Annotated in this window: 52 protein-coding genes and 3 pseudogenes (2 of these 55 cut by a window edge); 30 read left to right on the top strand and 25 right to left on the bottom strand. The window is 59.5% G+C overall.

Annotation, left to right across the window (positions count from 1 at the left end; all coding sequences use genetic code 11):
- Window positions 1-1538, bottom strand: the 5' portion of a protein-coding gene (gene pvdQ / locus AC1RDQ_RS23450; RefSeq protein WP_492588267.1) for a bifunctional acylase PvdQ. Its footprint begins 805 nt before the window's first position; the window shows 1538 of its 2343 coding nt (coding positions 1-1538); it begins with the start codon at window positions 1536-1538; its stop codon lies beyond the left edge, outside the window.
- A gap of 248 nt (window positions 1539-1786) precedes the next feature.
- Between pvdQ and AC1RDQ_RS23445 the strand changes: the two genes are divergently transcribed.
- Window positions 1787-2158, top strand: a complete 372-nt coding sequence (locus AC1RDQ_RS23445; RefSeq protein WP_057714705.1) for a hypothetical protein — start codon at window positions 1787-1789, stop codon at window positions 2156-2158.
- Between the two features lie 8 nt (window positions 2159-2166).
- On the opposite strand, the gene AC1RDQ_RS23440 is transcribed toward AC1RDQ_RS23445, so the two are convergent.
- Complete coding sequence (locus AC1RDQ_RS23440) at window positions 2167-2355, bottom strand: hypothetical protein (protein ID WP_057714704.1); 189 nt, start codon at window positions 2353-2355, stop codon at window positions 2167-2169.
- A 301-nt stretch (window positions 2356-2656) separates the two neighbouring features.
- A pseudogene (locus AC1RDQ_RS23435) lies at window positions 2657-2842 on the bottom strand (LysR family transcriptional regulator); the annotation flags it as partial.
- On the opposite strand from AC1RDQ_RS23435, the pseudogene AC1RDQ_RS23430 reads away from it, so the two are divergent.
- A pseudogene (locus tag AC1RDQ_RS23430) lies at window positions 2837-3766 on the top strand (aldo/keto reductase); the annotation flags it as partial. The pseudogenes AC1RDQ_RS23435 and AC1RDQ_RS23430 overlap by 6 nt on opposite strands.
- A gap of 47 nt (window positions 3767-3813) precedes the next feature.
- On the opposite strand, the gene AC1RDQ_RS23425 reads toward AC1RDQ_RS23430, so the two are convergent.
- Complete coding sequence (locus AC1RDQ_RS23425) at window positions 3814-4344, bottom strand: hypothetical protein (RefSeq protein WP_057714702.1); 531 nt, start codon at window positions 4342-4344, stop codon at window positions 3814-3816.
- 385 nt (window positions 4345-4729) lie between these two features.
- Between AC1RDQ_RS23425 and AC1RDQ_RS23420 the strand changes: the two genes are divergently transcribed.
- The 7 genes from AC1RDQ_RS23420 (at window position 4730) to AC1RDQ_RS23390 (ending at window position 9982) form a co-directional block, all read left to right on the top strand.
- A complete protein-coding gene (locus AC1RDQ_RS23420; RefSeq protein WP_492588265.1) occupies window positions 4730-5176 on the top strand; it encodes a DUF411 domain-containing protein in 447 nt (148 codons plus the stop codon).
- Window positions 5176-5610, top strand: a complete 435-nt coding sequence (locus tag AC1RDQ_RS23415) for a YqaA family protein (RefSeq protein WP_090455409.1) — start codon at window positions 5176-5178, stop codon at window positions 5608-5610. Before AC1RDQ_RS23420 ends, AC1RDQ_RS23415 begins: the two co-directional genes overlap by 1 nt.
- An 84-nt stretch (window positions 5611-5694) precedes the next feature.
- On the top strand, window positions 5695-6720 hold the full coding sequence (locus AC1RDQ_RS23410; RefSeq protein WP_492588264.1) for an alpha/beta fold hydrolase: 1026 nt from the start codon (window positions 5695-5697) through the stop codon (window positions 6718-6720).
- Between the two features lie 13 nt (window positions 6721-6733).
- Window positions 6734-7687 carry a D-2-hydroxyacid dehydrogenase family protein gene (locus AC1RDQ_RS23405; protein ID WP_057714698.1) on the top strand — a complete coding sequence of 318 codons (954 nt, stop codon included), beginning with the start codon at window positions 6734-6736 and terminating at the stop codon, window positions 7685-7687.
- Window positions 7688-8129: 442 nt separating this feature from the next.
- Entirely contained in the window at window positions 8130-8672 is a 543-nt protein-coding gene (locus tag AC1RDQ_RS23400) for a tetratricopeptide repeat protein (RefSeq protein ID WP_057714697.1), read from the top strand.
- A 66-nt stretch (window positions 8673-8738) separates the two neighbouring features.
- A complete protein-coding gene (locus AC1RDQ_RS23395) occupies window positions 8739-9221 on the top strand; it encodes an RNA polymerase sigma factor (protein WP_371318492.1) in 483 nt (160 codons plus the stop codon).
- Window positions 9221-9982, top strand: coding sequence for an anti-sigma factor family protein (locus AC1RDQ_RS23390; protein ID WP_407515539.1), 762 nt, complete (start codon window positions 9221-9223; stop codon window positions 9980-9982). The genes AC1RDQ_RS23395 and AC1RDQ_RS23390 overlap by 1 nt, the downstream gene beginning before the upstream one ends.
- 47 nt (window positions 9983-10029) lie before the next feature.
- On the opposite strand, the gene AC1RDQ_RS23385 is transcribed toward AC1RDQ_RS23390, so the two are convergent.
- A complete protein-coding gene (locus tag AC1RDQ_RS23385) occupies window positions 10030-11331 on the bottom strand; it encodes an ATP-binding protein (RefSeq protein ID WP_340312040.1) in 1302 nt (433 codons plus the stop codon).
- 4 nt (window positions 11332-11335) lie between these two features.
- Complete coding sequence (locus AC1RDQ_RS23380) at window positions 11336-12037, bottom strand: response regulator (RefSeq protein ID WP_057714693.1); 702 nt, start codon at window positions 12035-12037, stop codon at window positions 11336-11338.
- A 295-nt stretch (window positions 12038-12332) separates the two neighbouring features.
- On the opposite strand from AC1RDQ_RS23380, the gene AC1RDQ_RS23375 reads away from it, so the two are divergent.
- The 10 genes from AC1RDQ_RS23375 (at window position 12333) to AC1RDQ_RS23330 (ending at window position 24492) form a co-directional block, all read left to right on the top strand.
- Window positions 12333-13490, top strand: a complete 1158-nt coding sequence (locus tag AC1RDQ_RS23375) for an efflux RND transporter periplasmic adaptor subunit (protein WP_349734347.1) — start codon at window positions 12333-12335, stop codon at window positions 13488-13490.
- 15 nt (window positions 13491-13505) lie between these two features.
- Window positions 13506-16604 carry a multidrug efflux RND transporter permease subunit gene (locus AC1RDQ_RS23370; protein WP_492588263.1) on the top strand — a complete coding sequence of 1033 codons (3099 nt, stop codon included), beginning with the start codon at window positions 13506-13508 and terminating at the stop codon, window positions 16602-16604.
- A 182-nt stretch (window positions 16605-16786) separates the two neighbouring features.
- A complete protein-coding gene (locus AC1RDQ_RS23365; protein WP_223502651.1) occupies window positions 16787-17428 on the top strand; it encodes a DUF1345 domain-containing protein in 642 nt (213 codons plus the stop codon).
- Window positions 17429-17503: 75 nt separating this feature from the next.
- Window positions 17504-18343 carry an AraC family ligand binding domain-containing protein gene (locus AC1RDQ_RS23360; protein WP_492588262.1) on the top strand — a complete coding sequence of 280 codons (840 nt, stop codon included), beginning with the start codon at window positions 17504-17506 and terminating at the stop codon, window positions 18341-18343.
- A 53-nt stretch (window positions 18344-18396) separates the two neighbouring features.
- Entirely contained in the window at window positions 18397-19005 is a 609-nt protein-coding gene (locus AC1RDQ_RS23355; protein ID WP_492588260.1) for a LysE family translocator, read from the top strand.
- A 132-nt stretch (window positions 19006-19137) separates the two neighbouring features.
- Entirely contained in the window at window positions 19138-20163 is a 1026-nt protein-coding gene (locus AC1RDQ_RS23350) for a LacI family DNA-binding transcriptional regulator (RefSeq protein ID WP_492588259.1), read from the top strand.
- Between the two features lie 172 nt (window positions 20164-20335).
- Window positions 20336-21118, top strand: a complete 783-nt coding sequence (locus AC1RDQ_RS23345; RefSeq protein WP_223502654.1) for a sugar phosphate isomerase/epimerase family protein — start codon at window positions 20336-20338, stop codon at window positions 21116-21118.
- Window positions 21111-22097, top strand: coding sequence for a sugar kinase (locus AC1RDQ_RS23340; protein ID WP_492588257.1), 987 nt, complete (start codon window positions 21111-21113; stop codon window positions 22095-22097). Before AC1RDQ_RS23345 ends, AC1RDQ_RS23340 begins: the two co-directional genes overlap by 8 nt.
- Window positions 22098-22200: 103 nt before the next feature.
- Window positions 22201-23493 (top strand): MFS transporter, encoded by a 1293-nt coding sequence (locus AC1RDQ_RS23335; protein WP_057714686.1) that lies wholly within the window; start codon window positions 22201-22203, stop codon window positions 23491-23493.
- Between the two features lie 21 nt (window positions 23494-23514).
- Complete coding sequence (locus tag AC1RDQ_RS23330) at window positions 23515-24492, top strand: 2-hydroxyacid dehydrogenase (RefSeq protein WP_492588255.1); 978 nt, start codon at window positions 23515-23517, stop codon at window positions 24490-24492.
- A gap of 168 nt (window positions 24493-24660) precedes the next feature.
- Here the strand turns inward: AC1RDQ_RS23330 and AC1RDQ_RS23325 are convergent.
- The 6 genes and pseudogenes from AC1RDQ_RS23325 to AC1RDQ_RS23300 all read right to left on the bottom strand — a co-directional run.
- Window positions 24661-25410, bottom strand: a pseudogene (locus AC1RDQ_RS23325) (pyridoxal phosphate-dependent aminotransferase); the annotation flags it as partial.
- 218 nt (window positions 25411-25628) lie between these two features.
- Window positions 25629-25844 carry a hypothetical protein gene (locus AC1RDQ_RS23320; RefSeq protein ID WP_057714682.1) on the bottom strand — a complete coding sequence of 72 codons (216 nt, stop codon included), beginning with the start codon at window positions 25842-25844 and terminating at the stop codon, window positions 25629-25631.
- Window positions 25845-26196: 352 nt separating this feature from the next.
- On the bottom strand, window positions 26197-28404 hold the full coding sequence (locus tag AC1RDQ_RS23315) for an autotransporter outer membrane beta-barrel domain-containing protein (protein ID WP_057714681.1): 2208 nt from the start codon (window positions 28402-28404) through the stop codon (window positions 26197-26199).
- A 240-nt stretch (window positions 28405-28644) separates the two neighbouring features.
- Window positions 28645-29688, bottom strand: coding sequence for a hypothetical protein (locus AC1RDQ_RS23310; RefSeq protein ID WP_492588254.1), 1044 nt, complete (start codon window positions 29686-29688; stop codon window positions 28645-28647).
- 99 nt (window positions 29689-29787) lie between these two features.
- On the bottom strand, window positions 29788-30672 hold the full coding sequence (locus AC1RDQ_RS23305) for a hypothetical protein (protein ID WP_057714679.1): 885 nt from the start codon (window positions 30670-30672) through the stop codon (window positions 29788-29790).
- A gap of 258 nt (window positions 30673-30930) precedes the next feature.
- Window positions 30931-32118, bottom strand: a complete 1188-nt coding sequence (locus AC1RDQ_RS23300; RefSeq protein WP_057714678.1) for a pyridoxal phosphate-dependent aminotransferase — start codon at window positions 32116-32118, stop codon at window positions 30931-30933.
- A 415-nt stretch (window positions 32119-32533) separates the two neighbouring features.
- Between AC1RDQ_RS23300 and AC1RDQ_RS23295 the strand changes: the two genes are divergently transcribed.
- The gene (locus AC1RDQ_RS23295) at window positions 32534-32893 is read left to right on the top strand and encodes a DUF6124 family protein (RefSeq protein ID WP_057714677.1); all 360 of its coding nucleotides are present in this window, start codon (window positions 32534-32536) and stop codon (window positions 32891-32893) included.
- A gap of 104 nt (window positions 32894-32997) precedes the next feature.
- On the opposite strand, the gene AC1RDQ_RS23290 is transcribed toward AC1RDQ_RS23295, so the two are convergent.
- Window positions 32998-34152, bottom strand: a complete 1155-nt coding sequence (locus tag AC1RDQ_RS23290) for a glycerate kinase (RefSeq protein WP_492588253.1) — start codon at window positions 34150-34152, stop codon at window positions 32998-33000.
- Window positions 34153-34409: 257 nt separating this feature from the next.
- Window positions 34410-35531, bottom strand: a complete 1122-nt coding sequence (locus tag AC1RDQ_RS23285; protein WP_090455446.1) for a sugar diacid recognition domain-containing protein — start codon at window positions 35529-35531, stop codon at window positions 34410-34412.
- A gap of 170 nt (window positions 35532-35701) precedes the next feature.
- On the opposite strand from AC1RDQ_RS23285, the gene AC1RDQ_RS23280 reads away from it, so the two are divergent.
- The 3 genes from AC1RDQ_RS23280 (at window position 35702) to rarD (ending at window position 39289) form a co-directional block, all read left to right on the top strand.
- Complete coding sequence (locus AC1RDQ_RS23280) at window positions 35702-37012, top strand: MFS transporter (protein WP_492588252.1); 1311 nt, start codon at window positions 35702-35704, stop codon at window positions 37010-37012.
- A 187-nt stretch (window positions 37013-37199) separates the two neighbouring features.
- Window positions 37200-38207 carry an aldo/keto reductase gene (locus tag AC1RDQ_RS23275; RefSeq protein ID WP_492588251.1) on the top strand — a complete coding sequence of 336 codons (1008 nt, stop codon included), beginning with the start codon at window positions 37200-37202 and terminating at the stop codon, window positions 38205-38207.
- A gap of 200 nt (window positions 38208-38407) precedes the next feature.
- Window positions 38408-39289 carry an EamA family transporter RarD gene (rarD, locus tag AC1RDQ_RS23270; RefSeq protein WP_057714672.1) on the top strand — a complete coding sequence of 294 codons (882 nt, stop codon included), beginning with the start codon at window positions 38408-38410 and terminating at the stop codon, window positions 39287-39289.
- A gap of 126 nt (window positions 39290-39415) precedes the next feature.
- Here rarD and hppD read toward each other — a convergent pair whose 3' ends face one another.
- Both hppD and AC1RDQ_RS23260 read right to left on the bottom strand, forming a co-directional pair.
- The gene (gene hppD, locus AC1RDQ_RS23265; protein ID WP_057714671.1) at window positions 39416-40492 is read right to left on the bottom strand and encodes a 4-hydroxyphenylpyruvate dioxygenase; all 1077 of its coding nucleotides are present in this window, start codon (window positions 40490-40492) and stop codon (window positions 39416-39418) included.
- Window positions 40493-40743: 251 nt separating this feature from the next.
- Window positions 40744-41688, bottom strand: a complete 945-nt coding sequence (locus AC1RDQ_RS23260) for a DMT family transporter (RefSeq protein WP_492588250.1) — start codon at window positions 41686-41688, stop codon at window positions 40744-40746.
- A gap of 77 nt (window positions 41689-41765) precedes the next feature.
- Between AC1RDQ_RS23260 and AC1RDQ_RS23255 the strand changes: the two genes are divergently transcribed.
- From AC1RDQ_RS23255 to AC1RDQ_RS23245, 3 genes are all read left to right on the top strand, one after another.
- Window positions 41766-42638, top strand: a complete 873-nt coding sequence (locus tag AC1RDQ_RS23255; protein ID WP_492588248.1) for a LysR family transcriptional regulator — start codon at window positions 41766-41768, stop codon at window positions 42636-42638.
- A gap of 112 nt (window positions 42639-42750) precedes the next feature.
- A complete protein-coding gene (locus AC1RDQ_RS23250) occupies window positions 42751-44283 on the top strand; it encodes an EAL domain-containing protein (RefSeq protein ID WP_492588247.1) in 1533 nt (510 codons plus the stop codon).
- A 234-nt stretch (window positions 44284-44517) separates the two neighbouring features.
- A complete protein-coding gene (locus AC1RDQ_RS23245) occupies window positions 44518-44883 on the top strand; it encodes a histone-like nucleoid-structuring protein, MvaT/MvaU family (protein WP_008051761.1) in 366 nt (121 codons plus the stop codon).
- A 163-nt stretch (window positions 44884-45046) separates the two neighbouring features.
- Here the strand turns inward: AC1RDQ_RS23245 and AC1RDQ_RS23240 are convergent, their stop codons facing one another.
- Complete coding sequence (locus AC1RDQ_RS23240) at window positions 45047-45565, bottom strand: DUF4946 domain-containing protein (protein ID WP_492588246.1); 519 nt, start codon at window positions 45563-45565, stop codon at window positions 45047-45049.
- 144 nt (window positions 45566-45709) lie between these two features.
- On the opposite strand from AC1RDQ_RS23240, the gene gloA reads away from it, so the two are divergent.
- On the top strand, window positions 45710-46231 hold the full coding sequence (gloA, locus tag AC1RDQ_RS23235; protein ID WP_090455458.1) for a lactoylglutathione lyase: 522 nt from the start codon (window positions 45710-45712) through the stop codon (window positions 46229-46231).
- Between the two features lie 355 nt (window positions 46232-46586).
- On the opposite strand, the gene ahpF is transcribed toward gloA, so the two are convergent.
- The 3 genes from ahpF to AC1RDQ_RS23220 form a co-directional block, all read right to left on the bottom strand.
- Window positions 46587-48149, bottom strand: a complete 1563-nt coding sequence (gene ahpF / locus AC1RDQ_RS23230) for an alkyl hydroperoxide reductase subunit F (RefSeq protein ID WP_492588245.1) — start codon at window positions 48147-48149, stop codon at window positions 46587-46589.
- Between the two features lie 139 nt (window positions 48150-48288).
- A complete protein-coding gene (gene ahpC, locus AC1RDQ_RS23225; protein ID WP_007975937.1) occupies window positions 48289-48852 on the bottom strand; it encodes an alkyl hydroperoxide reductase subunit C in 564 nt (187 codons plus the stop codon).
- A 139-nt stretch (window positions 48853-48991) separates the two neighbouring features.
- Window positions 48992-49930, bottom strand: coding sequence for a site-specific integrase (locus tag AC1RDQ_RS23220; protein ID WP_492588243.1), 939 nt, complete (start codon window positions 49928-49930; stop codon window positions 48992-48994).
- A gap of 703 nt (window positions 49931-50633) precedes the next feature.
- Between AC1RDQ_RS23220 and AC1RDQ_RS23215 the strand changes: the two genes are divergently transcribed.
- On the top strand, window positions 50634-51644 hold the full coding sequence (locus AC1RDQ_RS23215; protein WP_057714663.1) for a DNA-binding protein: 1011 nt from the start codon (window positions 50634-50636) through the stop codon (window positions 51642-51644).
- On the opposite strand, the gene gorA is transcribed toward AC1RDQ_RS23215, so the two are convergent.
- The 3 genes from gorA to galU all read right to left on the bottom strand — a co-directional run bounded on the left by gorA (window position 51641) and on the right by galU (window position 55776).
- The gene (gene gorA, locus AC1RDQ_RS23210; protein ID WP_492588242.1) at window positions 51641-52999 is read right to left on the bottom strand and encodes a glutathione-disulfide reductase; all 1359 of its coding nucleotides are present in this window, start codon (window positions 52997-52999) and stop codon (window positions 51641-51643) included. The two genes, AC1RDQ_RS23215 and gorA, sit on opposite strands and share 4 nt — an antisense overlap.
- A gap of 85 nt (window positions 53000-53084) precedes the next feature.
- Window positions 53085-54599 (bottom strand): MFS transporter, encoded by a 1515-nt coding sequence (locus tag AC1RDQ_RS23205; protein WP_492588241.1) that lies wholly within the window; start codon window positions 54597-54599, stop codon window positions 53085-53087.
- 337 nt (window positions 54600-54936) lie between these two features.
- Window positions 54937-55776: a UTP--glucose-1-phosphate uridylyltransferase GalU gene (gene galU, locus AC1RDQ_RS23200; protein WP_056724500.1), complete on the bottom strand. Its 840-nt coding sequence runs from the start codon at window positions 55774-55776 to the stop codon at window positions 54937-54939.
- Window positions 55777-56064: 288 nt separating this feature from the next.
- On the opposite strand from galU, the gene AC1RDQ_RS23195 reads away from it, so the two are divergent.
- Together AC1RDQ_RS23195 and AC1RDQ_RS23190 are read left to right on the top strand one after the other, a co-directional pair.
- On the top strand, window positions 56065-56253 hold the full coding sequence (locus AC1RDQ_RS23195) for a hypothetical protein (protein ID WP_223502671.1): 189 nt from the start codon (window positions 56065-56067) through the stop codon (window positions 56251-56253).
- A gap of 137 nt (window positions 56254-56390) precedes the next feature.
- Window positions 56391-56672, top strand: coding sequence for a hypothetical protein (locus AC1RDQ_RS23190; RefSeq protein ID WP_057714661.1), 282 nt, complete (start codon window positions 56391-56393; stop codon window positions 56670-56672).
- An 11-nt stretch (window positions 56673-56683) separates the two neighbouring features.
- Here AC1RDQ_RS23190 and AC1RDQ_RS23185 read toward each other — a convergent pair whose 3' ends face one another.
- Both AC1RDQ_RS23185 and AC1RDQ_RS23180 read right to left on the bottom strand, forming a co-directional pair.
- Window positions 56684-56914 (bottom strand): hypothetical protein, encoded by a 231-nt coding sequence (locus AC1RDQ_RS23185; protein WP_008053025.1) that lies wholly within the window; start codon window positions 56912-56914, stop codon window positions 56684-56686.
- 72 nt (window positions 56915-56986) lie between these two features.
- Window positions 56987-57049, bottom strand: the end of a protein-coding gene (locus AC1RDQ_RS23180) for a hypothetical protein (RefSeq protein ID WP_057714660.1). It continues 294 nt past the right edge of the window; only the last 63 of its 357 coding nucleotides appear in the window; its start codon lies beyond the right edge, outside the window — the gene reads right to left on this strand; it ends in the stop codon at window positions 56987-56989.

Below are 57049 nucleotides of genomic sequence, written 5' to 3'. Positions count from 1 at the left end.
GGCTGACTGTCCTGGCTGATCAACGGCGAATAGCCGGTCAGCGGTTGCGCCGGGTTGGCCATCCATGCCGAGTCGTTGGAGTGCTGGACAAAGTCCTTGCGTAGCAACTGCGGCAGCTTGTCCGCAGCATAGATACCCTGTTGTGCAGCCTGCGGGTCGATGTCCCAGGCACAGGCGCTGTTGGAGCCGTCGAGAATGATCATCTGCAAGCCAACGCGCGGATCGCTGCATTGCGCCAGCTTGTCGACACTGACGTTGGGCACCACCGAGAGGTTCATGTACAGCGTCTGCCCCTGATCGTCCGCTGCCAGCGTATTGACCCACGGAATGCCCTGGATCTCGTGCACCGAAGCCTGGAAATCCTTGAGGTTTTCAGCGCGGTTCATTGCGTACCACTGTTGCAGAACCCGGTCGTTATCCAGATTGGCGTCGCGCAGGCTGTAGGCGTATTGATGATCCCAATCCAGTTTTCCCGGCCATTGCACCACCGGACCGAATTTCGAGCTGTAGACCTCGTGGGAAATTGCCCGGACCTGCCCGTCCGCCTGCCTGACGTTGACGGTCTGCTTGTCCATCGGCAAGGACTGGCCGTCGAGCAGGTAACGGGTCGAATCCTTGGGATCGAGTTGCAGGCGATACAGCGTGAAATGCCTGGACGAATCCACGGTGTGGGTCCAGGCCAGATGTTGATTGAAACCGATGTTGATCACCGGCAGGCCGGGCAACGCCGCGCCCATCACGTCCAGTTTGCCGGGAATGGTCAGGTGCATCTGATAAAAACGCATGCCGCCCACCCACGGAAAGTGCGGATTGGCCAGCAACATGCCGCGTCCGTTGAAGGAACGCTCGCTGCCGACCGCGACGGCGTTGCTGCCACGGTCCAGGGCAAAACGCTGCATCCGCGTAGCGGCCACCTGGAACGCCGCCTGTGCGCTCGACGCCCGGGCCACGGCCTGGGGCGGCGTGGCACCGGCCAGGGCTTCGGCAAACTGGCCGACGCCACCTTCGACCAACAGGCGCCGGGTCAGCTTGACCAGATCCGACGTGGTAATGTCGCGCACCCAATCTCCCTGGCACTGCGGCGGCAATCCCTGGACGCGACGCTCGCTCAAGGAGCGGTTGTACCCCGCCACATAGCCTTCGACCAACTCACGCACTGGCGGGGTCTGGGCCTGCCAGAAACCGGCGACGGCTTGCGGAGTGTTCAGCCAGGTGAAAAATACATCGCTGGCCAGGTTCTCGCGCTCTTCGACGGTGAACTGATCCGGCCCGAAATACCGCGAACGTTCACCGTTGACCGTAGTGATTTCGTTGGCCAACAGGCACAGGTTGTCCTGGGCGTAGGCATAGCCGATACCGTAGCCGAGCCCGCGCTCGTTGTCGGCGCGGATGTGCGGCACGCCGAAACCGGTGCGGCGGATCTCGGCGCTCGTTTGCGCAGGCGTATCGCTCGCGCTCGCCGCAAGGCTCAGCCCCAGGCTCAACCCCAGAGTCACACCCACCAGGCTCAACCTGGTTAACTGGCTGGAAATAATCACGCTCGCTCCTGATCGAAAAAACGATGGTCACGGCTGCGCATACCCACGCGCACCGGGCCTCCCTGTAGGGACGAAGCTCACTACAAAAATTTTAGAGATTACTGCGCAACGCCCCATGGTCTGACAGGTTGATCACGCGATGGCGACAAAATTTCTACATTCGAGCCTTCATGATTCGGGCTGCTCATACGTCTAATGCTGTAAGAGCGCCCATTTTTTCCTGATCAGGCTCTGAAAGGAGTTTTGCAATGTACAACTCGCAACTGCCAACGGACGGTAGCAACGCGCCAAAGGGTACTTCCATGGGAGTCGGCGTATTCGAGCCGCGTACCGATCGCCACGGCAACGAGCGGATCAGGGTCCTGCTCAAAAGCTTTGGCCTTCGAACCAGTCTGATCCGCCTGAAAGTCATCGATGCCCTGCTGACGGCCGCCGAAAACGACCGCAGCCTTGGCGTGCGTGGCGTGCACAGCCAATTGCTGGACCTGGATATTCCCCTGTCCTTTCTCAGCGTGCGTGAAGTGCTGAAGCGCTTGTGCAGCGAAGGCGTGATTGTCCTCAACCCCGACAAGAGCTACAGCCTGCATCCCCAGGCTGCTGCCATTTTGCGTAACCGATGATCGAATGATCAGACTTTGACCTTGCGGCGCATCACGCCATTGATGACCACCACGACCACCGCCACGCCAATGGCGATGTACTGGAACAGTTTTTCGCTGATGACGCCGGTGTTCTGCAACCAGGAAAGGCCAAACATGATCCCCAGCACCACCAGGGAGATCAGAATCGAGTATTTCAAACGTTGCGACTGAGTCATTGCGGGTTCCTGAATCTGAAAATGTATCCGGTTTGTATCGACGCGCATGCCAAGCGCTTACCCTGTTTCGGGGATAAGCGGCTACAAGCGGGGTCTCATGTTACAGCCGATGAAGAGTTTTGGCTTCATTACGGCGATAACCATGAGGACTTTCAAATGTTGCGTCGAATCACATTGCTGATTCCCCTGCTTGCCATCCTGACCCTGAGCGGATGCATTGTTTTCCCCCACGGGGGCTGGCATCACGATCACTATGCCAACCATGGCGGACCAGGTTACTACCCACATCGTTAACAGTGGCTCAACGGCCTGAATCCTTTCGGTAAAAGTCATTGCCCGGCTGGGCGCACAGTCCCACCAACCAATCGACGAACACACGCACCCGCCGGGATAACTGGCGGTGCGGCGGATAAAGCGCCGTCATCGGCATGCCCGGTGGCGGCACTTCCCTCAGCACTTCACACAAACGCCCCTCCTCCAGTTGCCGGATTTTTACACCACCGGCACCGACGCCCGCGAAGCCACGGCCACCCTGCATCGCGCGCTGGAACTGGGCGTCAACCTGCTCGATACCGCCGATATGTACGGCCCGCACACCAATGAAGAGCTGATCGGCAAGGCCATTGCCGGCAAGCGCGATCAGGTGTTCCTGGCCAGCAAGTTCGGGATCGTCCGCGATCCGGCCAACCCCACCGCCCGTGGCGTCAACGGTCGGCCGCAATACATTCGCCAGTCCATCGACGGCACGTTGAAGCGCCTGGGCGTGGACACCCTCGACCTGTATTACCAACACCGAATCGACCCGCAGGTGGCCATCGAAGAAACCGTCGGTGCCATGGCCGAACTGGTCAGTGCCGGCAAGGTACGTTATCTGGGCTTGAGCGAGGCCTCGGCGGCGACCTTGGAACGAGCGCACAAGGTTCATCCGATCAGTGCGTTGCAAAGCGAGTACTCGTTGTGGAGCCGCGATCAGGAAGAAAACGGTTGCCTGGCGGCCTGCCAACGCCTGGGCGTCGCCTTTGTGCCTTATAGCCCATTGGGCCGAGGGTTTCTGACCGGCGCGTTGAAAAGCCCGGATGATTTCGCGGCCGACGATTACCGTCGTTTCAGCCCGCGCTTTCAGGGCGAAAACTTCGTGAAAAACCTGCTGCTGGTGCAACAGGTACAAGCGCTGGCGGCAGAAAAAGGCGTGACGGCGGGCCAACTGGCGCTGGCGTGGGTACTGGCCCAGGGTGATTACCTGATTCCGATTCCGGGCACCAAGCAACGTAAATACCTGGAAGAAAACGTGGCCGCTCTGGAGGTGACGCTGAGCGCCGAAGAACTGCACACGCTGGAAGCGGTCTTTGCGGCGAATGCCACCGCTGGCCTGCGTTATCCGGAAGAAGTCATGAAGCTGCTCGACCGCTAAGGGTCGCCGGCCCGCTCAATGAACCGGGCGGGCCGGGCAACAGGGCGTCAGGCTTCGTCCGAGAGAACAGTGCCCGGCCTCACCATGGGGCCGTTGCTTTTGCCATAAGTTTCCAGGTTTTGCAGCACGTAGATCGCTTTCTTGAACTCGGGAACCAAGTAATTGGCGTACTTGTTACCCTTCAAATTGTTGTTCTGGATGTTCTCCAGTTGCGTCGCGAAATATTCCAGCGCATTGAACTTCGCATCAGGGTCCTTGATGCCAAACCGGTCGAACTTGTCACCGGCATTGCTCAGCGTGACGGCCGTCACATCACTGATCAGGCCGCGTTCTTTCAGTAAGACACTGAGACTGCCCATGGATTTGACTGAAATATTAGTGGGATCAAAACCCTTCATCTGCTTGCGCAATTTCATCTTGTCCATCTTGACTGTATCCAGTTCAACTGGATTGTTGCCCACCAGGTCAAGCATCTGCCTGACCTTGACGCTCTGGGGAACAGGCTTTGATCTGCTGGCGGTATCTCGAACCAACAGGCCCGCCTTCGGGGTCCAGGCGCCGGTATAACCGATAGTCATTGAAAACTCCTTCTTTTTGATCAAGTTAGAGGGTCAGAAGTATCGGCCGGAGCACTAACGCCACCAAACTTTAATTCAGCGCTTTAACAATTTTCGTACAATTCAGATACATGCTGTAAAACTTCATGTTTATTGGACTTCGGAAGATTGATGAATAGTCTTTCAGACTTTTCGTACAGGGCGGATAGTTGGTTTATATCAATACCAATACTTACCCTCCACATTTCAAGCTGACAATTTTGTAATGTCCCCCTCATCTCCCTGACAGCGTTGATCTACCATCATTGAATGGCCTATCTTGTAGCAACTGGAAACACTCCTTGAATGCCTGACCCATAAAAATGGTCAGAATGCGTTTTTTTGCCCGTTAGCCGAGACGAATCCCATGCGAAACCCTCTGCGTCTGATCGCCCTGAGCGCCCTGTTCATGTCTTCCCTGGTCCAGGCCGCCGACCTCATTCCGATCGAGGTTCATCGCGACGCCAATTGTGGTTGCTGCAAAAAATGGATCACCCACCTGGAGGCCAATGGCTTCAAGGTCGATGACCACGTAGAAGTCAGCATGAGCGAATTCAAGCAACAGCACGGCGTGCCGCCACGCCTGGCGTCGTGCCACACCGCATTGATCAATGGCAAATTCGTTGAAGGCCATGTCCCGGCCGATCAGGTCCTGGCCTTGAGCAAACGCGACGATCTGCTGGGCGTCGCGGCCCCCGGCATGCCCATGGGTTCGCCCGGAATGGAAATGGACGGCATGAGCGATGCCTATCAGGTCATCGGCCTGAAAAAGGACGGCACTGACGTGGTGGTTGCGGACTACCCCGCCCATTGATGTCCGGCGCGTACTTCGGATTGTTTTTCGCGGCATTCGGTGCCGCCACGCTGCTGCCGTTGCAATCCGAAGCCGTGCTGGTCGGACTGCTGCTCAGCGATCGCTATTGGCTCTGGGCACTGCTGGCGGTGGCAACGTTCGGCAACGTTCTGGGCTCGCTAATCAACTGGTGGCTGGGGCGCGGGATCGAGCGGTTCCACGACCGACGCTGGTTTCCGGTGAGCCCCCGGCATCTGGAAAAGGCCCGGCTTCATTACCAACGCTACGGTCATTGGTCATTGCTGCTCAGTTGGCTGCCGGTGATCGGCGATCCGCTGACGCTGGTCGCCGGGGTCATGCGCGAGCCGCTGGGGCGCTTCCTGCTGATCGTCACCCTGGCCAAAGGCGCCCGCTACAGCGTGCTGGCGTTGGCGACTTTGGGCTGGATGGGTTGAACCTTCAAGGGCGGCGATTGCCTGTGATTAATGCCGCCCTAATCGTGTCGATCCAATATAGGCGGATTCCCATGGAGCTCTCCGATGTCGTGCCCCTTCTCCCGCTGGTTACCCAGCCTGTTACTGACCGCCGTCCTGCCCGTCATCGCCCACGCCGAAGGGCCGCAATACGGCCCCGAGTTGCAAGGTTTCGACTACCCCTACACGCTCAAGCACTTCGCCTTTGATTCCCAGGGCCAATCCCTGCAAATGGGTTACATGGACGTCGCCGCCAACGGCAAGGCCAATGGCCGCAGCGTGGTGCTGATGCACGGCAAGAATTTCTGCGGTGCCACCTGGGACACCTCGATCAAAGCCCTCAGCGCCGCCGGCTATCGGGTCATCGCCCCGGACCAGATCGGCTTCTGCACCTCCAGCAAACCGGCGCACTATCAGTACAGCTTCCAGCAACTGGCGACGAACACCCAGCAATTGCTCAAGGCGCTGGGTATCCAGAAAGCCACCCTGCTGGGGCATTCCACCGGCGGCATGCTCGCCACTCGCTATGCCTTGCAATACCCCGAACAGGTTGAGCAACTGGCGCTGGTCAACCCCATCGGCCTGGAAGACTGGAAAGCCCTCGGTGTGCCCTATCGCACGGTTGATCAATGGTACGAGCGCGAACTCAAACTCAGTGCCGAGGGTATCCGCAACTACGAACGCACCACCTATTACGGCGGTCGCTGGAAGCCGGAGTTCGATCGTTGGGTCGACATGCTCGCCGGTCTGAACAAAGGCCCGGGACATACGCAAGTCGCGTGGAACTCGGCACTGATCTACGACATGATCTTCACGCAACCGGTGTTTTACGAATTCCAGAACCTGAAGATGCCGACCCTGCTGTTGATCGGAACATCCGACACCACCGCCATCGGCAGTGACATCGCCCCTCCCGAGGTCAAGGCGAAGATCGGGCACTACGACGTCCTCGGCAAACAGATAGCCGGGCTGATTCCCCAGTCCACGCTGGTCGAATTCCCTGGCATGGGCCACGCGCCGCAGATGGAAGAACCGGCCCGATTCCACCAGGCCCTGCTCGCCTGGCTGAGCAAGACCAACCCCGTGCATTGAAGAGGAAAGGCTGATGCCTGTGCAGATTGCAGTGATCGATGATTGGCAGGATGTGGCGCGCAATGTAGTGGACTGGTCGGCACTGGACAGCGTCGGTGAGGTAAGTTTTCTCCATGACTACCCCACCGATACCTCATCCCTGGCCGAGCGCCTGGCCGGGTTCGAGGTGATCTGCGTGATGCGCGAGCGCACCCGCTTCGATGAAGACCTGCTGAGGCGCTTGCCCAAGCTCAAGCTGCTGGTGACCGGCGGTATGCGCAACGCGGCCCTGGACCTGAAAACCGCTGCCGCGCTGGGTATTCAGGTCAGCGGTACCGACAGCTACAAACACGCCGCACCGGAACTGACCTGGGCGCTGATCATGGCCGCGACCCGCAACCTGGTGGTCGAGGCCAATGCCCTGCGCGCCGGCCAATGGCAACAAGGCCTGGGTGGCGACTTGCATGGCAAGACACTGGCCATCCTCGGTCTGGGCAGCATCGGCCAGCGAGTCGCGCAGTTCGGTCAGGTGTTCGGCATGCGTGTCATCGCCTGGAGTGAAAACCTCACCGCCGAACGTGCGGCGCAGGTCGGTGTGACCCGTGTCAGCAAACAGGAACTGTTCGAACAGGCCGACGTGCTGTCGGTGCACCTGGTGCTCAGCGAGCGCAGCCGCGGTCTGGTGGACGCACAAGCCCTTGGCTGGATGAAGCCCTCGGCGCTGCTGGTGAACACCGCGCGTGGCCCCATTGTCGATGAAGCGGCGCTGATCAAGGCGCTGCAGAAACAACGGCTGGCCGGTGCCGCCCTGGACGTCTTCGAGCAGGAACCGCTGCCCGCCCACCATCCGTTCCGGACCCTGGACAATGTACTGGCGACGCCCCATGTCGGGTACGTGAGCCAACAGAACTACCGGCTGTTTTTCTTGCAAATGATCGAGGACATTCAGGCCTGGTCGGCGGGTGCTCCGATTCGTTTGCTGGGTTGATACCGCGTCATCGTTCATCGCGAACAGGCTCGGTCCCACAGGGCTACATTGGCGGACGCAGCAATTTTGCCCGGCACAAATCCTCTGTGGGAGCAAGCTTGCTCGCTCCCACAGGGCTACATTGGCGAACACAGTAATTGTGCCCGGCACAAATCCTCTGTGGGAGCGAGCTTGCTCGCGATAGCGGTGTATCAGTCGAAATCAAAGTTGAATGACACTCCGCGTCGCGAACACGCTCGCTCCCACAGGGACTCTTCAGCGCACACAACGCTGCACAAGGCACAAAAACCATGCATCCGCCCCGATATGAGTTTTGCTTGAAAACACCATCAGGGCGTAACGAATAATTGTTCATGCTGCGGTGTTCTCGTCACATCAACCTTGCACTGCGTCTGGCGGGACGCGTCCTGATCTGAACCCATGAAGCTCTGGAGCAAAGCCCATGAATATTCGTTTTGCTGTTCTGACGCCCCCTCTGTTGCTGGCCGTTGCGTTGTCCGGTTCCCTCGCCCTGGCCAACGGCGGTGGCGGGGACGACGACGCGCCCATCAGACCCAACTGTCCGAAAGGTCAGGTGTTCGATAGCAAATCGAAACGTTGCGTCCGACAGACCAGTAGCCTGGTGCCGGACGAAGACCGTACCAACTATGCCTATCGACTGGCCAAGGACGGGCGTTATGAAGAAGCCCTAGCCCTGCTCGACACACTGAAACAGCCAAATACCGCAAAAGCGTTGAACTATCGCGGCTACGCCACGCGTAAACTGGGACGTACCGACGAAGGCATCGGCTATTACCTGCAATCGGTGAAACTAGACCCGCAATATGCGCAGGTCCGCGAATACCTCGGCGAAGCCTATGTGGTCAAAGGCCGGCTGGATCTTGCACAGGAGCAACTGCGGCAGATCGAATCCATCTGTGGCAGTACCCAGTGCGAGGAGTACCAGGACCTGGCCGAAGCCATCAACGGTTCATCGAAAACCTGACAACCCGAGCGGACGGAGGTCGCCATCGCCAGCGATCAGGCAATACGAACGGAACTGAACCAGCATCTGGCGCGTTTATGGCGCTACGGCCTGCTGCTGTCCCGGCAACGGCATGTCGCCGATGACCTGGTGCAAGCCACTTGCCTGCGGGCGCTGGAACGGGCCGGACAATACGTGCAGGGAACGCGCATGGACCACTGGCTGCTGAGCATTCTGCATTCGATCTGGCTCAACGAAGTCCGCGCCCGACGGGTGCGCCAGGGGCAGGGCCAGGTAGACGCCGATCAGGCCTTGTCGTTCGATGGAGAATCCGTGGCGCAAACCCACGTGTTGGCAGCGCAGGTCATCCGCCGCGTCGATGCCTTGCCCGAGGCCCAGCGCGAAACGGTGTTTCTCGCCTATGTCGAAGGCTTGTCCTACCGCGAAGTCGCCGAGGTGCTGCAAGTGCCCATCGGCACCGTCATGAGTCGCCTGGCCGCCGCTCGGGCGAAACTGGCCGAATATCCACCGTTGCACACGGTGCCCACCCCTAACCGAGGAGAACATTGATGAACGCGATACCCTCGGACGAACAACTGGTGGCTTACCTCGACAACCAACTCGATGCCGAGCAGCGCTCGCGCATCGACGCGGCCATCAGCGCCGACCCGATGCTCGGCCTGCGCCTGCAATGGCTGGATCGCAGCAGCCTGCCGTTCAAGGACGCCTACGATGAACTGACCCGACAGGCGCCGGTCGATCGCCTGCAAACCATGCTCGCCACAATGCCCTCACCCGCCCGCCCCGGGCTCAATCGACGCTGGTTCCTGGCCGCCGCGGCCGGGCTGTTGGCCGGCGGCGTGCTGGCGGACCGTTTGTTCCTCGGCTGGCAAGCGAGCCAACAGTCACATAGCTGGCGCGGCCTGGTGGCCGATTACATGGCGCTCTATGTGCCGGAAACCCTGGATCACCTGCCCGGCGATGAAGCTGCCCAACGGGCACAACTGCGCACGATCGATGCGCGTCTGGGCCTCAACCTCGCGCCGGCAAAACTGAGCCTGCCCCGTGCCGAGTTCAAGCGCGCGCAAATCCTCGAGTACGACGGTGCACCCATCGCCCAGATCACCTACCTCGATCCAGCCCACGGCCCCATGGCGCTGTGTGTTACCCGCTCCAACAGCGGCAGCCGCCATTTCGCCCGGGAACAGCGGCGCGAGCTGAACATCGTGTATTGGGCTGACATGGAACACGCCTGGATGCTGATCGGGCATCAGCCGATGGCGGACCTGGAGGAGATGGCGAAACTGTTGCGTAGTCGCCTGAGCACCTGAGAATCCTTGGCTCAACGCAGGCGCTGCGGCAACGCCTGCGAAGCGCGTCAGCCCAACGCCGGCAACCACAAACGAAACCGAGCCCCGCCCAGCGGCGAGGCTTCCACCGTCAACGTGCCGCCCTGGGCTTCCAGTGCTCGGCGGCTGATCGCCAGTCCCAGTCCGAAACCACCCGTGGCGCGGTCGCGGCTGCGGTCGAGGCGGTAGAAAGGTTCGAAGATCCGCTCGCGCTCGTCATCCGGAATGCCGATGCCATCATCGTCGACCCAGATTTCACAGCCACTCGCATAGACCTGCACACCGATCTGAATACGCTTCTCGCAATAGCGCATGGCGTTGCGCAGCAGGTTTTGCAGGGCTCGGGCGGTCAGGCGCGGGTCCAGGCTGAAGCGTTCGAGCTGGCCGTGGAGCAACACGTCGATGACGATTTGCGGAGACTCCATTTCTTCGTCAACGCTGCCGAGAATGCTGTCGATGAATTCATCCATCGACACTTCGACCTGCTCCGGCAGCCGCGCCGGGTTTTGCAGGCGACTGTAGGACAGCAGCTCCAGCACCAATTCATCGAGTTCCCGAATGTGCGCCACCAGGCTTTGCAAGCGCTCGCGGCTGGCCGCCGGCAAGTCGTCGGACAGGGCCAGCGCCAGGCCGAAATCCAGGCGCGTCAGCGGCGTGCGCAACTCGTGGGACACCGCATTGAGCAGGTCTCGCTGTTGGTTGAGCAGGTTCTCGATGTCGCCGGCCATGGTGTCGAACACACTGGCCAGGCTGCCGATGTTGGAACTCGGGGGAATTTGCGTGCGCTCGCCCAAGTGGCCCTTGCCAAAGCGTTCGGCGGCGCCCTTGAGGCGCTCCAGATCACGCCAGTGCGGGCGCAGCCACAACAACAGGCACGCGAGCATGGTCGCGCCGATCAGGACGTTGATGCTCCAGTACAACAGATTGACGTCCAGCGGATCCGGTGGCACGACCATTTGCACCACGGTGCGCTCATTCAGCGGCGCGACCGCCAGCGTGCGCCAGCCCCAGTCGCCCACGCGCACGACGTTCTCGCCGCGGCGCAAGCGCTGCTGTTCATCGGGCGTCAGGCTGCTGTCGTCATTGCTACTGAGCACGATGTGCAGAGGAGAGAAGTCCTTGTCCATTTCAGCGGCCAGGGTCGGCCACTGTTCGGCCGGGACCCCATGGAACTGTTTGACGATCAGCGTTTGCAGCCCTCGCGAGTAATCGAGGTTGTAGGTGACAAAGCGTTCCTGGAACACCTTGACCACCAGATCCGGCACCAGATAGATCGCCGCGCTGAATGAGACGATGGTCACCAGATATAAACGAAAAAGGATTCTGAACATCGGCTCAGCATTCCCACTCGGAACGGCTGAACAGGTAACCCTTGCCCCACACAGTCTTGATCTTGCGCGCCTCGCCGGCGTGGTCGTCGAACTTGCGTCGCAGCTTGGAAATTGCCACGTCCACCGAACGGTCAGTGCCATTGAATTCGATGCCGCGCAAGCGTTGCAGGATCTGGTCGCGACTCAACACCTCTCCGGCATGCCGGGCCAGCACCACCAGCAGGTTGTACTCGCCGCTGGACAATTCCACCAATTGCCCGCGCCAGGTGACGGTGCGCTCGGACAAGTCGATGCACAGGTTGCCCATCAGAATGCGGTCGTTGGCAGTCTGCGGCTCGCTGAGGCTGCTGCGGCGCAACAAGGTCCGCACCCGGGCCAGCAGCACCCGCGGCTCGCAGGGTTTGGTGACGTAGTCGTCGGCCCCCATTTCCAGGCCCAGGACCTGGTCGTGGCTGTCGTCGCGGGCGGTGAGCATCAGGATCGGCAGGGTCGCCGAATCGGCGCGCAGCAGGCGACAGACTTGCAAGCCGTCGAGGCCGGGCAGCATCAGGTCGAGGATCACCAGGTCCGGCGGATTGAGCCGCGCACGTTCGCGCACGTGGTCACCGCGACCGATCACGCTGACGGAATAACCGTTGCGTTCCAGGTAACTGGCAATCAGTTCGGCGAGGGCGGTGTCGTCTTCGACCAGGAGGATGTTGGGCATGGGGTGTTTCCAGAAAGAGCCGTGGCGCCAGATATGCCGCCATCGCGAGCAAGCTCGCTCCCACAGTGGTCGGTGGTGTTCACAACATTCGTGTTCACATCAAATCCCGGTGGGAGCGAGCTTGCTCGCGATGGCAATCTATATCTGGCGCAATAGAAATCAAGGACTGCAGGATATACGCCCTCACGCACACCTGAGTAAAACCCTTACACAATTTCACACAGCACCAACAAAGCTTCACCGCTACCCTCGCCTTCGCCCAGTAGGATGCTGGGGGTCTTTATTGGGGTATTACATGTCGAAGAATCTGCTTGCCAGGCTCAGCCTGATTGCACTGGCGTTGACACTGGGCGCGTGTGACAAGTCCTCGAATGCCGAGGAACAGGCGCCGCTGGCCACGGTTCGCATCGAGACCATCGAAGCGCGGCCACTGACCATCAGCAGTGAACTGAGCGGGCGGATTGCCGCACCGCGCATGGCCGAAGTGCGTGCCCGGGTGGCTGGCGTTGTCTTGCAGCGCACCTTCCGTGAAGGCAGTGACGTGAAACAGGGCGAAGTGTTGTTCCGCATCGACCCGGCGCCGTTCAAGGCTGACCTGGACAGCGCCGAAGCCGCGTTGCGCAAGGCTGAAGCCAACGCGTTCCAGGCCAGATTGCAGGAACAGCGCTACGCCCGGTTGATCGACGACAAGGCCATCAGCGGCCAGGACTACGACAACGCCCGGGCCAACGCCCGGCAGACCGCTGCCGACGTCGCCGGCAACAAGGCGGCGGTGGAACGCGCCCGGTTGAACCTCGGTTACGCCACGGTCACCGCGCCGATTTCCGGGCGTATCGGTCGCGCACTGGTCACCGAAGGCGCACTGGTCGGACAAAACGAAACCACGCCCCTGGCGCTGATTCAGCAACTGAACCCGATTCATGCCGACCTGACCCAGTCCACCCGCGAACTCAACGATCTGCGACGCGCCTTCCGCTCAGGTCAGTTGCAGCAGGTCGGCCAGGACCAGGCCAAGGCCACGTTGATTCAGGATGACGGCAGCCTCTACCCGCTGCCGGGCAAAATGCTGTTCAGCGATATCACCGTCGACCCGGGCACCGGCCAGATCATCCTGCGCAGCGAGTTCCCCAACCCCGACCTCGACTTGCTGCCCGGCAGTTTCGTGCGCGTACGCCTGGAACAAGCGATCAACCAGCAGGGCATCAGCGTGCCGCAACGGGCCATCCAGCGCGACAGCGCCGGCATCGCCCAGGTGCTGCTGCTCGACGCCGAACAGCGGGTCGGGCAGCGACCGGTCGAACTGGGTGCCGTGCAGAACGATCGCTGGATCGTCACCGGCGGCCTGAAGGCGGGCGACCGCATCGTCATCGAAGGGCTGCAGCACGCCCGCCCCGGCGAGAAAGTGCAGATCGACGACACCCCTCTTCCACTTGCCCAGGCGACTGGTCAGTAAGCAGGACGCTTTTTTATGCCGCAGTTCTTTATCGACCGCCCGGTGTTCGCCTGGGTGGTTGCCCTGTTCATCCTGCTGGCCGGTGCGCTGGCCATTCCGCAATTGCCGGTAGCGCAATACCCCGATGTTGCACCGCCACAAATCGAAATCTACGCCGTGTACCCCGGCGCCTCGGCGCAAACCGTGGACGAGAGCGTGGTCAGCCTGATCGAGGAAGAGCTCAACGGCACCGATCACCTGTTGTATTTCGAGTCCCAGAGCAGCCTGGGCAGCGCCACCATCAAGGCCACCTTCCAGCCGGGCACTAACCCGGAACTGGCTCAGGTGGATGTGCAGAACCGCCTGAAAGCCGTGGAGTCTCGCCTGCCACAAGCGGTCATCCAGCAAGGTTTGCAGGTGGAGAAAGTCTCATCCGGCTTCCTGCTGCTGATCACCCTGACCTCCAGCGACGGCAAACTCAACGACGTGGCGCTCAGCGATTACCTGGCGCGCAACGTGATGAACGAGGTCAAGCGTCTGGACGGCGTCGGCAAGGCGCAACTGTACGGCGCCGAACGGGCGATGCGGATCTGGATCGACCCGCAGAAGCTGCTCGCCTTCAACCTGACGCCGGCGGACGTCAACACCGCCATCGTCGCGCAAAACGCCCAGGTGTCGGCCGGCAGCATCGGTGACCTGCCAACCCGCACCACCCAGGAAATCACCGCGACCATTCTGGTCAAGGGCCAGTTGTCGACCCCCGAAGAGTTTGCCGACATCGTCCTCAAGGCCAACCCGGACGGCTCGACCGTGCGCATCAGCGATGTGGCGCGGGTCGAGATCGGTAGCCAGGAATACCAGTTTTCCACGCGCCTGAACGGCAAACCGTCCACCGCCGTCGCCGTGCAACTGTCGCCCGGCGCCAACGCCCTGAACACCGCAACCCTGGTGCGGGCGAAGATGGACGAACTCAAGCGCTATTTCCCGGCGAACGTCGAGTACTCGATACCGTACGACACCTCACCCTTCGTCAAGGTCTCGATCACCAAAGTGGTCTACACCCTCTTCGAGGCGATGCTGCTGGTGTTCGCGGTAATGTTCCTGTTCCTGCAGAACATCCGCTACACGCTTATTCCGACGCTGGTGGTGCCGGTGGCGCTGATGGGCACCTTTGCGACAATGCTGGCGCTGGGTTTTTCGATCAACGTGCTGACCATGTTCGGCATGGTGCTGGCCATCGGCATTCTGGTGGACGACGCCATCGTGGTGGTGGAAAACGTCGAGCGCATCATGGCCACCGAGGGCTTGTCGCCCAAGGAAGCCACGCGCAAGGCCATGCAGCAGATCACCGGGGCCATCATCGGCATCACTCTGGTGCTGGTCGCGGTGTTCATTCCGATGGCGTTCATGCAGGGTTCGGTCGGGGTGATTTACCAGCAGTTCTCGCTGTCGATGGCCACCTCTATCCTGTTCTCGGCCTTCCTCGCCCTGACCTTGACCCCGGCCCTGTGCGCGACACTGCTCAAGCCGATTGCCAAAGGCGAGCACCACGAAAAGACCGGGTTCTTCGGCTGGTTCAACCGTCGCTTCGAACAACTGACGGAGCGCTATCAGGGCTGGGTCGCCTATGCGTTGAAACGTACCGGGCGCTACCTGCTGATCTACGGCGTGCTGCTGATCGGCCTGGGCTTGGCCTTCAGTCGCTTGCCCTCCTCGTTCCTGCCGGTGGAAGACCAGGGTTACACCATCACCGACATCCAGTTGCCACCGGGTGCGAGCAAGAACCGCACGGTGCAGGTGGCCGAGCAAGTTGAAGCGCACAACGCCGGGGAACCGGGCATTCGGGACAGCGTGGTGATTCTCGGATTCAGCTTCTCTGGCAGCGGGCAGAATGCGGCGCTGGCGTTCAGCACGCTCAAAGACTGGTCCGAGCGAGGCAGCGACGACTCGGCGGCTTCGATTGCCGACCGGGCCAACGTCGCCCTCAGCCAGATCAAGGACGCGGTGACGTTTGCCGTACTGCCGCCGCCCGTGGATGGCCTGGGTACGTCCAGCGGATTCGAGTTCCGCCTGCAGGATCGCGGGGGTCTCGGCCATGAGAAGTTGATGCAAGCGCGCACCGAGTTACTCGCGGCAGCCGAAAAAAGCCCGATCCTGATGAACGTGCGCGAAAGTGCCCTGGCCGAGGCACCGCAGGTGCAACTGGTCGTCGACCGCAAGCAGGCCAACGCACTGGGGGTGTCATTTGCCGACGTCGGCAATGTGCTGTCCACGGCCGTGGGCTCAGCCTACATCAACGACTTCCCCAATCAGGGGCGGATGCAGCGCGTCGTGGTGCAGGCCGAGGGCGACCAGCGCAGTCAGGTGGAAGACCTGCTCAAGATTCACGTGCGCAACACCCACGAAAAAATGGTGCCTTTGTCAGCCTTCGTACAGGCCAGGTGGACTCAGGGCCCGGCGCAGTTGACCCGCTACAACGGCTACCCGGCGATCAGCATTTCCGGTGAACCGACCCCGGGGCACAGCACCGGCGAGGCGATGGCCGAGATCGAGCGGCTGGTGGCGCAAGGCCCGGCGGGCCTGGGCCAGGAATGGACCGGGTTGTCGCTGCAGGAACGGTTGTCCGGCAGCCAGGCGCCAATCCTGCTGGGGCTGTCGCTGTTGATCGTGTTCCTGTGCCTGGCGGCGTTGTACGAGAGTTGGTCGATCCCCACCTCGGTGCTGCTGGTGGTGCCGCTGGGCGTGCTCGGCGCGGTGCTGGCCGTGACCTTGCGCGGGATGCCCAACGACGTGTTCTTCAAGGTCGGGCTGATCACCATCATCGGCCTGTCGGCGAAGAACGCGATCCTGATCATCGAGTTCGCCAAGAGCCTGTACGACGACGGCCACGACCTGATCGACGCGACCCTGCAAGCGGCACGTCTGCGGTTGCGGCCGATTGTCATGACCTCCCTGGCGTTCATCCTCGGCGTGGTGCCGCTGGCCATCGCCACCGGCGCCAGTTCGGCGAGCCAGCAGGCCATCGGCACCGGGGTGATCGGCGGGATGATCACCGCGACGCTGGCCGTGGTGTTCGTGCCGGTGTTTTTTGTGGTGGTGATGAAGCTGGTGCGCAAGCGCCATAAAAACATCTAACCAACACCACCGATTACCTGTGGGAGCGAGCTTGCTCGCGATAGCGGTGTAACAGTCAACATGGATGTTGAATGTGACAGCCTCATCGCGAGCAAGCTCGCTCCCACAGGGGATCCCGGTGATTTCAAGATTGTGCTTACCTGGGCTAAGGTGTTTGCAATACTCCGACCCATCGAGCGCTCATGCCCTACCTCACCCACACCCACCCTCGCCTGTCCGCCGCCACAACGCTCGGTATCGCAGCGGGTATCCTGGTTCCGGCCGATTCGGTCATCGGCAAAATCCTCATCGGCTGGAATGCCGGGGTCTGGACTTACCTGATCCTGATGTCCTGGCTCGTCGTGCGTTCGAAAGCGACTGATGTGAAACGCATTGCCGAAATCGAGGACGAGAACGCCGGGCTGGTGCTGTTCGTGGTGTGCATTGCGGCAATTGCCAGCCTGGCAGCCATCACCCTCGAACTGGCCGGCGGCAAAGACCTGGAAACCACCCGCAAACTGCTGCACTACGGCTTCACCGCGTTGACGGTGATCGGCTCCTGGTTGCTGATCGGGGTGATTTTCAGCGTGCATTACGCGCGCCTGTTTTACACCTGGGAAGGCAAAGAGCCGGCATTGCGTTTTGCTGAAGGCCTGACAACGCCCAACTATTGGGACTTCCTGTACTTCTCGTTCACCGTCGGCGTAGCGGTGCAGACTTCGGATGTCGGCGTGGCGACTAGGGACCTGCGCAAGATCGTGCTGGCGCAGTCGCTGATCGGTTTTCTATTCAATACGGCCATCCTCGGTTTCTCGATCAACATCGCGGCGGGACTGTTCAATTGATGCGTGCACAAACGTTCTAGTCATGGCCCGCTCTACAGGCGTCAAATGACACGGTAACGACCTCGCAGGTGCCCCATGACTTCTCACAACTGGCTCGATCTGGCCCAGGACGCCGACACCGGCATCGAGACCTTGCGCGCGCATTTCGAAGGCCATGCCTACGATCCGCACTGGCATGACAGCTATCTGGTGGGTGTCACCGAGCAAGGGGTTCAGCAATTCAATTGTCGGCGGACGAAGCATCAAAGCACGCCGGGCAAGGTGTTTTTACTGGAGCCAGGGGACATTCACGACGGTGAAGCGCCGACCGCGGACGGTTTCACCTACCGCATGCTGTACCTCGACCCACAGTGGTTGCAGCGTGAGTTAGGCGCGGTGTTTGACAACGCGCCGGACAACAGCGAGTTGAGTTTCGCCAACACCCTGGCCAGCGATTCGCGCCTGACCCACGCCACCAGCCTTGCGTTTGAGACGCTGCACGGTGGTGAAATGAAGATCGTTCGCCAGACCGCGCTCGATGGCTTGCTCGAACGCCTCACCAGCCATCTGCACTGGCGCACTCGCTATGGCGAAGATCCGCGCCTGCCCCTGGTTGCGCAAAAGGCCCGGGACTATCTGCACGCCAACGCACAATTGGACATCGGCCTCGACCAACTGGCCGCCGTCACCGGTGTCGACCGCTTTCGCCTGACCCGTGCGTTCAAGGCTGCATACGGTATGGCGCCCCATGCATATCTGGTGCAATTGCGTCTGGCTACGGCGCGTCGAATGCTGGCCCGTGGTGAGCAACCTGCAACCGTGGCCATGACCTTGGGCTTTGCCGATCAGAGTCACCTGGGTCGCTGGTTCGTGCGCGCCTACGGTCTGACACCAGCGCTGTACCGCAAGCGTTGCTCAAATCTTCCAGACAGATAAGCGCCTGACTTGTGAAGATCGACTTCAATGATCTTCACCGGAGTTTGCCTGCAATGCTGTCCTCTTTTCCGACGTTTCTGCCCTTTCTGCTGTTCGCCTTTGTGGCCTCGATCACCCCCGGCCCGACCAACATTCTGGTGCTGAGCAACAGTGCCCGATTCGGCTTGATGGCTGCCGTTCCGATCATTCTTGGCGCCTGTGCCAGTGCTGCGATATTGGTGTTGTTGGTGGGCACTGGTGCCGGGCCTTCGCTGATCGAATGGCCTGCGCTGCAAACGCTCATGCAGTGGGCCGGCGTGGCATGGCTGAGTTATCTGGCTTGGCAAATCTTCCGCGCCCCGGCTGTCGCCATTGCCGCCGAAAATGCCGAGAAGCGCCTCGGCTTGCTGGGCGCGGCGAGCCTGCAATGGATCAACCCGAAAACCTGGATGATGGCGCTGGCGGTGGTCAGCGTGTTTGCCGGGGTGGGTGAAGACCGGTTTGTGCATGTGATGTATTTGTCGTTGGCGTTTTTCCTGATCTCGCTGCCGTGTCTTGGAGCTTGGGCAATGCTCGGCGCCGGCTCCAGTCGCTGGCTGCGTTCACCTCGTGCGATGCAGCGCTTCAACCGCTGCATGGGCCTGTTGTTGCTGGGTTCGGCGTGGTTGAGCGTGCTCGCCTGAGTTCCACCGGTCGTTTTTTGTCGGACTGTGATTCATCGAACACTTGACGACGGATTCATTTTTGGTGTCTCCTGAAACCGGTTTCAGTGCCATGCGCTCTGCCTTATAAATCCAATAAGAAGGTTTCAGACCGTGAACGATTTTTCCGCCGCCCAGCGCAGCCGCGTGACCATGCTCGACGTGGCCGAACACGCCAAGGTCTCCAAGGCCAGCGTTTCGCGGTTCATCGGCGAAGACCGCGCCCTGCTCTCCGATGCCATTGCCCAGCGCATCGAACAGTCCATTGCCGAACTGGGTTATCGCCCGAACCAGATGGCCCGTGGCCTGAAACGCGGGCGCACCCGCCTGATCGGCATGCTGGTGGCCGATATCCGCAACCCATATTCGATTGCCGTGATGCACGGGGTGGAAACCGCCTGCCGTCAGCACGGCTACAGCCTGGTGGTGTGCAACACCGATCGCGACGACGAGCAGGAACGCCAGCACCTGGCCCTGCTGCGCTCGTACAACATCGAAGGCCTGATCGTGAACACCCTCGGCCATCACCGTGACGAGTTGCATGAACTGCACCGGGAAATGCCTCTGGTGCTGGTGGACCGCAAAGTCGAGCATCTTGAGAGTGACATGGTCGGCCTGGATAACCCGGCGGCTGTCGAGATGGCCCTTGCCCACCTTGAAGAACGCGGCTATCGCGACGTGCTGTTGGTGACAGAGCCGTTTGACGGCACCAGTTCACGGATCGAGCGGGTCAGCAGTTTCAAGGCGCAGATCGCACAGCGCCCGGCCCTGCGCGGCACGATGATTGAGACTGGCAGCGAACTGACTGCGCACCTGAAAAATTTCCTCGCCACTCCAGGCCCCGGTCCGAAAGCACTGTTTTGCGCGAACGGGATCGCGGCGCTGGCCAGCACCCATGCCTTGCGTGAGCTCAAGTGCAATCTGTTTGAAGACGTGGGGCTGATAGCCCTCGACGATCTGGATTGGTACCCGTTGGTGGGCAGTGGCATCACCGCTTTGGCCCAGCCGACCACCGAGATTGGTGCGAGTGCGTTCGAGTGTTTGCTCAAGCGGTTGCGGGGGGATGACGGGGCGTTGCGGACGCTGGATTTTTCGCCGCAGCTGGTTGTGCGGGGGTCGACCCTTGGCGTTTTCAGATGACTGGACTGGCCCCATCGCGAGCAAGCTCGCTCCCACAGGAATCACAACATTGATGTACGACACAAAACACTGTGGGAGCGGGCTTGCCCGCGATGAGGCCCGAAAAAACAACACATCACTCACTGATATTTTTTTGAACAAAAATGAAACCGGTTTCAGAGGTAGAAAAACAATGAATAAACCAGCCGTTTCCATCAGCCTCTCCAGCTACGGCGCCGATCTGGTGCGCCAGCGCGGCCAAGGCAGTTTCATCGCAGTACTGGCCGCCGCCGGGGCCACGCGCATCGAATGGCGCGAAGAGCTGCTGACCTTTGAGAACCCCGAGCACCTGGCCGACGCGACTCAGGCCGAGGGTCTGGAAAGCGTGTACTCATCACCGATGGAGCTGTGGCTGGCCGGTCAATCCAGACCCAATCCCGAATTGCTGACAGCACTGCAACGCGCCCAAATGTTCGGCGCCAAATGGCTGAAAGTATCGCTGGGTTACTTCACCGACAACAGCGACCTGCAACGCCTCGCCCGCATGCTCGGCGAAAGTGCGGTGCAATTGCTGGTGGAGAACGACCAGACCCTGCACGGTGGCCGCATCGAACCGTTCCAGCGTTTCTTCAATGAAGTCGAGCAACACAACCTGCCGATCAAAATGACCTTCGATATCGGCAACTGGCAGTGGCAGGATCAGTCCCCCGCCAGCGCCGCGCGGTTGCTCGGTCGGCACGTCGGTTATGTGCACTGTAAAGCGGTGACGCGACGTGCCGACGGCAAACTGGTTGCCATCCCACCCGCCGCTAGCGACTTGCAACAGTGGGAACACCTGCTGCGGCACATGGACCAAGGCGTTATGCGAGCCGCGGAATACCCGCTGCAAGGCGAAGACCTGGTGCAGCTGACAACCGAGCATGTCGCCGCCCTCGCCCACCTCGGCCAATCGTCGCTGGAGAACGCTCATGTCTGAGATCGATATCCTCTCGTTCGGCGAAACCATGGCGATGTTCGTTGCCGAGCAGACCGGCGACCTGGCCAGCGTCAACGCGTTCCACAAACGCATTGCCGGCGCCGACAGCAATGTTGCCATCGGCCTGTCGCGCCTGGGTTTCAACGTGGCATGGCTGAGCCGAGTCGGCGCCGATTCCCTGGGCCGATTCGTGATCGACAGCCTGGAAAAGGAAGGCCTGGATTGCCGCCACGTCGACATCGACCCCGCGCACCCCACCGGTTTCCAACTCAAGTCGCGCACCGACGATGGCAGCGATCCCGTCGTCGAGTACTTTCGCCGTGGCTCGGCGGCCAGTCACTTGTCGTCGCATTCGATCGTGCCCGACTTGCTCAAGGCCCGGCATCTGCACGCCACCGGCATTCCTGCGGCGTTATCGGAAACGGCACGGCAGATGTCCTTCGAATTGATGACCCGCATGCGCGATGCCGGGCGCAGCGTGTCGTTCGACCCCAACCTGCGCCCGAGCCTGTGGGCCAGCGAGCGACTGATGATCACCGAGATCAACAGCCTCGCCGCCCTCGCTCATTGGGTGTTGCCAGGGCTGAGCGAAGGTCGCCTGCTCACCGGCTTCGAAGACCCGGCCGACATCGCCGCGTTCTACCTCGACCAGGGCGCCGAAGCCGTGGCAATCAAGCTCGGCCCCCACGGTGCTTATTTCCGCACGCATCTTGATCAAGGTTTCGTCGCCGGTGTGCCGGTGCAAACGGTGGTCGACACCGTGGGTGCCGGCGATGGATTTGCCGTCGGCATGATCAGCGCACTCCTGGAAAACCACAGCTTTGCCGACGCCGTGCGGCGGGCCAACTGGATTGGCAGCCGTGCGGTGCAGAGTCGGGGGGATATGGAGGGGTTGCCGACTCGATCCGAAATGGTCAGCGAATTTGAGGCCGCCATCGCGAGCAAGCTCGCTCCCACACTGGATCGTATTCCAATGTAATTCCCCTGTGGGAGCGAGCTTGCTCGCGACGAGGCCAATACAGGCACTGAAGAACAAACCGTTACCTGCTGCGACAAAAACAACAAGCTCAGGAGCATCACCCATGAAAACCGCAACGCTCGCCACCCGCCGCTGGTGGTACATCATGCCCATCGTGTTCATCACCTATAGCCTGGCGTACCTCGATCGCGCCAACTACGGTTTTGCCGCCGCCTCCGGGATGGCCGCCGACCTGATGATCACACCAGGCCTGTCGTCGATGCTCGGCGCGCTGTTCTTCCTCGGTTACTTTTTCTTCCAGGTACCCGGCGCGATCTACGCCCAGAAACACAGCGTGAAGAAACTGATTTTCGTCAGCCTGATCCTCTGGGGCAGCCTGGCGACGTTGACCGGGATCGTCTCCAACGCCTACTGGCTGATCGTCATCCGCTTCATGCTCGGCGTGGTCGAAGCCGCGGTGATGCCGGCGATGCTGATCTACCTGTGCCACTGGTTCACCCGTGCCGAACGCTCACGGGCCAACACCTTCCTGATCCTCGGCAACCCGGTGACCATGCTGTGGATGTCGGTGGTCTCGGGGTATCTGGTGCAGCATTACAGCTGGCGCTGGATGTTCATTGTCGAAGGTTTGCCGGCAGTGCTCTGGGCCTTCATCTGGTGGCGTCTGGCCGATGATCGTCCGTCCCAGGCCAAGTGGCTCAACGATCAGGAAAAACAGGATCTGGAAAGTGCACTGGCGGCCGAACAGGTCGGCATCAAGGCGGTGAAAAACTACGCCGAAGCGTTTCGCTCACCCAAAGTGATCATCCTCGCGCTGCAGTTTTTCTGCTGGAGCATTGGTGTCTACGGTTTCGTATTGTGGCTGCCGTCGATCCTCAAGGCGGGTGCGCAGATGGACATGGTCGAGGCCGGCTGGCTATCGGCGCTGCCTTATCTGGCGGCGGTGATCGGCATGCTGCTGGTGTCCTGGGGTTCGGACAAACTGCAAAAGCGCAAACGCTTCGTCTGGCCGCCGCTGCTGATTGCCTCGATTGCTTTCTACGGTTCCTACGCGCTGGGCGCCGAACACTTCTGGTGGTCGTACACCCTGCTGGTGATTGCCGGTGCCTGCATGTATGCGCCGTACGGTCCGTTCTTCGCGATCATCCCGGAAATCCTCCCGGCCAACGTCGCGGGTGGTGCCATGGCGCTGATCAACAGCATGGGCGCGCTCGGTTCGTTTGGCGGCTCTTATCTGGTCGGTTACCTGAACAGCTCCACCGGTTCGCCCGGCGCATCCTATCTGTTGATGAGCGGTGCGCTGATGCTTTCGGTGGTGCTCACGGTGTTCCTCAAGCCCGGCGCCAGCGACCGGGAGCGGCCCACGGTAGCGCGCCCCCTCACGGCTCATTCCTGAATTGAAGTTGAGATCACGAAGATGAAAAAGCAGGTCGTCCTGTACAAGAAACTCTCGCCGCTGCTCATGGCTCGCCTGCATGAGCACACCGATGTGACGCTGATCGACAGCCTCGATGCCGAAGGTCTCGGTAAACTGCGCGACGCCCTGCCCCGTGCCCACGGTCTGCTCGGTGCCAGCCTGAAACTCGATGCCGAACTGCTGGACCTGGCGCCCAACCTTGAAGCCATCGCCAGCGTTTCGGTGGGCGTCGACAACTACGACATCGATTACCTTACCGAGCGGCACATCCTGCTCAGCAACACGCCGGACGTGCTCACCGAAACTACCGCCGACACCGGTTTCGCACTGATCCTGGCCACTGCGCGGCGCGTGGTGGGATTGGCGAACATGGTTCGCGACGGCCAGTGGACCCGCAGCATCGGCCCCGCACATTTCGGCAGTGACGTACACGGCAAGACCCTGGGCATCATTGGCATGGGCCGCATCGGCGAGGCCCTGGCCCAGCGCGGGCATTTCGGCTTCGGCATGCCGGTGATCTATCACAGTAACTCGCCGAAACCGGCGGTCGAAAAACGCTTCAATGCCCAGTACCGCAGCCTCAACGACCTGCTGCAACAAGCGGATTTCATTTGCCTGACCTTGCCACTGACGGCCGAAACCGAAGGGTTAATCGGTGCCGAGGAATTTGCACTGATGCGCCCGGAAAGCATCTTCATCAACATTTCCCGAGGAAAAGTCGTGCATGAAGCGGCGTTGGTCCAGGCGTTGCGCAGTGGGCAGATTCGCGCGGCGGGGCTGGATGTGTTTGAGCGCGAACCGTTGAACCTTGATTCGCCGTTATTGCAATTGAACAACGTGGTGGCGACGCCGCACATGGGCTCGGCGACTCATGAAACACGGGAAGCCATGGCCCGCTGTGCGGTGGACAACCTGCTGGCGGCGCTGGCGGGTGAGCGGCCGGAGAATCTGGTGAACATACAGGTGTGGAAAGCCTGAGAGATTTGTTGCCTGTAAGTAACTATCGCGAGCAAGTTCGATCCCACAGGATATCTGTGAGCGCCGCAGATCAAATGTGGGAACGAGACTGCTCGCGATGAGGCCAGAAAAGGCAATGCAAATCCGTCAGGCCCACCGCGCCATCAACTATTCCGAGAGTTCCCGCTAATCCACCACCAACCCGAACGAATATGCGCCATCGCGCTCGCCCCCGAACGCCTCACCGGCCAGTACCGACAAGCAATAACCTACCAGCAGCCGCTCCGCGAAGTGCTGGGCAGACGACTCGATCTGAAGCACATCGGCCATCACGAACATACCACCAACCGGCTGAATCGCCCGGATACCCGGATAATGGTTCAAGTTCGCACACACCAGATCACGGCGCTGGCGATACTCTTCGCGCATCAACGCCACTTCCGGCAGATTTTCATCCAGGCCCATGTACGCAGCGTTCTGAATGAAATCCGGAATGCCGAACAGAATGAAAACGACAAATTCACCAGATGCTCGGATATAAGTTTCGGTCCGATCACCCATCCCACTCGCCAACCGCTCATGGTGTGGGATTTCGAAAGGTTATTGATCGTCGCCATACGCTCGGCCATTCCCGGCAAACTCGCTGGGCTGCTGGACCTCATATAGCAATTCGCTGTAGACCTCGTCGCTGATTAGCCACAGGTCATGACGAAATCACAGCGACGCCAATCCCAGCCAGACCTTCAGCGGAAAATTGGCGCCGAAAGCATTGTTCGGACTTTTGAGCAAAATGGCACTGGCCTGGGGGGGAGTAATCAGTGCCACCACGTCCACCGAGGCGACCTGAAAGCTGTTCTCCAGACGTTCCGCCACCGGCACCACTTTCGCTCCGCAAGTGCCGATCACTTCATCACCCAGATCGAGCAGGGCTTGCACCAGCATTTACAGCGTGCAATGCACCCTCGGGAACGCAAGGCAACCCGACTGTCGTCCACGGAAAACACCAAACTACGAAACGCCCACTGAATGAGTTACCCACCTGTTGCATCGGCCAGGCAGACTCTCAAAGTGCAAATACACCCTGGCATCTACGCTGCGGCAATCAACCTGAGGCCATTTGCCTAAGGAAGGTAGGATCGTTCAATGGGCGTTTTTTTTCAGTCGATGTTGAGATTCTTCAGTCGAGCCAATCCCTGTTTTATATGACCCGCGTTATCACCAATTGCCTCCAATGCTCCTCGAACATTCCCTCCGATCTCAGCTGAGCCCCGCTGCTCCACCCAGACTGTCAGCTCCATCAAAGCCGCCTCTAAGGCCAACTGGTTGTGGTAAATCCTTTCAAGAACTTCCAATAATGAATAGTCTTTCGCCATAATTTCGACTCCTTCGAAAAATTCAAACATAGCAGCAGCGCTTGCTTGAGTAGCCAACAGAATGGGGACGCCCCAGCGGCCGTGTTTTACAAGAGCCGCTATTCAGTACCTTTTCTTTTCATTGCGCGTGGTTTGCTAGTAAACCGCACGGTCTGATCCTTTCGGGAGGTATAGGCCTTCATAGCTCGCTGGTGTTGTGCTTCGCCAAGTGCCAGACACAGGAAAAAAAACTAGCCGCCGAGGTCCGACCGTTCAATGAAAACTCAACCTCGCATCGCAGGCTGGTTACTGTCACTCAGACATTAGCCGGCCGGTGGATTAGTTCTTTGCACGCCACACTACCGGCGCATGATCACCATTTATAGCGCGCTCCCATATTGGCTCCCCACGATTGTTCGATCTTGTCGCCATTGCTGTAATCAAGGTCCAAATGCATGGAAACCTTGTCAGTCACCGCCATGGCCACGCCCGCGCCCAACTCGCCACGAGAGCCCGACAGGTCGGTACTGAAACGGTTGTCATTGACCTCGACATCGCTGTTCTTGGCAAACTCGTGTACGTACGCGGCACGCAGGTACGGCTGGACCGTTTTACCTTGCGCCCAGGTAAAGTTGCGACCCACCGTGGTACCCACTTTACCGAGCAAGGAATGCACACGATCACCTTTGGCGGCCAGGCCGTTGTCCAGGTCGTAATCGGCGCCATCGATCATCACACCGGACAGTTGAGCGTAGGGCTCGACAAAGTAGTCATCCGCCAGCTTGATGTTTCGCCCAAACTCCAGCGACGCACCGATGCCGTCAGTGTCGTAATTGCCCTTGGTTTTCTTGCCGTCGCTGAGTCGAACGTCGGATTCGTTCTGGAACCGGTTGTATTTGACGACACCGTCGAAGTAATAGCCGCTCTGCGCGTCCAGCCAGGTGGTATAGGCACCCAGGTAGTAGCTGTCGACTTCACCGCTCGTGCCACGGCTCATGTCCAGGTCGGACTGGCTGTAACCGCCGAGCACACCGACCAACCATTGCCCGTCGCCCATGGGCAGCGGCGCATCGGCACCGAACGAAATACCTTGCTGGGTTTGCTTGTAGGCTACGCCGGCGCTGTCACTCACGTTGTATTTATTGCCGTAGGCACGGATCCAGCCACCGGCCTTGCCCTGATCCATGCGCACCTCGCCCATGCGGGTGCGCAACGTGCTGAGTTCACCGTACCAGACCGTCGGGGCCGCGTTGAACAACGCCATGACCGACTGTGTACCAGGGCTGATCGCCCGTGTGGCCGTGTCCAGGACCCAGTCGTTGTCGCCTTGCTTGATCAGGTCGTAGGAAAACGCCCCGAGGTCCACGGCACCACCGGCCAAGGCAAAGGTGGCGTCACCCGAGCCGATACTCACCACGGCCTTGGAGCCTGCCCCTACCGGTTCAGTGCCCTGGCTGTCGAGGGCGACAAGATGGTTGCCACTGGCATTGCCAGACACGGTCAGGGTATCCACCTGCCCGGTGGTGAAGTCGTTGTGCATATAGAACGTTCCCCCCGTACCCGACAGGGTTTCCACGGAGAGATTGAAATACTGCCCCGGGTTGCCGAACTGGACGCCACCGCCGTTTAGCGAAAGGTTTTTGACACTGCCGTCACCGACCATCACCCAGCGTGCATCGTTGTTGACGGTCAGGTTCTCGACGTTTTCCAGGCGCCCGGTCAAGGTTGCGGCGCGGTCCAGCAGCACTTCGGCGCTGCTGCCGTCGGCCACGACGATATCGCCGACGAGGTGACTGTTGTTGACCGCGAAGTTGGCCGCCGCGCCATTGAGCACTTCCAGCAATATGCCGTTGCCACCTTTGAGCGTGGAACCATTATTGACCTCGATATTGACCTGCTCACTGTTGGTCTGGTTCACGCCTTGTATAACAATCGCCGAGCCATTGACTCCCTCGACATGGCTGTTGTTCAAAACCAGCGCATCGTCGGTAATCAAATCATTGCTGAACAGCCTGACCCCATTGAGCCCACCCATGACGGTGCTGTCAGTGGCGGATATTCTGCTGCCAAACGCTTCGATGCCGATGCTGGCGGCATTGGTACCGATGACGCGTGCACCGGATTGCAGCGTCAGTTGGCTCTCGGCGCTGACGGTGGCGCCACGGTTACCACCGACGATTTCACTGTCGCTGACCGTCGCACTCGAGGCTGACCTGCCAGCACGTATCAGACTCAACCCGGTGCTGGCGCTGACCACTCTGCTTTTATTGGCAATAGTCGCCTCGCTCCCGGACAGCCGAACGCCATTGGCGGTACCCGTTGCATTGACCGCCGTGCCGTTGAGCGTCACCTTCGAACCGGTTTGCGCGCTAATTTCCCGGGTGGTGGCGCCATTCGCCGTCAGGCTGGCCGCGTTGATCAGTCGATACTCATCAGCCGCAACAGAGCCGTCGATGGTTTTGCTCCGGCCATCAATCAAGTCCGCCAGCGCGCTTGGGGCAATCAGGAATAATGGCGTCAACGTGGCCAGTTTGAACCAGTACGCAAGCGGTGTGACGGGAAATGAATGAGTGAGTCGCATAGGGTCGCTCCTGAATACACCAACGGACTGTAAATTCGCGCCGACAGGATGCCGTTGAACCGGGTCGGGCGGTTTAGGGACGGCGATCCTAAGTAAAATGCGTACTTGCGGTATGTAGGATTTATCCTCAAAACGCTTGGCACCGCTCAACGGGCCGTTTGGTTTGAGTGTGAACAAACCTGCCGCCGGATCCGGGTCGATACGAACCGAAGCAGTCCGTGCCGACCCGGCATCATCAAGCTAGGGGCCCGTAATCGGGCAGGATCCCGTCGGTGTGCCGAACGCTGTGCGCACGATCCACGGCTCCGATTCAATGTCTTCGGTGCCGTCATTGAAGAAATACTGAATCTTCAGGCGACCTACACGAGTTGGGTTTTCGTCGTAAAGCGGCAGGATATGTTTATCGTACGGCTGCACTAGAAACGTGAATCCCGTCACCGGGAACCCGGTGGTACCGAGCGTAAAGTCGGCCTCGAACTCCGCGCCGATAATCGGATCCTCGGCGGAGCCCAGGTTGCCTCTCATGGGTGTGACGATGACACTGATCTTGTCCCCCGACACAAGCAAACCGGTCAGGTCCGGTATATCGGCCTTGAGCGATCCATCGGGTTCCAGAGCGCTACAACGCGGGAGGCCATCGGCAACGGGAATGGTGGGAAAACTCGCACGGGGCAGTTCTACTGCAATCGCATTGACCACGACATTCGTTGTTGGCGAGTACAGATCGTTCACCAGGCCCGGCGCGCTCACCCGGTAGTGGACGGGCACCGGATTACCGTTGCCGCCTTTCTTGATGTACGACCAGGGAATGTCGACCTGGTAAGGACCGCCCGGCACATGCTCGGGATCGGCATCGTCAAATTTGACCTGAGCCTCGACCACACACTCGCCGTTCCAGTAAAAGTCGATGATGTGGCCATTCTTCGCGTCGCTGTACCAATCGAAGTGGTAGGTGGCGTCCTTGTCCTTATCGGCCCGGGTCAGTTCATTGGTCCGGCTCGCATCGAAGTTCTTGACTTCACCTTCGAGCAGGCCCGGGTGGATCGGGTTGGGCCAGTCTACCGGCGGCCATGGGTCGGGCCATGGCACAGCCACCTCAAAGTTAACGTCAAAGTCGTCACCCACTGGACCGAACAAGCGTCCCTGGCGAACAACGTGGTAGCTTACCCGCGTTGATTTCACCCCGGTCGTCGTCTGTCCATAGTCTTCAAGCATCAGGTTGTTGGGCAACACCTGTATTTCAATATCTGAGGGTGGAACGCTTCCCAGATCGTGGTCGCCCAAGACCTGAGCTCCCCCACTGCAAACGAATGCGATCCCCGCCTTTGGCGTTGTCAAACCTGAAGAGCCATGCACTCACACCGTGAGCAACATGCTGCATGTTCAAGGGGCCGGGGTTGGCTTGCGGCACACGCGGCGCGAACAAGTTGGTGGGCAACGGGCCGAACGTGAGGCTGAGTTTTTTGTAAAGCGCCGGCGGGCTATCGTTGAACGCTTTATCGCGCAAGGCATAGGTAACCAGCACCTTGGCATCGCCAAACGCGCGGATCTTGTCTGCGTCAATGTCGACTTTGCTATCGGTGACGCCCGGTGCGGGCGCCGGCCCGACATAAATCGGGGGGTAGTGGTGGGGTCTTCCGGGATGTTGTCTTCATCAACCAGGTACACGGCAATTACATCAGTGGCTTGCCAATCCCCGTAGCCAGGGATGGTCATGGACAATTTGCCACCGCCCGGCAGCAACACATCGTCGAGGTAGTCCCCTGCAAATACCGGCGCCTTTGGCGCATCGTGTTTATAAGGCGGCAGTCGATCGCAAATGACCGTGGTGATAAACGAGTCAAATTCGTCCCCCGCAAAATCAAACAGTTTGTAGCGCAGGTGGCACGTCGCGTAATCCGGCAGCGCATTGGTCGGGATTAACATGTCAAACGGGAAGGTTTCGGGATACGTGCCACCATCGGTTGGCATCGTGAACACATGAGAGGCTACTGTTGAAAAGGTGCCTGAACCAGGGTCAATCTGCAGTTCGACTGTTTCTTCCATACCAACGAATGGCGCCTTGTTTTCCCACTCCGGGACTTTGACCTTGAGCCCGCCATTGTCCTTCAGTCTTGGCCCATGGAGGAGCTTGGTTGCGGGGTCCGCAAAAGCGCCCGAAGCAATAATCAACTCCATGTCGGCAAGCTTTGCCCGATACTTGGAGCGCATTTTCAGATAGGCGCTGTTCGCTTCCTGTTGCGCCCGGATGTCCTGATCGATCGACATGCTCTTACCCTCCTGTCACGCCATTTGAGCCATAGGCAGCGCTACGGCTGATCCATAGGTCAACAGCGTGGGCGTTGCGGGCAAGCCAAAAAATGGTCCAGCGCAGCAAGCCAAACTGACCTTGGGCGGATTAAACGCTCATGAAAAGAAAAGCGATACTGTCAAAGTTGACAGGTGGGTACCGATTCCCTGCGCAGGAAGGATGGGGGGCGCAGGGTTTAAAACGGTGAAGAAGAGCTCAAGGCCGCGACGAAACAATCAGGCCCGCCGCCCTTCAAGCATGTTCGTCACACACATCACGATACGTCGGCAGGCGTCCGCCAGCTTCGGCCGATCCACCACCAGACCGATGCGAATATGCCCCGCCGCACTCGGCCCGAAGGCTTCGCCGGCCAGCACCGACACGCCATAGCCGTCCAGCAGCCGTTCGGCAAAATGCTGGGCGGACAACCCGGTCTGGCGCACGTCGACCATCACGAACATGCCGCCATCGGGGCGAATCGCCTGGATGCCAGGGCACAGATTCAAACTGGCACACACCAGGTCGCGACGCTGGCGATATTCCTCACGCATCTGCGCCACGTGCGGCAGGTTTTCATCCAGCGCCAATTGCGCGGCGTTCTGGATGAAATCCGGAATGCCGAACAGCATGCACAACGACAGATTCACCAAATGTTCACACAGCGATTGCGGCCCGATCACCCAACCCACCCGCCAGCCACTCATGGCGTGGGATTTCGACAGGCTGTTGATCGTCGCTGTGCGTTCGGCCATGCCCGGCAAACTCGCGGGGCTGATGTGTTCGCCCTCGAACAGCAGCTCGCTGTACACCTCGTCGCTGATCAACCACAGGTCATGGCGAATGCACAATGCGGCCAGCGCTTTCCAGGCCGTCAGCGGCAGGCTGGCGCCGGAGGGGTTGTTCGGGCTGTTGAGCAACATCGCGCGGGTGTTCGGCGTGATCAGTGCCGCGACATCGGCCGGATCGACCCGAAAGCCGTTCTGCGAGCGCACCGGCACCGGCACCACTTTCGCCCCGCAGGCACCGAACACGCCTTCGTAGGTCACGTACATCGGCTCGGCGACGAGCACTTCGTCCCCCGGGTCGAGCAGGCACTGCGCAACCGAATACACCGCGCATTGCGCCCCGGGGAATACGATCACGTGCTGCGCATCCACGGCCTGACCGCTGCGCCGACGATGATGGCGGGCGATGCTGTCGCGCAGGCCTTGGCTGCCGCGCACCGCCGGGTAGTGCGTGTCGCCGGCCAGCAAACTGCCAATCGCGGCCTGGACGATGGGTTGCGGGGTGTCGAAATCCGGGTCGCCGATCGATAGCAGCAAGACATCGACACCCTGCTCGCGCAGCGCCAGCGCTCGATCGTGAATCTGCCAGGCCGCCGCTCCGTCACCGGCGATTCGTTGGGTCAAGGCTGAGTAGCGCATGGCGTTCTCCTGTCGCGCGTATTCCTGGCCACAACCCTATCTCAAATCGCGCAACACGGCACCTCGCGAGCGCGTGTTTAATGGTGTTTAAGGTTACTTCATGAAAGCCACAGGACCTTGCGCCGTTGCCTACGCTTACGCCAGAATCCGCCGGCTTGTGCGCCTGGGGGGCCATCGGTAACTTGATTCGCGTCACTGCTCATCAGTGATCGGGTTTGGTCGCCCAGTGGTTTTCTAGTGAAGTGCATAGGCGCTATCAGTCAGGCATTCCCATGTCTGCACTCGATGGTAGCTGTGCGCAGGACGCCTTCGGGCGCGCCGGTTTACTAGATCCCCGGTCTGCTAACCTGCATACAGCTGCCTCCTCTTTCGTTTAGCAGCAAAAGGGATGGCACTCCATATAAGGATCTAGTTGATGTTCAAGGTCACACCAAACCCGCCGGGCACCGATCCGGTTTCCCCGTACGAGCCCGATTCAAAAAAACTCAACGAAGCCGCCGAACGCGCCCTCGCCTTTCACTTCCCCTCGATCGCCGATATCAAAGCCACGCCGCGTACTCCCGGCACACTGTTCACCGTGAACCCAGAAGCCACGACCGAAACCCTAATGGTTTACCTGGTGGAAACGCTGGCCTCAGTCGACGTGATGGTTCACCAGTTGGTGGATCATCTGGACGGCGGATCGCGCAATGCGCTGCTGGGGATTTCCAACAGCGTGATGCTGGCGGAGATCGCGGCGAACCGGGTGCTGGATCAGATTGATCCGCCTGAATAACGGGAATCCTGTAGGAGCGAGCTTGCTCGCGAAAAACCAGCGAATGTCGCGGGGTGTCTGACTGGGCGCGTTACCGTTCACGACCATCGCGAGCAAGCTCGCTCCTACAGGGGGGGCGGCGTTGTACGAGCAGCCAGCTGCCAAACCCGCGCCACATCGGTCGCCCGCTCACGCAACAAGCGCGGCGCTTCGGCACAAGCCTGTTCCAGGGTCATCGGCCCGCTCGCCAGGGCAAACGCAGCGTCGATACCGTGCTCGTACAGTGCCTGATAGCTCTCGCCCAAGGTGCCAGCGATGACAATGACCGGCACGCCGTGTTCCCGGGCGACTCGCGCCACGCCAAACGGCGTCTTGCCGCGCAGGGTTTGCGCATCGAAACGCCCTTCACCGGTGATCACCAGATCGGCGCCTGCAACGGCGTCGGCCAGCCCCACCAGTTCGGCAACCACCTCGACCCCAGCCGTGAATTGCGCACCGAGGAACGCCTTGGCGGCAAACCCCAGGCCGCCCGCCGCGCCACTGCCCGGCTCGTCGCGCACGTCGTTGTTCAAGGCTTGCGCGCAATGGTCGGCAAAGTGCCCCAGGGCGCGGTCCAGTTGCTCGACCTGCACGGGCGAGGCGCCTTTTTGCGGGCCGAAAATCGCCGAGGCACCGTGGGGACCGCACAGCGGGTTGTTGACGTCGGCGGCGATGTCGAAGCGCACCTGGGCCAGGCGCGGATCAATCTCGCTCAGGTCGACGCGGGCCAATTGCCCAAGGGCGAGGCCGCCCGGTGACAGCGTCTGCCCCTGAGCGTCGAGCAATTTCACGCCCAAGGCCTGCATGGCACCGGCGCCGCCGTCGTTGGTCGCACTGCCGCCAATCGCCAGGATCACCCGTTGCGCACCGGCATCCAGCGCGGCGCGGATCAATTGCCCGGTCCCGAAGGTGCTGCTGATGCACGCATCCCGTTGCGCCACCGGGACCAACTGCAAACCGCTGGCTTCGGCCATTTCGATGATCGCGGTGTGGCTCTGGGGCAACCAGCCCCAGGCGGCTTCCACCGTGGCCCCCAGCGGCCCGCGAACCAGGGTGCGGCGCTGCTGGCCTTCGCACGCGGCCAGGATCGACTCGACAGTCCCTTCCCCGCCGTCGGCCATCGGGCATTTGATCAGTTGGGCATCAGGCCAGACCTGCGCCAGTCCCAATGCAATGGCATCGACCACGCCTTGGGCGCTGAGGCTGTCCTTGAACGAATCGGGGGCGATCACGATTTTCATGGGAATTCTCCAGTTCCAATGCCCACATGCTGCCAGCCGCCATGAACAATAACGCCGGGCCGCTGCACAAGCGGTGTTGAGGATTATTGTTCATTTCCACAAAACCCGACGGGAGCGGCATCGTCCACAAATCTGTGCACCACCACAAATAACTGTGGGAGCGAGCTTGCTCGCGATGGCGGCGCATCAGTCAGCATTAATGTCGCTGACGCACCGCTATCGCGAGCAAGCTCGCTCCCACAGGGCAATTGCGTGATTCATGGATGGGTGTCTGACTCGGGCAGCAGTTGCACCCCCAGATACAACGCGAGCATGCCATCGAGACGCAGTGGATCAACTCCGCTGAGTTCGGCAATCCGCTCCATGCGATACCGCAGGCTGTTGCGATGGATGCCCAGTGCATCGGCGCAGGCCTGGCTCTGGCCGTCGTGTTCGCACCAGCTGCGCAGGGTGGCCAGCAACTGGCCGTTGCTGTCTTTGGCAATGACCTTGCGCAGCGGATTGAGCAATTCGTCGAGGGCGTCGTCGTTGCGGTGGCGCCAGAGCATAACCGGCAGCCGATAGCGGTTGAGCGTCAGCAATCGGGAGCGCGGCAGCACTTCGCGCCCGTAGGCCAGCAAGTCACCGACCCGGCGATAGCAGCGACGCAATCCGGAAAGTCCATCGGCCTGCCCACCCACGGCAATGCGCAGAATGTTCCAGCCCAGGCCGTCGAGTTTGTCCAGCAAGCGCTCGTTCTCGACCGTCTGGCTCGCCGGCCGGCACCAGAGCAACGAGGTTTTGGCCGAGCTCACGCACCAACTGTCCGGATGACGGCTCGTCAACCAGGCACTCAGTGCCTCGACGGTTTGTCCTGGTGCGTGTTCCAGCCCCAGTTCGAACAAGTACGGCACTCGAGTCATTTGTGGTTTGAGGCCCAACTGCTGCGCTTCATCGACCAGTCGTGGAGAATCCCCGGCTTCGCTCAGCAGCAGCGCCAGCAAGTCATCGCAGCGCTGGCGCCGCCATTGCTGTTCGGCCTGCTGGTTGCGCTGGCCCACCAGCATTTCGGCGGTCATGCGCACCAGCTCGGCGTAGGTGCGCAGTTGCTCGGGTTCGCCGGTGATGCCCAGCACGCCGATCAAGCGCTGGTCGAGCATCAATGGCAGGTTGATGCCCGGTTGTACGCCCTTGAGATGAATCGCCGTCTGCGCATCGATCTCCACCACCCGGCCATTGGCCAATACCAGTTGCGCGCCCTCATGCCGGGTATTGACCCGCTCCGGTTCGCCACTGCCCAGGATCAAGCCCTGGCTGTCCATGACGTTGACGTTGTACGGCAGGATAGCCATCGCCCGGTCGACGATGTCCTGGGCCAGGTCGTGATCGAGTTCGAACATGCAAGTGATCCTTGAAGACAGTGATGGAGCGGGTTGTTCACCCGCACAGGCCTTGGTTGCAAACCCTGTGCTCAGGCACAAAGACAGCCACCCTGAGGGTGGTCGAGACTCTCTGGGCGATCAACGTTACCCTTTGCATCGCAAAAAATCATAATAAAGAGAGAGCCGCCATGACACAGAGCGCCGTAGCGTCCCAGGCCATCGCTGACGATAAAAACGCCGTCTACAAGCGCATCACCCTGCGTTTGATCCCCTTCATTTTCATCTGCTACCTGTTCAACTACCTCGACCGGGTAAACGTTGGATTTGCCAAACTGCAGATGCTCGACGCGCTGAAGTTCAGCGAAACCGTGTACGGCCTCGGCGCCGGCATCTTCTTTATCGGTTACGTGCTGTGCGGCGTACCAAGCAACCTGGCCCTGACCAAATTCGGCCCGCGGCGCTGGATTGCGCTGATGATGATTGCCTGGGGCACGCTCTCGACCTGCCTGCTGTTCGTCACCACGCCGACCGAGTTCTATACCCTGCGCCTGTTCACCGGCGCGGCCGAAGCCGGGTTCTTCCCGGGCGTGGTGCTGTACCTCTCGCAGTGGTTCCCGACCTTCCGCCGTGGCCGCATCATGGCCTTGTTCATGTCGGCGATCCCGGTGTCGGGCCTGCTCGGCAGTCCGTTCTCCGGGTGGATTCTCAACCACTTCGCCGCCGGCCAGGGCGGTCTCGCCGGCTGGCAGTGGATGTTCCTGCTGCAAGGTATTCCTACCGTCATCCTCGGTTCGCTGGCTTACTTCCTGCTCAGCGACAGCTACGCCAATGCCAAGTGGCTCACGCCATTCGAGCGCTCGGTACTCGAAGCCGACCACGCGCAAGATCTGGCCAACAAACCGAAAACCACGACCGATTCGCTGCTGGCGGTGTTCAAGAACCCGGCGATCTGGGCCTTCGGCCTGATCTATTTCTGCATCCAGAGTGGCGTCTATGCGATCAACTTCTGGCTGCCGTCGATCATCAAGAACCTGGGCTTCAGCGATAACCTGGTGATCGGCTGGTTGAGCGCGATTCCGTATCTGCTCGCCGCCGTATTCATGCTGATGGTCGGCCGTTCAGCCGACCTGCGCAAAGAACGCCGCTGGCATTTGGTGGTGCCGATGCTGATGGGGGCGCTGGGGCTGCTGATCGCGGTGAACTTCGCCGCCAACCCGGCCATCGCGATACTTGGTCTGACCATCGCCACCATGGGCGCCCTCACCGGCCTGCCAATGTTCTGGCCGGTGCCGACCGCCCTGCTGAGTGCCGGCGCTGCCGCCGGTGGCCTGGCGCTGATCAACTCGATGGGGCAGATGGCCGGTTTCCTCAGCCCGTACCTGGTGGGTTGGGTCAAGGACAGCACCGGCTCGACCGATGCGGCGCTGTACCTGCTGGCGGGTGTGATTGTCTGCGGCAGTTTGTTGGCGTTGCGCATGACCCGAACCTTGCGCACCTGATCAACACAAATCCCTGTAGGAGCGAGCTTGCTCGCGAAGGAGTGTCAGACACGCCCATGTAGCTGACACTCCATCGCGAGCAAGCTCGCTCCTACAGTTGGTTTGTGTGTGTTTGAGATTTGCGTTTGCTCCCGGCATTGGTTCTGGTATCTGATTGAGCCTTTCCCACTGGTAAAAGGATTTGCTCATGAGCTACCGCACGCTGGGTCATTCGGGTCTGCAGGTGTCCACCCTGACCCTGGGCACCATGATGTTCGGCGAACAGACCAGCACCGAAGATTCCCTGCGGATCATCGACAAGGCCTGGGACCAGGGCATCAATTTCATCGACACCGCCGACGTCTACACCAACGGCCGTTCCGAGGAAATCGTCGGTGAGGCCATCGCCAGCCGCCGCCATGAATGGGTGCTGGCCACCAAGGTCGGCTTCGGTCCCGTGGACGGCGTTCCCAACCGCAGCGGCCTGAGCCGCAAGCACCTGTTCAACGGCATCGATGCCAGCCTGACGCGCCTGGGCACCGACTATCTCGACATCTATTACCTGCACCGCGAAGACCACAATACGCCGCTGGAGGTCACGGTATCGGCCATCGGTGACTTGATCCGCCAAGGGAAAATCCGCTACTGGGGCCTGTCCAACTACCGTGGCTGGCGCATCGCCGAAGTCATTCGCGTGGCCGACAAGCTTGGCGTTGACCGGCCGGTGATCAGCCAGCCGCTGTACAACATCGTCAACCGCCAGGCAGAAACCGAGCAGATCACCGCGGCGCAAAGCTACGGCCTTGGCGTGGTGCCCTACAGCCCGCTGGCGCGCGGGGTGCTCAGCGGCAAATACGCACCGGATGTGAAACCTGATGCCAACAGCCGTGCCGGACGCCAGGACAAACGCATCCTGGAAACCGAATGGCGCGTCGAATCCCTGCGCATCGCCCAGCAAATCCAGCAATACACTCAGGAACGCGACGTCGGCATCGTCGAGTTCGCGATCGCCTGGGTGCTGAACAACAGCGCCGTCACCTCAGCCATTGTCGGGCCGCGTACCGAAGCGCAGTGGGACGCCTACACTAAGGCGCAGGCAGTGAAGATCACGGCAGAGGATGAGGCGTTCATCGATTCGCTGGTGACACCGGGGCATGCGTCGACACCGGGGTTCAATGATGTGAGCCACTTTGTATCGGGCCGCAGACCGCTTTAAACCACTGTAGGAGCGAGCTTGCTCGCGATGGTGGTCAACGATAACGCGGGGAGCCTGCCTGCCCGCGGTGTCTGGTCGTTCATCACGAGCAGGCTCGCTCCTACAGGGGATGTTGTAAACATTGATCATCCGAACAATATTCAGCACAAAAACCACGTATCCTCCGCCCCCCGTTTCACCTTCAACCTCGCGAGGACAGCTTGTCTAAAGGTATCGCTCTATCGGTTTCAGCCTCGGTGCTGTTTGCCGTCATGTACTACTACACATCGCTGCTCAGCCCCTTGAGCGGCGTGGAAATCTTCGGTTGGCGCATGCTGCTGACCGTCCCGTGCATGACCGTGTTCATGGTGGTGTCCGGGGAGTGGAAGCGCGTGCTGGAGATCGTTCGGCGCGCCATGGCCAATCCGAAACTGATGGGCGCGCTGATCGCCTCCTCTGCCCTGCTCGGCGTGCAATTGTGGCTGTTCATGTGGGCACCGTTGAACGGCTACAGCCTCGACGTATCGCTCGGCTATTTCCTGCTGCCGCTGACCATGGTCTTGACCGGTCGCCTGGCCTACGGCGAGCGCCTGTCCTATCTGCAAAAAGTCGCAGTGGTGTTCGCCTGCCTGGGGGTGGTCAACGAGGTGTATCAGGTCGGTGGTTTTTCCTGGGCGACCTTGCTGGTCTGCGTGGGTTATCCGGCCTACTTCGTCCTGCGCAAACGACTGGCGGCGGACAACCTCGGTGGCTTGTGGCTGGACATGGCATTGACGCTGCCGGTGGCAGTCTGGTTCGTTCAGAGCGGCGCGCAAGGTTTTGGTGTGTTTGAACAGCATCCATGGTTATCGCTGCTGATCCCGATGCTCGGCGTGATCAGCGCATCGGCATTGGTGGTCTACATCATTGCCAGCCGCCTGCTGCCGTTCAGCCTGTTCGGCTTGTTGAGCTATGTCGAACCGGTGTTGTTGCTGGGCGTGGCGTTGCTGCTGGGAGAAAGCATCAAGGCCGGGGAATGGTTGACCTACATCCCGATCTGGATGGCCGTGCTGGTGCTGGTGTTTGAAGGGTTCAAGCATCTGGTCCGGCAGCGCAGACCTTAAGCACACGCAAAACAAAATGTGGGAGCGGGCTTGCTCGCGATTGCAGTGTGTCAGTCAACATTAATGTTGAATGAACTACCGCTATCGCGAGCAAGCTCGCTCCCACAGTTTTATCGGTGTAACGGCTTAGTCGGTGGAGAGAACACCACGACGCACCTGGTCACGCTCGATGGATTCGAACAGCGCCTTGAAGTTGCCTTCGCCGAAACCGTCGTCGCCCTTGCGCTGGATGAACTCGAAGAACACCGGCCCCATCAGGGTTTCCGAGAAGATCTGCAGCAGCAGACGCTTGTCGCCCGACTCGGACGAACCGTCCAGCAAAATGCCCCGCGCCTGCAGTTGGTCAACCGGCTCGCCGTGGTTCGGCAAACGGCCTTCGAGCATTTCGTAGTAGGTCTCCGGCGGCGCGGTCATGAAGCGCATGCCGATGCTTTTCAGGTGGTCCCAGGTCTTGATCAGGTCATCGGACAGGAACGCAACGTGCTGGATGCCCTCGCCGTTGAACTGCATCAGGAACTCTTCGATCTGCCCGGCGCCCTTGGACGACTCTTCGTTCAGTGGGATGCGGATCATGCCATCGGGTGCGGTCATGGCCTTGGAGGTCAGGCCGGTGTATTCGCCCTTGATGTCGAAGTAGCGGATTTCACGGAAGTTGAACAGCTTCTCGTAGAAGTTGGCCCAGTAGGCCATGCGACCGCGATACACGTTGTGGGTCAGGTGATCGATGATCTTCAGGCCGGCACCGACCGGATGCCGGTCGACGCCTTCGATGAACACGAAGTCGATGTCATAGATCGAGCTGCCTTCGCCGAAACGATCGATCAGGTACAGCGGTGCGCCGCCGATGCCTTTGATCGCCGGCAGGTTCAGTTCCATCGGGCCGGTTTCGATGTGGATCGGCTGGGCACCGAGCTCCAGGGCACGCTTGTAGGCTTTTTGCGAATCCTTGACGCGAAACGCCATGCCGCACACCGACGGACCGTGCTCGGCCGCGAAATACGAAGCCACGCTGTGGGGTTCGTTGTTGAGGATCAGGTTGATCGCGCCCTGGCGATACAGGTGCACGTCCTTGGAACGGTGGGTCGCCACCTTGGTGAAGCCCATGATCTCGAAGATCGGCTCCAGGGTGTTCGGGGTCGGCGATGCGAGCTCGATGAATTCAAAGCCCATCAGGCCCATTGGGTTTTCGTATAAATCTGCCATGGTCGGCGCCTCATCATTTTTTTATCAATTAACAAAGGTTAGTTGTAAGCAATGCTGAGACCGGTGGGTGGCGCACAGGAGATGCCCCGCACACTGCGGGCGAGAAAGTCACCGTAGATCAGTTGAAACCCGAATATCTTCATTTTCGACCCAAGGCTCTTGCGGGCGAGGCTTCTGCTGCCAGAAGACGATTATTATTGTATGCGTAACCAGATTCTACACAGCGTAAATCAGTTTGTCCGCCTTCTGTATCAAATCCCCTTTTTCCATGCCCGCGCAAGGGGTTTGTTGCAGAGGAAAATCCCCGCCAGTATCAGCCCGCCACCCAGGCACATGGCCAGCGTCAGCGGCTCATCCAGCAGCAGTGCGCCAAGGATCACCGCCGTCAACGGGTTCAAGGCAATGAACACCCCGGAACGGGTCGCGCCGATTTTGCGAATGCCGTCGTAGTAGCCGATGTACGCCAGCGCCGACCCCAGCACGCCCAGGTACAAAAGGCTCAACCATTGCTGCGCACCCAGCTGGGCGATCGCGGCGACACTCACCTCGCCGCGCACGATGCAGGTCATCCAGAGCATGACGGTGCCCAGCAGGATCGAATAGGTCACCGTTTGCACCGGGCCCAGGGTGTGATTCAGCTCTTTGGAGAACAGCGAGTAGACACCCCAGCCCAGGACGCAGCCGAAAATCAGCAAATCGCCGAGCCAGACATCGGCACCGCCGGCCAGTAGTTGCGGGTCGCGACTGACGATCACCATGCTCGCGCCCGCCACGCAGATCGCAATGCCGACGACTTTCGCCCGATTCAAACGCTCCTTGAACAGCAACCAGGAAGCCAGGCCGATCACCGCCGGATTCAGCGCCACGATCAAGGATGCCCGCGAAGCGTTGATGTAATGCAGGCCATAAAAGAAGCACAGGTTGTAAAAAAATATCCCGAAAAAGCCAAGCAATGACAATTGCAGCCATTGCCGGGGGCTGGGCCGGACCAGCGGTGTGCGTGCCATGCGTATAAACAGCAGCAAGGCCACGCTGGCCAGCAGAAACCGCAGGCTGGCAGCCAGTAGCGGGCTGAGGTCAGCGGCCAGATAGCGTCCGGCAACGAAGGTGCCACCCCACACCATGGTGACCGCCGCCAGTTTCAGATACACCGGAAGATCCGATGGTTTTGACAGGCTTTGCTCGCAGATCGTCATAGATTCCAGGACCGGATGTCGGAGAGATGCCGTATCATTCGGTTAATACCCAGTCATCGTAAAATGAGCAAACACTCATGACCCTCACTCAACTGGAGATTTTCTCCCTCGTCGCCGAACTCCACGGTTTCACGGCAGCGGCCAATCGCCTGGGCATTTCCCAATCGGCGGTGTCCCATGCCTTGAAGTCCCTGGAGTTGGAGTTGGGTGTCGAACTGCTGCGCCGGCATCAAACCCAGGTTGAACTGAGCGACATTGGCCAGCAGTTGTTGCTGCGCGCCCGGGCGATGCTCGGCCTGGCCAACACCCTGCGCCAGGAAGCGGCCGATGCCAGGGGCATGAAACGCGGCACGCTGCGAATCGGCTCCTTCGGCCCGACTTCATCGATCAAATTGCTGCCGTTGATTCTGCAGCAGTACCGCGCCGCCCATCCCGGCATCGAGGTGCATATCGACGAAGGCCCCGACCGTCAGGTACTCCAGTGGCTGGAGGAACGGCGGATCGACATTGGCTTTGTGGTATTGCCCGAGGAGCGTTTCGATACGGTCGCGCTGATCGAAGACCAGATGGTCGCGCTGCTGCCCGCCGACCACCCGCTGGCGGTTCACGACAGCCTGAGCCTGAAGGATCTGTGCGACTTCCCGTTCGTGCTGACCGAGGCCGGTTCTTCGGAGCTGGTTTCACGTCTGTTCACAGTGGCCCGCCTGACGCCCAATATCCGTTATCGCTGCTCGCAGTTGATCAGCACCCTGGATGTCGTCGCTCGTGGCGACGGGGTGACGGTGGTTGCCGAAGGTTCATTGCCTAATCAGGTTGACCGCCGCTGCGTGAAAAAACCTCTGTCGCCGGCGGTGTTGCGCCAGGTCGGCCTGGCGGTGCTCGATCGACGCCAGGCATCACCCGCGACGCTGGCCTTTATCAGGCTGGCCGAAAGCCTTGATTTGCGTTGAGCGGCATAACCGCCAACGGCCAACTATCATGGCCCATACCCGAACTCTTCATGGGAGGCGTTTTGCCCCGCCATCAATTGAGAGCCTTACATCTTCGTGACAGGACTCGCGAATGCCGCTGAAAGCCAAAACCCGCAGTCGCAGCACAAGAATTGCCGTTACTCTGATCAGTGGCTTGCTCCCGGTGCTGCTGGGGGCCGCCATTCTTTACATGCAAGCAGGGCGTGCGCTCAAACAAGACGCCGAACAAACCGCCGAAGAAGCGATTCGTCAGTTCGACCTGATGCTCGACAACAACGCCCAGGCTGCTCGTGAATTGCTGCCGCTGGCAGGCCAGAGTTGCGGTGAAGTCACACTGGCGCTGCGCGAGCAGGTCACTCGCCGCCCCTTCGTGCGTTCGACCAATCTGGTGTGGGACAACAACCTCTATTGCAGCTCTCTGTTCGGCGACTACCAGGAGAAGGTCAACCCCGGTGACTACACCCAGGGCGCCTTATGGCTCTTGAGCGGCAATCCGGTAACGCCCAACACCGCCGTGCTGGTGTACCGGGTGAGCGAAGGAAAAAAAGGCGCACTGTCGACCCTCGATGGTTATCACTTGATTAATACCCTGCGCCTGATCGGTCGCAATACCTTACTGGTGCTGCAAGTTGGCCCGGACTGGATATCCGCCGATGGCAAGGTTCATACCGGCACTGCGCCTGACCTGCCCGTTGCGCAAAGTCACTTGACCTCCGGGCACTATGCTTTTGCCGTGGAAGCCGGTTTTCCCAAAGGCGAAATCTGGCGATACATACGCAGCGAATATCCGCCGCTGCTCAGTCTGCTGATTTTCTTCGGTGTGATTGCCGGGGCTATTGGTCACGTCCTGCAAAAGCGCTCCTCGGCACCTACCCAGGAAATGCAGCGGGCACTGGAAGCTTCAGAGTTCATTCCGTATTTCCAGCCCGTGGTGCATGGCGACAGTAAAAGCTGGTCCGGCGCTGAAGTGCTGATGCGCTGGCAACACCCAAAGGAAGGCCTGGTGCGTCCGGATCTGTTCATTCCGTTTGCCGAGCACTCCGGGCTGATCGTGCCAATGACCCGCTCACTGATGCGACAAACCGCCGCCCTGCTCGCACCGCAATCGGCCAGCTTCAACAAGCCGTTTCACATTGGCATCAACATCACCGCCAGCCATTGCCAGGACCTGGAACTGGTCAAGGATTGCCGCGAGTTTCTCGATGCGTTCGAGCCAGGCTCGATCCATCTGGTACTGGAACTGACCGAACGTGAATTGATCGAGCCCACGGCTATCACCCTGCAACTGTTCGAACAACTTCGCGAACTGGGCGTGAAAATCGCCATCGACGACTTCGGCACCGGCCATTCAAGCCTTGGCTACCTGCGGCAGTTCAATGTCGATTTTCTGAAAATCGACCAGAGTTTTGTCGCCATGATCGGCATCGACACACTGTCGAGCCACATCCTCGACAGCATCATCGAACTGGCGGTCAAACTCGACCTTGCCCTGGTGGCCGAAGGTGTCGAAACCCGCGAACAGAGTGATTACCTGAGCGGTCACCAGGTCAACTTCCTGCAAGGTTATCTGTTCGGAAAACCCATGCCTGGCACGGAATTCATTAGTGCATTAAGCGATCATTAACTCGCGAATTCAATCGCCAAAACAAACGATTACCCGCACCAATTTGAATCAAAACACTACTGACGTTACATGAAGAAAAAGACAGGATTTACTCTTGGCCAATTAACTACTACAATTTTTGATGCCTGCGCTAAATTGGCAGGTGAGCCACTATCACCGAGTCGCTTCAAGGCTCTTGGCTTATAGCTTTGTTTGCGGTTGGCATCAACCAAACACACTATTGGAGTAAAGATATTGTCCAGACTCGCTGAATTTCGTGCAGCCGAAAAGGCCCTTCAAGAACAGCTCAAGCAGTTGGAATCCCTGAAGAACGATGCCGGGCTCAAGAAAGAAATCGAATTCGAAGAGAAGCTCCAGGGCTTGATGAAAACCTATGGCAAGAGCCTGCGCGACATCATCGCCATTCTCGATCCTAACCCGGCAAAATCCGGCCTGCTGCAGGCAGCCGCCCCTAAAACCCGCCGCGCCCGTGTGGTCAAGGTTTATCAGAACCCGCACACCGGCGAGCTGATTGAAACCAAGGGCGGCAACCACCGCGGCCTGAAAGCCTGGAAAGAACAGTACGGTGCAGCCACCGTTGATTCCTGGTTGCGCGGCTAACTCTCGCGGCGACAAAAAAAGCCCTGCTTATGCAGGGCTTTTTCATGGGCTATCTAAATGCCCGGGGCCGGCACCCGACAATTACTAACTGCCATCAACTTTGTGCTTAATCCATTTGGATATCTAAAATATTTTTCATGCATCGAAAAAGCACTGGCGCTTACTAAAGTTTCAAGCTGTTACGGGCAGCGTCTATTTCATCCTGGCTCGCCTTATAAGCCTCGGCCTGCCCTGCGTAGGAAAGAACATAGGCCTTATCGGCATCCACCGCAGCCACCAATGTTTGAGAAAGCACATGCCTGCCGTTTTGCGTGATGGTGCAGGTTGTTTCCAGTGCGACCAATCGACTCAACGTAGTCGAATGAATGCGCGTGCAGACACTTTGATATCCGCCCTGAAAGAAGTCTTTTTGAACTGACTTGCGCATCTCCAGCAGTACGCCTTCGAGGTTTACCTGGTGACCGCTTTGCACCGGGCTCATGGTCAGTTCCATCACCATGAGCGGCGATCCATCCTGATCATTTTTCACCGCCCGCTGGCGACTGACCCCCGACGCCGATTCAGGCACGTCTTCGACCTGCCAGCCTTGCGGCCAGGTCACCACTGGCGCATCGGCGCGAGCAGCGCCAGCCAGCGAAAGCACGCTTAGCAGGATGAACAGCACGTTACGGAATCGAATCATTGCAATGGGCACTCAAGGTTCAAGCCGTAAAGTCTGGGCCCAGGCCGGCTGTCAGGCAATAGCCGGCTGTTTGGGTTTGGTGATGTCCGAACCCTTGCGTATCATTGTCTCCATTCGTTAGCCCACATATTTTCCGGAGGGCCCATGAGCCTGCACGAATTGAACACCTTCCCCGGCGTTACCGCCCAACCGGACGCCGCTACACAGAAATTTGTCTTCAACCACACCATGCTGCGGGTCAAGGACATCACCAAATCCCTGGATTTCTACACACGCATCCTGGGTTTTACCCTGGTGGAAAAACGCGATTTCCCGGAAGCCGAGTTCAGCCTGTATTTCCTGGCGCTGGTGGACAAGAACCAGATCCCGGCCGACGCCGCCGCGCGCACCGAGTGGATGAAATCGATCCCAGGCATCCTGGAGCTGACCCACAACCACGGCACCGAGAACGATGCGGATTTCGCCTACCACAATGGCAACACCGACCCGCGCGGTTTTGGCCACATCTGCATCTCGGTGCCGGACATCGTCGCCGCCTGCGAGCGCTTTGAAGCACTGGGCTGCGATTTCCAGAAACGCTTGAGCGATGGCCGCATGAAGAGCCTGGCGTTCATCAAGGATCCGGACGCCTATTGGGTAGAGATCATTCAGCCAGCACCGCTGTAACCCTCAAAACAAATCCCACATTTGGAATGTGTGAAACACAAAACCCCATGATCAATCATGGGGTTTTGTGTTTTCAGAGCCGGCGCCGATACCCCTCTGTAGGAGCGAGCTTGCTCGCGATAAACCCGAGAACGCCTCGGGGTACCTGCCAACCAGCGTTATCGTTGACGATCATCGCGAGCGAGCTCGCTCCTACAAGGTTGTGTATTTGCGGCGCCGGCGCCGATACCCCTTTGTAGGAGCGAGCTTGCTCGCGATAAACCCGAGAACGCCGCGGGGCACCTGCCAGCCAGCGTTATCGTTGACGACCATCGCGAGCGAGTTCCTACAAGGTTTTTTGTTTTCAGCGTCCGATTTATGCCGGAGCCGAGGTCCGGATCAAGTGATCGAAAGCGCTCAGGGAGGCCTTGGCACCCTCGCCCACTGCGATCACGATCTGCTTGTACGGCACCGTGGTCACGTCACCGGCAGCGAACACACCCGGCATCGACGTTTCACCGCGAGCGTCGACGATGATCTCGCCACGGGGCGACAATTCGATGGTGCCTTTGAGCCAATCGGTGTTGGGCAACAGACCGATCTGCACAAAGATCCCTTCCAGTTCCACGCTGCGCAACTCGTCGCTCTGACGATCCTTGTAGCGCAGGCCGTTGACCTTCTGGCCATCACCGGTGACCTCAGTGGTTTGCGCACTGGTGATCACGGTGACGTTCGGCAGGCTGTGCAACTTGCGCTGCAATACCGCATCGGCTCGCAACTGCACATCGAACTCCAGCAGCGTGACATGGGACACGATACCGGCCAGGTCGATGGCCGCTTCGACGCCGGAGTTGCCGCCGCCAATCACCGCCACGCGCTTGCCCTTGAACAACGGACCGTCGCAATGCGGGCAGTACGCCACGCCCTTGTTGCGGTATTGCTGCTCACCGGGAACGTTCATTTCACGCCACCGCGCACCGGTCGCCAGAATCACGGTCCTGGCCTTCAACGAGGCGCCGCTGGCGAAGTGAATCTGGTGCAGCTCGCCATTCTTGCCGGGTACCAGTTTGTCGGCACGCTGCAGGTTCATGATGTCCACGTCGTACTGCTTGACGTGTTCTTCCAGGGCCACGGCCAGTTTCGGGCCTTCGGTTTCCTGCACCGAGATAAAGTTCTCAATGGCCATGGTGTCCAGCACCTGCCCACCAAAACGTTCCGCCGCGACACCGGTGCGAATGCCTTTTCGGGCCGCGTAGATTGCCGCCGAAGCACCGGCCGGGCCACCGCCGACCACCAGCACGTCAAAGGCTTCTTTGGCGCTGATTTTCTCGGCCTGGCGTTCGATGCCGCTGGTGTCGATCTTGGCGAGGATTTCTTCCAGGCCCATGCGGCCCTGGCCGAAGTTCACACCGTTAAGGTAGATGCTGGGGACCGCCATGATCTGGCGCTCATCGACTTCAGCCTGGAACAGCGCGCCGTCGATGGCGACGTGGCGAATGTTCGGATTCAGTACCGCCATCAGGTTCAGCGCCTGGACCACGTCCGGGCAGTTCTGGCAGGACAGCGAGAAGTAAGTCTCGAAGTTGAACTCGCCTTTGAGCGAGCGGATCTGTTCGATCACTTCGACACTGGCCTTCGAAGGGTGGCCGCCGACTTGCAGCAAGGCCAGCACCAGCGAAGTGAATTCGTGGCCCATCGGAATGCCGGCGAAACGCAGGCTGATATCGGCACCCGGGCGATTGATCGAGAACGATGGCTTTCGTGCATCGTCACCGTTGTCGAGCAAAGTAATCTGGCTGGAAAGACTGGCAACGTCTTTCAGCAATTCAAGCATTTCCTGGGATTTCGCACCGTCGTCGAGGGATGCAACGATCTCGATCGGCTGGGTGACCCGTTCCAGGTACGATTTCAACTGGGCTTTAAGATTGGCGTCCAACATACGGGCGATTTCCTTTTGAATGATTCATTTAGAGCAGGCATAAAAAAACGCCCGAGCGAATCTCGCCCGGGCGTTTTTATTGGGCGGTGCAGCTTACTGAGTAGGCGCGGAGTTCCGCCCTGATGGTGCGATCACAGACTTAGATCTTGCCGACCAGGTCCAGGGACGGCGCCAGAGTGGCCTCGCCTTCTTTCCACTTGGCTGGGCAAACCTGACCTGGGTGAGCAGCGACGTACTGGGCAGCCTTGATCTTGCGCAGCAGCTCGGAAGCGTCACGGCCTACACCGCCGTCGTTGAGTTCAACGATCTTGATCTGGCCTTCAGGGTTGATCACGAAGGTGCCACGGTCAGCCAGGCCTGCTTCTTCGATCAGCACGTCGAAGTTGCGGGAGATGGCGTGTGTCGGATCACCGATCATGGTGTACTGGATCTTGCCGATGGCTGGCGAGGTGTTGTGCCAGGCAGCGTGGGCGAAATGAGTGTCGGTGGAAACGCTGTAGATCTCGACGCCCAGTTTCTGGAACGCGTCGTAGTTGTCAGCCAGGTCTTCCAGCTCGGTCGGGCAGACGAAGGTGAAGTCGGCCGGGTAGAAGAACACCACAGACCACTTGCCTTTCAGGTCTGCGTCCGAGACTTTTACGAAGTCGCCATTTTTGAATGCGTCAGCTTTGAACGGTTTAACTTGGCTGTTGATGATAGGCATCGTTGACTCTCCGTCAGGGGGTTAAGAAGTTGATGGAAAGAACTTTACCCACTCGACGAACGGAAGGCTCATTGGCAAACCTGATGCTGCTGATTGGCTTTCGCTATTAGCCAGCTGTATTAATAGAAGAAAACGGTATCTAGGGTGAGACGGGCTTTTCCGTGATACGCGCCATGCCGAGAAACGGACTGGCTTCGATGTAGCGCATGGCCGACTTCATGTCCTTCCAGCCCACATAGCTCATCAGCGACTTCAGATCCCAGCCACTTTGATGCGCCCAGGTGGCAAAGCCGCGACGCAAGGAATGACTGGTGTAAAGCTCACCGGCGATACCTGCTCGCGCCAACGCCTGACGCAGTAACGGAATCACGCTGTTGGCGTGCAAGCCCTCCTCGCCCAGATGCCCCCAGCGGTCGATGCCACGGAACACCGGCCCACGCACCAGAGCTGCCTCGGTAATCCAGTCGATATAAGCCTGCACCGGACACAAGCGTTGCAAGGCCGGTGTCTGATAGGTCTTGCCAAGGTTATCGCGATCACTCTTGCTACGCGGCAGATAGAGACTGATGCCGGAACCGGCGCTGGCCTGCACGTGTTCCACCTGAAGCCGGCACAACTCATCACTGCGAAAGCCACGCCAGAAGCCCAACAGGATCAGGGCCATGTCGCGCCTGGCCCGCAGCAAACCCGGTCGGTCGCCTGTGGCCCTGGCGGTCTGCACTTCTTGCTCCAGACAACTGACCACCTGTTCCAGGTGCTGAAGCTGGAAGGGTTCTGCCTGTTTTTCCTGGGCCGGGTGCAGCGCGCGAATGCCCTTGAAAACTTTGCGCACCACCGGCGCCTTTGTGGGATCGGCAAAGCCCTGGCTGTTGTGCCACTGCGCCAATGCCGACAAACGCAGTTTCAGCGTGTTGATCGACAACACGCCGGCATGGGCCACCAGGTAGCGCGCCACGCTGTCGCCGGTTGCCGGCAGAAAACCGCCCCACGTGACTTCGAAGTGCTCGATGGCCGCTCGATAGCTGCGACGGGTGTTGTCGCGAGTCGCTGCTTGCAGATAGCGATCCATATCGCTCATAGGAAATGAACCTGTTTTAACCGACTGTAGGAGCGAGCTCGCTCGCGATGGTCGTCAACGATAACGCTGGCTGCCAGGTGCCCCGCGGCGTTCTCGGGTTTTTCGCGAGCAAGCTCGCTCCTACAAGGGGCATCGGCCGCTGGCGCGAAAAACACAAAACGCTGTAGGAGCGAGCTCGCTCGCGATGGTCGTCAACGATAACGCTGGCTGCCAGGTGCCCCGCGGCGTTCTCGGGTTTTTCGCGAGCAAGCTCGCTCCTACAAGGGGCATCGGCCGCTGGCGTTAAAAACACAAAACGCTGTAGGAGCGAGCTCGCTCGCGATGATCGTCAACGATAACGCTGGCTGCCACGTGCCCCGCGGCGTTCTCGGGTTTTTCGCGAGCAGGCTCGCTCCTACAAGGGGCATCGGCCGCTGGCGCGAAAAACACAAAACACTGTAGGAGCGAGCTCGCTCGCGATGGTCGTCAACGATAACGCTGGCTGGCAGATGCCCCGTGGCGCTCTCGGGTTTTTCGCGAGCAAGCTCGCTCCTACAAGGGTTGGTGTACGGAAACAGTGCGAGGAATACCTAGAAACTTCGATCACACGGGGTAATACCAGTATATCCCGTGTTAATCACATTCAGCATTTAACTTTTTTGATTGAATGGTACAATGTGTATTTACGTGGTACGTACCACATCATCAAAACCCGGGAGATCTCATGGCACGCGGCGGTGTAAATAAAGCGGTGGTTCAAGCCGCTCGGTTGGCGATCCTCGCCCGCGGCGAAAACCCCAGCATCGATGCCGTACGGATCGAGATGGGCAATACCGGCTCGAAAACCACGATTCATCGCTACCTCAAGGAGCTCGATGACCGGGTCGAACCTGTCGAGGCGCCGACAGAACCGATCGACGACGAACTGATGGCGCTGGTGGCGCGGCTCGCGCAAAGACTCAAGGAGCAGGCGCAAGAGCCCATCGACCAGGCGCGCGCGCAGTACGAAGAACAACGCAAGGCGCTGGAAAACCAGCTCGGCGAAGCGCAAGAGGACAACAGCGAACTGCACCAGCAATACGAGTTTCAAAGCCTGGCGCTGACTCAGGAATCCGAGGCCCTGCAAGAAACCCGAGCCATGCTGCAAACGGAGCAAACCCGCAACGCCGGGTTGAATCAGGCGCTAGCCGATTTCGAATTGCGCTTGAAAGACAAGGACGAGCAGATCCGCTCCCTTGAAGAAAAGCACCTGCACACTCGCGACGCACTGGAGCACTACCGCAATGCGGTCAAGGAACAGCGCGAACAGGAAATGAGTCGCCACGAAGGCCAGGTGCAACAGATACAGATGGAACTGCGTCAGGCGCAACAAAGCGCACTGGTACGCCAGGATGAAATCACCCAGTTGCACCGCGACAACGAACGCTTGCTGACTGAAAACCGCGGCACGCTGCGCGAACTGAGCCTGCTGCAAGAACAGCTCAAGCAAAGCAATACCCGTCAGGATCAGTTGCTGGAACAGGCCACCCGCGTCGACGGTGAGCGCACCCTCCTCCAGGAGCGCCTGCGCGTCGCCCTGTTGGAAAGCCAGGCACTCAAGCAGAACGTCGATGAGCAGTCGCAGCTCAACAGGTCACTGGAAATGGATCTGGCCAAGACCCGGACGGATCTGGAAGAACGCGTACGTCTAGCCGCGACCCTTGCGGCAGCGGCAGACGCAGCGAAGGACGCTTAACCGGCGACCGGCGTACGCATGGTGACGAACTCTTCGGCGGCCGTCGGGTGCACCCCGATGGTTTCGTCGAAGTCGCGCTTGGTGGCGCCGGCCTTCAAGGCAATCGCCAGGCCCTGGACGATTTCACCGGCTTCTGGGCCGACCATGTGGCAACCCAGGACCTTGTCGGTGTTGGCGTCCACCACCAGTTTCATCAGCGTGCGCTCCTGGCATTCGGTCAGGGTCAGCTTCATCGGCCGGAAGCGGCTTTCGAAGATCTGCACCTCGTGACCGGCTTCGCGAGCCTCTTCCTCGGTCAAACCGACAGTGCCGATGTTCGGCAGGCTGAACACCGCCGTCGGGATCATTTTGTAATCCACCGGACGATACTGCTCAGGCTTGAACAGGCGTCGCGCCACCGCCATGCCTTCAGCCAGGGCCACCGGCGTCAGCTGAACACGGCCGATCACATCGCCCAGCGCCAGGATCGACGGCTCGGCGGTTTGATACAGCTCATCGACTTCGACAAAGCCTTTCCTGTCGAGTTTGACCCCGGTGTTTTCCAGCCCCAGATTGTCCAGCATCGGACGACGACCCGTTGCGTAGAACACGCAATCGGCTTCCAGCTGGCGACCATCCTTGAGCGTGACTTTCAGGCTGCCATCGGCCAGCTTGTCGATGCGCTCGATGTCCGCGTTGAATTGCAGGTCCATGCCGCGCTTGGTCAACTCTTCCTGCAAATGCTTGCGCACGGAACCATCGAAGCCGCGCAGGAACAGTTCGCCGCGATACAGCAGCGTGGTCTTGGCACCCAAGCCGTGGAAGATCCCGGCGAACTCGACCGCAATGTAGCCACCGCCCACCACCAGCACCCGCTTGGGCAGCTCTTTGAGGAAGAACGCCTGGTTGGAACTGATGGCATGCTCATGCCCCGGAATCTCCGGAATCTGCGGCCAGCCGCCGGTGGCGATCAGGATGTTCTTGGCGGTAAAACGCTCGCCATTGATCTCGACCTGATGCGGATCGACGATCTTCGCGTGGCCCTCATGCAAGGTCACGCCGCTGTTGACCAGCAGGTTGCGATAAATGCCATTGAGGCGATTGATCTCGCGGTCCTTGTTGGCGATCAACGTCGGCCAGTCGAACTGCGCCTCATCCAGGCCCCAGCCAAAACCGGAAGCCTGCTCGAAGTCTTCGGCGAAGTGCGCACCGTAGACCAGCAATTTTTTCGGCACACAGCCGACGTTCACGCAGGTCCCGCCCAGATAGCGGCTTTCGGCCACGGCTACTTTCGCGCCGAACCCGGCGGCAAACCGCGCAGCCCGCACACCACCGGAACCGGCGCCAATCACATAAAGGTCAAAATCGTAGGCCATTTTCAATCTCCTCGGCAGGCCAACAGCATACCTGCGGACGGCCGCCGAGCAAGCATTGTGCTGAAATGCGCGGCCCAATCTTCGATCAATGCCCCTCTGCAGATTGCGTTTTCGATGTCCGCAGAGTGCGCCAAGCAATCAAAATCGCCATGAGTGCCAAGCCGAACGTCACCCACGAAACCAAACCGATTCCACCTTCGAATGCCCTTCCCGCCTGCGCCATCAATTCCCTTGCTTGATCACCCGACAAGTCTGCCGCCACATGATAGGCGCCAGACAGCGTCTCTCTCGCCAGCATCATCTGCAATTCGCTCAGGAACCCCGGAAGCTGCAATACACCGCGATAGTAGGCAGTGACGACACCGCCGAGCACTGTCGTCCCCAAAACTACACCCACTTCATAGGCCGTTTCGCTAATGGCAGACGCGGCGCCCGCCTTTGCCGGTGGTGCGGCTGACAAAATCACATCATTGGACACCGTCGCGATCGCACCCACGCCAATGTTCAGCAAGGCAAAAGCCACCACTAGAACGGTCAGGTTACTGCCCATGCTGGCGACCAGCAAAAACGCCGCTCCAGCAAACGCCATCAGAATCGGTATCAGCACATGCACCTGTAATCGCTGTGCGACAGGCACGACCGCAATCCCCACTACAATCGCCATGACCTGACCAGGAACCAACGCGAGGCTAGCACTCAAGGGCGACATCTGTAGAACGATCTGCAGAAACTGAGTGGTAAAGAATACGAAGCCGACGAGAAACGCGAGACTCATCAAATTGATCACCACAGAGCCGCTAAAGGTGCCACTGCGGAACAGACTCAGGTCCATCAGCGGCACTGGCAAACGTAACTGTCGACGCACAAACATCCAGCCCGCAACTGCACCTAATGCAAATGCTGTCAGCGCCATCCAGTCGATACCATTACTGGCGCTGTGTTTAATGCCGTAAACAATGGCACCAAGGGCTACCATTGATTGCAGGATGCTTATCGGATCCAACGGCCCTGAAGCATCTCGCTCGGATTCAGGCAACAACAGTGGCCCCAACACCAGCAGTGGCACCAGCACGGGCACCGCCAACAGGAAAATCGACCCCCAGCTGAAGAACTCCAGCAACACCCCGCCCACCAAAGGTCCGAGTGCCGAGCCGACCGTCAACGTCGTTGCCCAGATTGCGACCGCCAGTCTGCGTTCCTCTCGGTCCTTGAATACCGAACGTATCAGCGCCAACGTTGAGGGCATCAGCATTGCACCGAAAATGCCCATACAAGCCCGCCCGGCAATCAGTTGCGTAGCGGTATCGGAATACGCGGTTAGCACCGACACAATCGCAAAGCCCAAGGACCCGGCCAGCAACAACTTACGATGACCGACTCGATCTCCCAGACTCCCCATCGACACCAGCAACCCCGCCAATACCAGCGAATAAGCGTCGATCATCCACAACTGCTGACTAGCACTCGGACGCAGGGCCTCGGCAATCTTTGGTAACGCGAACCCAAGCACCGTATTGTCAACTGTCACCAGCAATACCGGTAGCATCAGTACGCTTAGAGCCAACCATCGTTTTAGGGTTACGCATCCTGTTAACGCCATTCACGAAACTCCATTTCCTTATAAACCCCAGCGACTTTAAGCGCGCCCTTGACGTGACATTAGTCACGCCGAGCAAACCGGCTCTGGTATATCCCATTTAATACAGAGGTTTTTAGCCGCAACAACCATCGTTTATCCCTGCAATTAACAAATCAGGATTTTCCTTCGCAACGCCTACCGATGGATGTCAGGCGATACCTACCTTTGCGCCCCCCCTGCGTACATTTTCCTACACAAAAGCAAACGCCCCGAACGAAGTCGGGGCGTTTGCTTTATCCCTCACCTGTGTTTTTTACACAGAGCGGAGTTCGATTTCCAACACGAGCAACTCAGGCTATCAGTACGCCTTGCCCGTCTTGTAGAAGTTCTCGAAGCAGAAGTTGGTCGCGTCGATGTAGCCTTCGGCGCCGCCGCAGTCGAAACGCTTGCCCTTGAACTTGTAGGCCATCACGCAGCCGTTCTGGGCCTGTTTCATCAGGGCGTCGGTGATCTGGATTTCGCCGCCCTTGCCTGGCTCGGTCTGTTCGATCAGGTCGAAGATGTCCGGGGTCAGGATGTAGCGGCCGATGATGGCCAGGTTCGACGGTGCGTCTTCCGGCTTTGGTTTTTCAACCATGCTGTGTACGCGGTAGATGTCGTCGCGGATCATCTCGCCGGCGATTACGCCGTACTTGTTGGTCTCGGACGGATCGACTTCCTGGATGGCCACGATCGAGCAGCGGAACTGCTTGTACAGCTTGACCATCTGGGTCAGAACGCCGTCGCCTTCGAGGTTGACGCACAGGTCGTCCGCCAGCACCACGGCGAACGGTTCGTCACCGATCAGTGGACGGCCGGTGAGGATCGCGTGGCCCAGGCCTTTCATTTCGGTCTGGCGGGTGTAGGAGAACGAGCACTCGTCGAGCAGCTTGCGGATGCCGACCAGGTATTTCTCCTTGTCGGTGCCCTTGATCTGGTTTTCCAGCTCGTAGCTGATGTCGAAGTGGTCTTCCAGGGCGCGCTTGCCGCGACCGGTGACGATGGAGATTTCGGTCAAGCCGGCATCCAGTGCTTCTTCGACGCCGTACTGGATCAGTGGCTTGTTCACCACCGGCAGCATTTCTTTGGGCATGGCTTTAGTCGCTGGCAGGAAGCGAGTACCGTAACCGGCTGCTGGGAACAAGCATTTCTTGATCATATAAGTCCTTGAAAGGGCTGTGTGTACGAGTTTCGGCGCAGTCTAATCAGGCGGCGTGCACCTTACAATGCCCCGCGCTGGCTAACCGATGCCAACATAGAGAAATATTCTTGCCGATAGTTCCCTGCGGGAGTGCGCAGGTCGCTGCGCAGCCTCTTATGCATAGCAGAGACTTGCGCAAATGCACGGTTTCTACCGCCCGGAACCCATCACCATACGCCCATCGGCACCCCTTGAGTGTGTTTGGCGGTATCATGGCGCGATTGAACCAGACAACGAGGCAAGTAGATGTCGGCAGTAAAAAGCGTCAACGGATTCCTGATCAATCAGGAGAAAGACGGCCAATGGTGGGTGGCCAGTGTCGCCGGTGAAAATATCGCCGGGCCTTTCCCTTCCGAAGCCCTGGCAACCGAAGTGGCCTCGGTGCTGGAACTTGAGCACCCGGAACCCAAGCGACGCGGCAAAGACAAGAGCTGATCGACGCCCGATGCGAAAAGCCCTGCCATGGCGCAGGGCTTTTTTATGAATACCGAAAAAGAAGTGGCCTTTGGCTATAACCTTTTGAATCCGGCGCTGTCTCAGCCTTAGCCCACCCCCCTGACGATGATCAAGCCATGAATAAAGTTTTGCCTTTGCTGACGGTATTGGCCCTGAGCGGCTGCGCAACGTCGGAACAAACCTACCTGGCTAACGGAGAGCAAGGTCTATCGATTGACTGCTCCGGGGAAGCCAACTCTTGGGCGGCGTGCTACGAAAAGGCCGATGCGTCCTGCGCGGGCACCGGCTACAAGATTGTCGGAACCGATGGCACCCCCTCGCTCAAGGAGAGCGAAAAGACCCTCGGCGCCGACGTCGGTAACTACAAGAGCCGCAACGTCGTGGTGATCTGCAGGTAACGCGCCGCGCCCTACATATGGATTTCGGCGAATTTGATTCCAAGCCCGCGCACGGTATCGATCAGATCATCAAGGCGGCTGAAGGACTCGACTTCATCATTGTCATCCACCAGGAAATAGCTGCGCCCGGCGCTTTTCTTGAAAAACACGATCCATTCCCCCAGCTCCGCCGGATTCTGAATCACATGGGTGGCAGAGATTAAACCCTCTGCATGCCGCTCCCGGACCTGCTCTCGCTTCATGTTTGACTCCAGAAATAACGATGCCGCCAAAGCAGGGCTTTGGCGGCATCGGTGCTGATGGTCGATAGTCTATCAGCCGGAAATGCACTCGTTGGCAGCCTTCTGCACATCCTTTGGCCGCACCGGGACATTGGA

Source organism: Pseudomonas sp. GW823-FHT02E01 (assembly GCF_058797535.1).
This window is presented reverse-complemented; position numbering and strand designations above follow the sequence as displayed.

Excerpts from the sequence above, each read along its gene's own strand:
- ahpC (WP_007975937.1), bottom strand. The coding sequence starts at position 48,852 with ATGCCTATCATCAACAGCCAAGTTAAACCGTTCAAAGCTGACGCATTC.
- ahpF (WP_492588245.1), bottom strand. The coding sequence starts at position 48,149 with ATGTTGGACGCCAATCTTAAAGCCCAGTTGAAATCGTACCTGGAACGG.
- AC1RDQ_RS23330 (WP_492588255.1), top strand. The coding sequence starts at position 23,515 with ATGAAAAAGCAGGTCGTCCTGTACAAGAAACTCTCGCCGCTGCTCATG.
- AC1RDQ_RS23440 (WP_057714704.1), bottom strand. The coding sequence starts at position 2,355 with ATGACTCAGTCGCAACGTTTGAAATACTCGATTCTGATCTCCCTGGTG.
- AC1RDQ_RS23300 (WP_057714678.1), bottom strand. The coding sequence starts at position 32,118 with ATGCGCTACTCAGCCTTGACCCAACGAATCGCCGGTGACGGAGCGGCG.
- AC1RDQ_RS23280 (WP_492588252.1), top strand. The coding sequence starts at position 35,702 with ATGACACAGAGCGCCGTAGCGTCCCAGGCCATCGCTGACGATAAAAAC.
- AC1RDQ_RS23355 (WP_492588260.1), top strand. The coding sequence starts at position 18,397 with ATGCTGTCCTCTTTTCCGACGTTTCTGCCCTTTCTGCTGTTCGCCTTT.
- AC1RDQ_RS23290 (WP_492588253.1), bottom strand. The coding sequence starts at position 34,152 with ATGAAAATCGTGATCGCCCCCGATTCGTTCAAGGACAGCCTCAGCGCC.
- AC1RDQ_RS23335 (WP_057714686.1), top strand. The coding sequence starts at position 22,201 with ATGAAAACCGCAACGCTCGCCACCCGCCGCTGGTGGTACATCATGCCC.
- AC1RDQ_RS23370 (WP_492588263.1), top strand. The coding sequence starts at position 13,506 with ATGCCGCAGTTCTTTATCGACCGCCCGGTGTTCGCCTGGGTGGTTGCC.
- AC1RDQ_RS23285 (WP_090455446.1), bottom strand. The coding sequence starts at position 35,531 with ATGTTCGAACTCGATCACGACCTGGCCCAGGACATCGTCGACCGGGCG.
- AC1RDQ_RS23375 (WP_349734347.1), top strand. The coding sequence starts at position 12,333 with ATGTCGAAGAATCTGCTTGCCAGGCTCAGCCTGATTGCACTGGCGTTG.
- AC1RDQ_RS23390 (WP_407515539.1), top strand. The coding sequence starts at position 9,221 with ATGAACGCGATACCCTCGGACGAACAACTGGTGGCTTACCTCGACAAC.
- AC1RDQ_RS23255 (WP_492588248.1), top strand. The coding sequence starts at position 41,766 with ATGACCCTCACTCAACTGGAGATTTTCTCCCTCGTCGCCGAACTCCAC.
- AC1RDQ_RS23205 (WP_492588241.1), bottom strand. The coding sequence starts at position 54,599 with ATGGCGTTAACAGGATGCGTAACCCTAAAACGATGGTTGGCTCTAAGC.
- AC1RDQ_RS23420 (WP_492588265.1), top strand. The coding sequence starts at position 4,730 with ATGCGAAACCCTCTGCGTCTGATCGCCCTGAGCGCCCTGTTCATGTCT.
- AC1RDQ_RS23215 (WP_057714663.1), top strand. The coding sequence starts at position 50,634 with ATGGCACGCGGCGGTGTAAATAAAGCGGTGGTTCAAGCCGCTCGGTTG.
- AC1RDQ_RS23415 (WP_090455409.1), top strand. The coding sequence starts at position 5,176 with ATGTCCGGCGCGTACTTCGGATTGTTTTTCGCGGCATTCGGTGCCGCC.
- AC1RDQ_RS23240 (WP_492588246.1), bottom strand. The coding sequence starts at position 45,565 with ATGATTCGATTCCGTAACGTGCTGTTCATCCTGCTAAGCGTGCTTTCG.
- AC1RDQ_RS23190 (WP_057714661.1), top strand. The coding sequence starts at position 56,391 with ATGAATAAAGTTTTGCCTTTGCTGACGGTATTGGCCCTGAGCGGCTGC.
- AC1RDQ_RS23380 (WP_057714693.1), bottom strand. The coding sequence starts at position 12,037 with ATGCCCAACATCCTCCTGGTCGAAGACGACACCGCCCTCGCCGAACTG.
- AC1RDQ_RS23315 (WP_057714681.1), bottom strand. The coding sequence starts at position 28,404 with ATGCGACTCACTCATTCATTTCCCGTCACACCGCTTGCGTACTGGTTC.
- AC1RDQ_RS23195 (WP_223502671.1), top strand. The coding sequence starts at position 56,065 with ATGTCGGCAGTAAAAAGCGTCAACGGATTCCTGATCAATCAGGAGAAA.
- AC1RDQ_RS23445 (WP_057714705.1), top strand. The coding sequence starts at position 1,787 with ATGTACAACTCGCAACTGCCAACGGACGGTAGCAACGCGCCAAAGGGT.
- AC1RDQ_RS23305 (WP_057714679.1), bottom strand. The coding sequence starts at position 30,672 with ATGTCGATCGATCAGGACATCCGGGCGCAACAGGAAGCGAACAGCGCC.
- AC1RDQ_RS23275 (WP_492588251.1), top strand. The coding sequence starts at position 37,200 with ATGAGCTACCGCACGCTGGGTCATTCGGGTCTGCAGGTGTCCACCCTG.
- AC1RDQ_RS23425 (WP_057714702.1), bottom strand. The coding sequence starts at position 4,344 with ATGACTATCGGTTATACCGGCGCCTGGACCCCGAAGGCGGGCCTGTTG.
- AC1RDQ_RS23320 (WP_057714682.1), bottom strand. The coding sequence starts at position 25,844 with ATGGCGAAAGACTATTCATTATTGGAAGTTCTTGAAAGGATTTACCAC.
- AC1RDQ_RS23340 (WP_492588257.1), top strand. The coding sequence starts at position 21,111 with ATGTCTGAGATCGATATCCTCTCGTTCGGCGAAACCATGGCGATGTTC.
- AC1RDQ_RS23360 (WP_492588262.1), top strand. The coding sequence starts at position 17,504 with ATGACTTCTCACAACTGGCTCGATCTGGCCCAGGACGCCGACACCGGC.
- AC1RDQ_RS23260 (WP_492588250.1), bottom strand. The coding sequence starts at position 41,688 with ATGACGATCTGCGAGCAAAGCCTGTCAAAACCATCGGATCTTCCGGTG.
- AC1RDQ_RS23345 (WP_223502654.1), top strand. The coding sequence starts at position 20,336 with ATGAATAAACCAGCCGTTTCCATCAGCCTCTCCAGCTACGGCGCCGAT.
- AC1RDQ_RS23385 (WP_340312040.1), bottom strand. The coding sequence starts at position 11,331 with ATGTTCAGAATCCTTTTTCGTTTATATCTGGTGACCATCGTCTCATTC.
- AC1RDQ_RS23365 (WP_223502651.1), top strand. The coding sequence starts at position 16,787 with ATGCCCTACCTCACCCACACCCACCCTCGCCTGTCCGCCGCCACAACG.
- AC1RDQ_RS23250 (WP_492588247.1), top strand. The coding sequence starts at position 42,751 with ATGCCGCTGAAAGCCAAAACCCGCAGTCGCAGCACAAGAATTGCCGTT.
- AC1RDQ_RS23405 (WP_057714698.1), top strand. The coding sequence starts at position 6,734 with ATGCCTGTGCAGATTGCAGTGATCGATGATTGGCAGGATGTGGCGCGC.
- hppD (WP_057714671.1), bottom strand. The coding sequence starts at position 40,492 with ATGGCAGATTTATACGAAAACCCAATGGGCCTGATGGGCTTTGAATTC.
- gorA (WP_492588242.1), bottom strand. The coding sequence starts at position 52,999 with ATGGCCTACGATTTTGACCTTTATGTGATTGGCGCCGGTTCCGGTGGT.
- galU (WP_056724500.1), bottom strand. The coding sequence starts at position 55,776 with ATGATCAAGAAATGCTTGTTCCCAGCAGCCGGTTACGGTACTCGCTTC.
- AC1RDQ_RS23220 (WP_492588243.1), bottom strand. The coding sequence starts at position 49,930 with ATGAGCGATATGGATCGCTATCTGCAAGCAGCGACTCGCGACAACACC.
- AC1RDQ_RS23410 (WP_492588264.1), top strand. The coding sequence starts at position 5,695 with ATGTCGTGCCCCTTCTCCCGCTGGTTACCCAGCCTGTTACTGACCGCC.
- AC1RDQ_RS23400 (WP_057714697.1), top strand. The coding sequence starts at position 8,130 with ATGAATATTCGTTTTGCTGTTCTGACGCCCCCTCTGTTGCTGGCCGTT.
- AC1RDQ_RS23295 (WP_057714677.1), top strand. The coding sequence starts at position 32,534 with ATGTTCAAGGTCACACCAAACCCGCCGGGCACCGATCCGGTTTCCCCG.
- gloA (WP_090455458.1), top strand. The coding sequence starts at position 45,710 with ATGAGCCTGCACGAATTGAACACCTTCCCCGGCGTTACCGCCCAACCG.
- AC1RDQ_RS23185 (WP_008053025.1), bottom strand. The coding sequence starts at position 56,914 with ATGAAGCGAGAGCAGGTCCGGGAGCGGCATGCAGAGGGTTTAATCTCT.